Below are 55,829 nucleotides of genomic sequence, written 5' to 3'. Positions count from 1 at the left end.
CCGCGCCCCGTCCACGGATGCAAGGAACCCGTAATAGGGGGGAGGATCCTTGCACCGCCGGCGCGGCTCCGGGAACAGTGCACCGGCGCGCGTCCTGGTGGCGCTGGCCGTCCGGTGCGAACGCTGCAACGATCCCTTGCCCTCGACGTGATGTCCGGGTGCGACTTAACCAGGGGCGGACGCTCCCGGACGTCGCGTTAGCTGAGGATCGAATGCGCCCGCCGGGCGGCTAGGCATCTCGGCCGCCGCCGGGACATCCCACACCCGCGCCGGTGCACTGTTCTCACCATTGACGGCCGGTCCCCGCCGGGTCACACATCCCCGCGGGCTCTTACCCCGTTGCTCTCCCGCAGGGAGCCCGCGGAATCGCGGGGACCGGTCATCCCTTTCACACTCTTTCCGAACCTCACAAAGGGACATCCCGACATGGGCTGGTTTGGACTAGACGGAACCCCGATCGAGTCGGAGGAAGCCTCCGAACTCATGGGAGACACCGAAAGCCGCACGCTCGCGACCGACATCATTGAGGTACGGCCCGGACTGGTCGTCGAAGTGAGAACCATGTTCACCGTTCACGCCGAAACCGACGACCACGGAACCCCGATAACTCCGCTCTGGGAAACAACGTCGGTCGTCATGGAACAGACCGTAGAAGGCCACATGACGCACGGAGCGGCGAAACAGGGCCACGCGTTCACCGTCCAGCGTTTCAAGGCCGCAGCGTCGCACACGGGCGCGCACGAGGCCACCCCCGCCGGCGGCATGCCGTGAGCAACAGCGGCGAACCATCGGGCGACGCCTACAACTGGGCGCAACGTGCCGAGGAACTACGCGGTTTCAGCGACTTCATAGACCGAGAGATCGAGACCCGTCAAAACGAAATCGTGCGGCTCCGCACCGAACGGGCCCGCGCAGTATCGGAGTTCCACCGGCAAAGCGGATACACGTGCGGAATGCTCGCCCGACTGCTGGGACATAGCGGGTCGTGGGTGTCGCTACAGAACAAAATCAGCCGAGGCGAAAAACGATGACGACGATAACGGCCGCGCCGACCACCGCGCGGCACCTGGTACGCCACTGGCAAAACTGGTGGGCCGAAACCGAAACCGCGCCCGACCGTATGCCGAACTCGCTTCACGCTCGAACCGCGCTGTTCCTCTGCACGCCGGAATACGCCGATCCCGTCGAACTGCTACGGGAATGGTTCGTGTGGTGGGCGACGAGCAACACCGCCCCGCCGGAAATGCCCGGCGCCCTGAACGCGCGCACGTCCAGTTTCCTCGCGAAACTGGCTATCGTCGAACTCCAGGAAACCGGAATGCTCGGCGACCGCATCGGAGTATGCCCGCTGTGCTTCACGGTATCGACCTGTCTCGACGACAACCGGGGCGAATTCTGCCGCCGGTGCGTCAACGCGCACACCGGCACGGTAATCGCCCTCGACGAAACCCCGTAGAAAGAGCACCACGTCATGCAATGGCGCCCCACCGGAAACGGAATGCACGCCCGAACGTCCACCCCCCGAAGTGAGGAAAAGGCCCGTGCGATCAGCGAAGCCGCGCGATATGTCCGCGTCGCACGCTACACAGAGGGATACGACACCGAAGACACCCGCGTGGAAGACGTGCGCGACATCCTCACCCAACCGCACCACGTGCAAATCACGCGGTTCTCCGCCGCGTTCCCCGTCGAAACGCGTACCGCGCTCGGCCGGCTCCACATCCTCACGCTATGGCGCATAGCGCGAATGGCCCGGCGCGGCGACAACCTATGACCGGAGACGATGACCCGTACGGCGAGTGGCTCATGGCGTACATCGAAAGTACGGAACCAGAGCAGGACGACACCGATTCGGCGACCTGGCACATATGGGCGCGGCTCATCCTCGGCCTATTCGTCATCTCAACCGGCGTCGGCGCGTCCGTATGCATCTTCCCCGGCCCGTTTGGGCTGCTCACCGGATGGGCCGTCGCGACAGGCGCCGGAATCGACCTGTCCCTACAAACGCTTGATCAGACGGAAAGGTGATCGGCGAATGTTTCCCGTCGTCCTGCTCGGGCGGCCCGTCATCAACGACGCGTACCGTGATCGGCTCGTTTCGCTCGGACTCGACCCGGCGACAAAGGACCTGAACCCCCCGCCCGCGCCGGATTCCGTCATCGCCGAATGCCGTATCTGTCACGCGCCGATATGGCTCGGTCCGAATCAGCAGGCCGCGCTAACCGAGGTGCTCACCACCGACGATGAGGAAATCAGCGTGCGGGTTGAGTGTCTGCTGTGCGGCTACCTCTACACAATGCCCGAGGCCGACCGAGTCGAATTCGTGTCGCTGTCCGACGACTAGTCACACAAGCCACCGGCGGGCGGTGGGGTCTCTATTGGCCTGGGCTGGCGATAGACCGCCCGCCGGTGCACAACCCGGCGCGTCCCCGACCTCCGCGCCACGGAATGGAACGGCAATGAGAATAGACGGAACTCTCATCATCTGCGACGACCTGGCGCAAGGGAATCTGCCGGGCACGGAAACACAATGCGTCTACTGTCCCCGGACGGTGCACATGCCCGATGCCGCGCTGGAACTAACCGGCCGAACCGCGGTCATCCCCATCTGTCCACCATGCGCGGTCGCGCATCACCCAACCGAAACGGTGAACGTCCGGGGACTGTGCCCGCACGGTCTCCACGAACCGCATACGGCAAAACTACCGGTACCGGCCCTGGCCGAATATCTCGGGAGTCTCCGCGCGCCGGACGTCGCGGAATATCTGGCTCGGCTCCGCGACGGTTACAGTTTCTAAGAGCGGCGGCCGTCCCTGACTCCCAGAACCCCGGGGGCGGCCGCTGTAGGGGGCGGTAACTGTTTCGCGTGCGGACGCCCGGTGATTGTCCCACCTCCGCCGGATGACGTCCCGCGGACAGTCTGTCCCCGCCCGGATGGCGTTTCCCTTCCCCGTTGGGGAAACGCCGTCCGGGTCCAGTCGAGTGGGCGGGGCACCCATCGGTCATGTGCCCCGCCCACTCCCTTCGGAGCCGGCCACGGCACCGGATCCGACACGGTCTCTACTGAATCGCGGGCGCGTCGACGGACAGACGTCCTCGACGCGCTCTCGACGTGTTGTCGACGTCGGGCAGCGACCGGACAGCGTCCCTCGACGGTCCTCGACGTCGCCCAGGTCGACCAGCGCCCGGACGTCGAGGACGACCAGCGGACGTCCCCTCGACGCGCCGTCGACGTGCTCTCGCCGTCCAGGGGGTAACGGTGGGGCCTCATCACCCCGCGGCGTGGAGGCGCGACGCGCCCCGCCGCCTAGCGTGTAGTTACACCTAGATGAGAGGGGACAGCGGCATGACGGCGCGCGAACTAACGAACTATGAAGCGCTCCACGGGTGGGGCGTGGTCGCGAGGTACATGGACGGGCCCGGACGCTACCGGACGGGCGGCACCCTCGACGTCAACAGCTTGACCCCCGGACAGCGCGACGGAACCGAATGCGTCATCTGCTGGGCGGACCTCGCCAACGGGGACCCGCCCCTTCCCGTGATCACGGTCGACGGCGGGCAACTGTTCGCGTGCGCGACCCACGAAAAGCACGTTCCGCTGATCAGCGCCGAGCGCAAGCTCTACGACGCGTACGAGACCCGGACGAGTGAGGTCACGACCGTTGACCTGTCCGACGACGAATGCGCAGCCGTCTGCGAGATCCTCGACGAATCCATAAACGGTGTCGGTCGCGAAACGAACGCTACTCCGCATCTTCGGACCCTCCTCGACAAACTGTCGGAGACGCCGCACCCCCTTGTTATCGAGGACTATCGGTCACAGGCCGCGACCGTTCAGGGGCTCGACTACATGGCGACTCTCCTCGACACGGAAGAAATTGCGCATGCCGTCGAGGACACGGGCGGCGCGACGATGCTCATTCGCGTTCCGCTTCCGGACGCGTCGCATATCGAGATACAGCGCGGCGACGACTGGGACGGCGAATACAGCTCACCCGACGCATGGACGCTTATCCGATTCGAGACCGACGAATTGGGAGCGCCCTTCACCGACCTAGGGTTCAATGTGACCGCGACCGAGGCAATCAACCTCATCCGGACCGAGCACGGGAAGGCGGGACGGAACTAGCCATGTCCAGGGGCACCGACCCGCGACACATTCGCGGAATCAGCGACGAGAAATGGGACGCCTACCGCGACGCGTGCATCATCGTGCACGGAACGGACAACCGCTCAGAGATCATCCGAAAGCACATAGACGAGACCATTGCTGAGGCGCAGCGTAAAACGGGCACGGGAAAGGACGAATGACATGCCTCACCTAGAAACCATCTGGTTCGAAGTTCAACAGCGCGGCGTCGAGGACTGGTTCGTCGTGGACCACAAGTTCGGAGAAACCGACGCTATGAATGAAGCGGGCGCGCGTATCGACCGGGATGAGATGCCGCACCGTATCCGCGAATGCAAATGCCCGGGGTACAGCATGCGGGACGCGATCCCGCGCTAGACCTCGCGAATCGGCACAAGGGGATCACCCGATAGACGGGTGATCCCCTTTGCGCTGTCTGCGCTCTTGACGTCCCTGGACGCGTCCTCGACGTCGCGCGGCGGCCGGAAGTCGAGAACGACCAGACAGCCCCTCTCGGCCTCTCACGGACGTTCCCACCCGTTCCCACGGATTCCCACGGGGACAGTCTGAGACGCGCTCTCGACGTCGACCAGCGCGCGTCCGTGGCAGGATGACGACCTATGGAACGTCTAGGGGTGGACCGTGCCCGCCAACTACTGCCCGCGCTCGTCGACAGCGCGGCGGGCGGCACGTCAACGGTCCTCACCGATCGGGGACGTCCGGTCGCCGCCATCACCGGCGCAAGAGCGGTGACAGATTCAGCGGACGCCGAATCGCTCGGAATCCGAGCCGCGCGACCCAGGTTCTTTGAACTGGTCGACCTAGCGCATACCACGAACAAAGTCACCGTGATCACGCGGCGCGGAACGCCACTCGCCGCTATCGTCCCGGTCGCGCTCATCGACGACGAGTAACGCGCCGGGATCACTCGCCTACGGAAACGAAAGGCGAGGTTTGCGCGCTTGCCTCCGCCAATACGCGCCATAGCCTGTCAGTGTGAGTCAGAACAGACAGCGTCCCGTTCCCGAATCGGGATGCGCGCAACTGCTTACCATCCCCGAAACCGCCGCCCGTCTGCGATGCTCCGAAAACACTGTCTACCGCCTCATTGCGTCCGGTGATCTACCCGCCCGCGACATAGGACGCGGACGCGTCCGCACGCGCGTCGTCGAGGCTGATCTAGCCGCGTTCATCGTCGGCCGTCCAAGCGTGCCCTGACTGTCCCGCCGCTGATCGGTGGCCGTGCCGCCGCCGGCGGGCGGTCCTCCTGTGTCCCACCCTGCCGCCCAGGATCGTCTACCTGCGCTTGTGTACGGACGTGCCCTGACATACCATCCGTACACAATCGCAGGTCAACCCCCAGGGAGCCTCATCATGGCGAGTGTCCGCAGACTAAAGTCAGGCCGCTATCAGTGCCTCGTCACCGGCCCGGACGGGCGCCAGCGCAGTCTCGGCACCTTCCGACTCAAGTCAGCCGCCACCAAGGCCGGAAACGACTATGACGCCAAGCGCGGCACAATGTCCAAGCGCGACCCCCGAGCCGGAAAGATCACCGTCACCGAGTGGCACGACAAATGGAGCAAGGGACGCACCGTCGCAAAGACGACCAAAGACAAGGACCGCAACACGTGGAACACCCACGTTAAGCCCAAGTGGTCCGGATGGACCCTCGACGAGATCAACCCCGAAGACGTTCGCGAGTGGGTCGCGGAAATGATCGACGGCGGTAAGTCCCCGTTCGTCATCACCTCATGCCGTGACCTGTTCTCCAAAATGCTCGGCGACGCCATCCCGACGCGACTCGACTACAACCCCGTTCGCGGTGTCCAAATTCCCGCGCTTCCCAGAAAGCCGATATTCTTCTGGACGCAAGCGGAAGCCGAGAAAATCATCTCGGAACTTCGGGGAACCGACGCGCTTCTGTTTGAATTCGTCGTGCGGACGGGGCTCCGATACGGCGAATTCGCCGGGCTCCCGGTCAAGAACGTGGATCTCGTCCAAGGGCTGATCTACGTCACGCAAGTTCAGACACGCAATCACGGAATCAAAGAGGTCCCCAAAAGCGAGGCGGCGAACCGGTCGATTTCTATTCCGCCGTGGCTGTATGGCCCGCTCGGTGACCTGATCTCCGGACGCGACGGTGACGAATTGGTGTTCGTTCCCGCTGGACGCGTCAAGCTGCACGGGGAAACCATGCAAAACCGCATCGATGCCGCATGCAAGCGCGCGGCGGTCAAGCGCGGCACGCTCCACGACATGCGCCGTACTGCGGCGTCCTGGCTGGTCCAGGCGGGGGTGCCCCTGTATGAGGTTCAGCGCGTCCTAGGACATGAGGACCCCAAGACGACCCAGCGCTACGCGCATCTTGCGCCCGATGCGCATACCGCCATTCGTATGGCGTGGTCGAGGGAGCGCGAACACGTCCAGGCGGGAACGTGCTTCACCTGCGGTCAGTCGTTGCCCGATCATCATCACGCAGCTAAGGCGGCGTAGTCCGCTCCCGGACACTCGGACCAAGGGTCCCGGACTCTCCTCGACACGGGGAAGGTTCGGGACCTTTCTCGTTTCCGTCGCTGCGCAGCGTCGAGAGCGCGCCCAGTGACGTCGAGGGACGCTGTCCGGTCGCCGTCGACGTCCGGTCGCTGGTCGACGTCGAGAGCGCGTCGAGGGACGTCGAGGACGACACAGCGTGACCGCGGCGGGAGTGGCGACGAGACGTCGCGCGCATGACCGCGTTAGGGATCATGACGGAATCATGCACGGGGCTCCAGTGAGAGACGTTGCCCAGATCGCTGCGCCGCACGTCAACAGTCTGATTCGGCCGGAACGATCATGATGGTTCGACGACTGCGAGCACGTGATCGACGAGGCGGCCGCGTTCGCCGAGCGGATCCTGGCCGCCTGCCCCGGCACGCGCGTGCTGGTGACGAGCCGGGAGCGGCTGGGCGTGCCGGGCGAGCGCAGCGTCCCGATCGCCCCGCTGCCCGGGTCGGACGCCGAGGCGCTGTTCCACGATCGGGCCCTCGCCGCCGATCCGCGGTTCGTCGCGGATCCGGCGGTGGTCGCGGGCCTGTGCGCGCGGCTGGACGGCATGCCGCTCGCGATCGAGCTGGCGGCGGCGCGGGGCGCGTCGCTGGGCGCCACGGGGCTGCTCGCCGCGCTCGACGACGCGCTGCGCCTGCTGTCGGGCGGGCGCGGCGGCGACGAGCGGCACCGGTCGCTGCGCGCGGTGCTGTCCTGGAGCCATGACCTGCTCGACGAGGAGGAGAAGACGCTGTTCCGGCGGCTCGGGGTGTTCGCCGGGGCGTTCGACATGGACGCGGCGGCCGCGGTCGGCGGGGACCGGGCGGGCGTCGCCGACCTGCTCGGACGGCTCGTCGACAAGAGCCTCGTGGTGCACGTGCGCGGCCGGGTCAGCCGGTGGCGGCTGCTGGAGACGGTCCGGGCGTTCGCGCGGGCCCAGCTGTCCGCCGCCGGTGAGGAGGACGAGATCGGGGAACGCCACCTGGGCTGGGCGGCGTCGGCGGCGTCCACCCTGGAGGGGCGGCTCGGCGACCCGGCGTGGCGGGAGGACTTCGACGCGATGGCCGCGGACCTGCGGTTCGCGCTGGCGGGGGCGGGCGGTCCGGGCGAGGTGCCGCACCGGCTGGCGAGCGCGCTGGCGCACCTGACGTTCGCCCGCCGGCACCTGCTGGAGTCGTTCGCGCACTACCGGACCGCCGCCGCGATCGCGCCGGACGCCGCCTCGGCGGCCGCGGACCTGCGGGCGGGAGCCGGGTGCGCGCACGTGAGCACCACGTCCAACCAGCATGTGTTCGAGCTGCTGCTGGAGGCGGCCGAGCAGGCGCGGCGGGCCGGGGACCCGCGCGGCCGGGCCATCGACCTGGCGCGCGCGGTGGAGACGGCGTGCCGGTTCCCTGAGGCGTTCGAGACCGACGTCTCGCGCGAGCGCCTGAGCGGCCTCCTCACCGACGCCTTCGAGGCGGCCGGAGCGGCCGGGGCTGCGGAGGCGGAGCGGGTGGACGATCCGGAGGTGGCGGCGTGCCTGGCCGTGGCGCGAGCCTGGCTGGACGGGCCGGACAGGGGCGCACCGGACCCGGCGTCGGCCCCGTCCGCCCTCGCCGCGGCCCGGACCACCGCGGACCCGGTGCTGATCAGCTCGGGGCTGTGCGTGGCGGCGACCGCGGCGCTCCGGGCCGGACGGCTCCGCGACGCCGACCGCATCACCCGGGAACGCCTGGACCTGCTGCCGTCCATGGACCGCGACGACCCGTACTGCGCGCCGGAGATCTGCAACACCTACGGCCGGGCCTGCGTCTACGCGATCATGGCCGGGGAACTGCGCGGCGGGATGGCGGCGGCGCGCGCGGGCATGGACGACGACCTGCTGAGCGACACCCACATCACGGCGAGCCGCCTCGTCCAGCCGCTCGCGCTGACCGGACGGTTCCGCGACGCGATCGGGCACGCCGAGCGGATGTGGGACCAGTGGGAGCGGGCGGGGCGGCCCGCGCCGGGCTGGATGCTTCCGGCGGTGTGCACGACCGTGCTGGCGTCCGGGATGCTCGGGGAGCCGGGATCGGTCGCGCTGTGGCGGTCCCGGACCGGGGAGGTGGCGGGCGGCGCCCCGCTTCGGACGGCGGCGGTCACGGTGTTCGTCGACGCGCGGCTGGCCGTCCATGACGGACGGTTCGACGGCGCCGAGGCCCTCGTGCGGGAGGCCTTCGCCGTCGACACGCCGCTGGATCCGTACCTGGCGTACGCGCGGGCGGCGGGGGCGGAGCTGGCCGTGGCGGCGGGGCTTCCGGACGCGGCGGAGCTGGTGGCGTCCGCCGCTCCGCTCGCCGAGGAGAACGGGTGGGCGGCGGCCTGCCTCGCCCGGGCCCGCTGGCGCCTGCACGGTGATCGTGACGAGCTCGCTCGGGCGCTCGCGGGCTGGGAGCGCCTCGACGCGCGGGCCGAACAAGACCTCACGCGAGCGTTGCCGACCCAGGCGGACTAGAAGCGGGCGGGCCTGGAGCAGGTGGAGTGCGCCGGTCTGGAGCGGAGGCCGGAGGCCGGAGGGCGGGCTAAGGGTGGGCTAGGCGCGCGTGGGGTGGACGGTGCCGGTGACCTCGCCGAAGGTGATGCGGGAACCGGACGCGCCCGGGGCCTGGGCCCGGATCGTGACCGTGTCGCCGTCCTCCAGGAACGTGCGTTCGGTGCCGTCGCCCAGCGGCAGGGGTTCCTGGCCGTTCCAGCTGAGCTCCAGCATGCAGCCGCGCTGGTCGCGTTCGGGGCCCGAGACGGTCCCGGACGCGAACAGGTCGCCGGTGCGCAGCGGGGCGCCGTTGACCGTGGCGTGGGCGAGCTGCTGCGGCGACGTCCAGTACATCGACGCGAAGCGGGGACGGCTGGCGACCTGGCCGTTGATCAGGACCTCCAGGTGCAGGTCCAGGCCCCACGGTTCGTCGCAGCGCAGGTAGGGGAGCGGGGACGGGTCCTGTCCCGGCGGTGCGACGCGCGCGGGCTCCAGCGCGGCGACCGGCACGACCCAGGACGAGATCGACGTCGCGAACGACTTGCCGAGGAACGGGCCGAGCGGCCGCGACTCCCAGGCCTGCAGGTCGCGGGCGCTCCAGTCGTTCAGCAGGACGAACCCGAACACGTGGTCGCGGAACGCGCCGGTCGGGACGCCGCGCCCGGCGACGGACGGCACCCCGGCGACGAACGCGACCTCCGCCTCGAAGTCCAGCCGGAGCGAGGGGCCGAACGACGGCTCAGGCTCGCCGGGCGTCCTGCGCTGCCCGGACGGACGGATGATCGGCGTCCCGGACGGGTACACGGTGCCCGCGCGCCCGTGGTAGCCGATCGGCAGCCGCTTCCAGTTGGACGGCAGCGGCTCGTCGCGCGGGTTGAAGATCCGTCCGGTGTTCCTGGCGTGGTGCTCGGAGGAGTAGAAGTCGACGTAGTCCGCGACCTCGAAGGGGCGCCGCAGCTCCACGTCCGCGACGGGGATGAGGTGCGGTTCGACCTGGTCGCGGTACGACTCGTCGGTGAGCACCTCGACGAGCCGCGCGCGGTTCGTCTCCCAGGCGGCGCGTCCCGCCACCATGAAGGCGTTCAGCGAACCCGAGGCGAAGTAGCGGCGGTCCTCGACCAGGCCCGCCTCGGACATCGCCGCCAGGTCGAGGACCCGATCGCCGATGGCCGCGCCGGCGCGGGGAAGCTCGCCCGGGCGCGAGAAGATCCCGTACGGCAGGTTCTCCACGCCGAAGCCGCCGTCCGCGTCGATCTCGACCCACGAATCGGTCGTCATGGAGCCATATCTTCCCCGGCGCGTCCCTTTCATCCGGTGGCGCGGGCCGGGTCAGGCGGCGGGCGCTCTGATCAGGGCGAGCGCGGACAGGGCGGCGCGGGCGCCGGGCGTGCTGAACGAAAGCAGCAGGCGCCGCGTGGCCCGCGCTTCGGCGCCGGTCAGCGCCAGCAGGTCGGCGGCGAGGCCCGTGGGGTCGGTGCGTTCGAGCACCTGCCGGACGTCGTCGGCGTGTCCGTGCTCCGCGTGGGCGGCTGCCGCGCGGGCGGTGGCGAGCAGGACGTTCAGGACGCTGTGGTGGTCCCGCTGCCGGACGGCGCGATGCGGACAGACCGCGCAGGTGAAGGGCAGGCCGCGTTCGGCGCACGCCGAGATGAACGCCGCCGTGTCCGCGGCCGGGCCGTCCAGGCGGTGGACGGCGCCCAGTGGGACGCCGTGGTCCCGCGCGGCGGACATGCGGTCGAGCGCGTCCCGCCATCCGGGCGAGCGCCGCACCTCGATGTGCGCGGGGACGCCGGACGGGAGCCGGGCGATCGTGACGGCGGCGGTCCGGGCCTGGTCGGCGTCCTCGGGAAGCGCGATCAGCACCGCCGAAGGCCGGACGCGCGGCTCGGCGCGGACGGCGTCCAGCGTCTCCGGCAGGTCGTCGAGCCCGGTGTCCGCGATCACGCCGAGGTCGAGGAGGTCCTCGGGGACGAGATGCTCCCGCAGCTCGGCGAACCGCGACGCCGGGCACAGGAACCGTCCGGCGGCCGGGTCGCGGGCGGTCTCACGGTGCGCCGCCAGTGCCTCGTCCATCGGGACGCGTCCAGACGGGGCCTCGTGCGGGACGTCCGGCGCGGCGTCCGGCGGGACGAGCGCGGCGTCGTCGATCAGCCGAGCGAGTAGGGCGCCCATGGCGTGGGGGTACCCCGCTGCCGGGCCCCGTCACGCCGTTCAGTCGGCGGGCGGGGTGGGGCCGCTGCGGAAGTTGCTCGACGGCGGCGGATTCACGTCCCTGGCCGGGGAGCCGTCCTCCGCGTCGCCGGCGTCGGGGTCCTCGGCGCGGTCGGCGGGCTGGGCATGGTCCTCGTCGGCGTCACCGGCGTAGGGCCCGGGCATCACCAGGTCGGGACGGGTCGTCGACGCGACCGGACGTTCCTCCGCGCCGCCGTGATCGCGGGTCCTGACCAGCTCGACGTCGGTGGGCAGCAGTGCGGGCGGGGAGGCCGGGGGGTCGAGGCTCGGGCGCGGCTCGGGGAGGGTGTCCAGCGGCGGCGGGTCCGGCTCGGACGACAGACTCTGATCAGGCGACAGGCTCCGCTCGGGCGAAGGGCTCCGCTCGGGCGTCTCGGCGGCGTCGTCCTCGACATCGAGGTCTGGGGCGGGCCCGGAGGTCTGCGGTTCTTCGGAGGTGAAGGGGATGAGCGGCTCGGGATCGTCGTCCAGGAAGGGGAGCGGCGGCTCCGGCCCGGTGTCGGCCTCCGGCCCATCGGCCTCGCCCGCCCCGAACCCCGCCAGGTCAGGGGACGTCAGGTCGGGGGACGTCAGGTGGGGCTCCGGCTGTTCAGGGTGCGATGGGGCCTCCAGGGCCAACGGCTCGGGCGCGGCCGGTTCGAGGACCTTCACGTGGCCGCGCTGCGGTTCGACGGGCGCGGCGTCGTCGGCGGCCGGACGGGCCACGCGGATCTGCTTGAACATCGTCAGCCACAGCCAGACGGCCAACACCAGCATGATGTGCGGCGCCACGGCCACGCCCGCGCGGACGGCGTCGCGGGGCAGCTCGGACATGCCCCAGACCGAGTCCTGGACGGCCACGGCCGCGCCCCCCGCGACGAGGAGGAGCAGGAGCGTCCAGCGGAGCAGCCGCGTCCACCAGCGCGCGTTCCGGGTGATCGCCAGGGACAGGATCGTCATCGCGGTGAGGGTGTCCGCGATCGCCGGGTACAGCGGCGCCCAGCGGTCGCTGACGCCGCCGAGCAGGGCGAGTTCGCGGAGCACGTCGTAGGTCAGCGCGTACGCGGCGCCCGCCAGCGCGGCGACGAGGAGGCCGGCGAGGGCCGTGAGCAGGCGCCGCTGCGCCGGGGTGAAGGAGGGCCGGGTGGGATCTGCTGGCATGTCTCTCGTTCCGGGAAGGGGCGCCTGAGGGGTCTTAGGCGAGATTAGCCAGCGCGGGCGCCGCGGGCTCGTCCATTCCGGATGATCACGTCACGCTGCGAGCGATATGAGCGGCGACGTACGGTATGCACGACGACATCCGAGAGGAGGCCGCGATTCCGGGGGATCGCCTCGGCGAGCCGGTCCGGACGTTCGACGGCCGGGCCGCCAGCCGCCGCACGTTGGCCTGGCTCGCGCTGCTGGGCCTGGCCTCGCTGGCCCTCGTGCCGGCGGCCGTCGTCTATCTGCATGACCGCGTGTGGTGGGTGGGCGTCCCCGCGCTCCTGGTCTCCATGGGCTACGCGGGCACGGTCGGCTGGATCGTCGGACGCGCCCGGCTGCGCGTCCGCGCCCGGGTCGTCGCCCTCCACACCGGCGGCCTGAAGATCACCGGGCCCGGCGGCGAGGCCGACTACGCGTGGGACGAGCTGACGTCGGTCACCGTGTCCGGGGTGCGGGACGAGCCGGACGAACGCACCCGCTGGTCGTTCACGATCGTCGCGGAGGACGGGAGCGTGCTGCGGTTCGGCGACGACATCCCGGACGTGGAGGCCCTCGGGGTGGCCGTCGCCGAGGAGGTCACCGCCCGGATCGTGCCGCGCCACCTGGCGGCGGTGAAGGCGCGGGAGACCGTCCGGTTGGTCCCGTTCAGCGTCGACCTGGACGGCGTCGAGAAGGACGGTGAGCGGGTCCCGTGGCCGGCCGTCCGGGCCGTCGAGATCGACAACGGTCTGGTGACCGTGCACGCCGCCGGAGGCTGGACGGACCTGCTGACCGTGGCCGCGCAGATGCCGGACGCGCTGGCGTTCACGGCACTGTGTCACCAGGTCAGAGACCTGACCGAACCTTCCTGAAGATTTTTTCGCGGATTTCTCGCGGGGATGTCGAGAACGCGTTCGCCGCTCCGATCGAATGGTGACGGCCGGCCCGTCCGGGGTCCGCCGCCGCTCATCGACGACACGAGGAGACACGACCGTGAAATACATGCTGCTGATCTACAACCGTCCCGGTTTCGCGGAGGAGCTGACGGAGCGGGAGCGCGACGCCATGTTCGCCGAGGTCGACGCGATTATGCGGGAGCTGGCCGAGTCCGGCGAGTGGGTCGCGGGGGAGGCGCTGGCCGATCCGTCCACGACGAAGACCGTCCTGGAGAAGGGCGGGCAGCCGGCCGTGACGGACGGCCCGTTCCTGGAGGCCAAGGAGCACTTCGCCGGCTACCTCACCGTCGACTGCGAGACGGAGGAGCGGGCCGTGGAGATCGCCAAGCGCTGGCCGGACGTCCGGTTCGGCGGGCGCCTGGAGGTCCGGGCGATCATGAACGATGCCGGGACGGAGATGTGACGGTCCCCGCCGCCGTCGAGGACCTGCTGCGCACGCTCGCGCCGCAGGTCCTCGGCACGCTCGTCCGGCGGCACGGGGCGTTCGACGCCTGCGAGGACGCCGTCCAGGAGGCGCTGCTCGCCGCCGCCGTCCAGTGGCCGCAGGACGGCGTCCCGGAGAACCCGCGCGGCTGGCTGCTGACCGTCGCGACGCGGCGGCTCACCGACCAGTGGCGCAGCGAGCGCGCCCGCCGCGACCGCGAGGCCGCCGTGTTCACGCGGGAGCGCCGCGACGAGACGGCCCAGACCCCCGCCCCGGACGACGACGCCCGCCCCGCCGACCGCGACGACACGCTGACCCTGCTGTTCCTGTGCTGCCATCCGGCGCTGTCGCCGTCGTCGCAGGTCGCGCTGACGCTGCGCGCCGTCGGCGGCCTCACGACGGTGCAGATCGCCCGCGCGTTCCTCGTGCCGGAGGCCACGATGGCGCAGCGGGTCAGCCGCGCCAAGCAGAAGATCAAGGCGAGCGGGGCCCGGTTCGCGCCCCCGCCGCCGGACGAGCGCGACGAGCGGCTGCGGGCCGTCCTGCACGTCCTGTACCTGGTCTTCAACGAGGGCTACACCGCGTCCAGCGGACCCGACCTGCAACGCGCCGACCTCACCGCGGAGGCGATCAGGCTGGCCCGCGCGCTGCACCGGCTCCTGCCCGACGACGGCGAGGTCTCCGGCCTGCTGGCCCTCATGCTCCTGACCGACGCCCGCCGCGCGGCCCGCAGCGGCGACGACGGCCTGCTGATCCCCCTCACCGAACAGGACCGGACGCTCTGGAACCGCGACGAGATCGACGAGGGCACCGCGCTGATCACCGACGCGCTCACCTGGTCGCCGCCCGGCCCGTACCAGCTCCAGGCCGCGATCGCCGCCGTCCACGCGGAGGCGGCGCGGCCCGAGGACACCGACTGGCGGCAGATCCTCGCCCTCTACCGGCTGCTGTCGCGCCTGGCGCCGAACCCGATGGTCACGCTGAACGAGGCCGTCGCGGTCGCGATGGTGGACGGACCGTCCGCCGGGCTCGACCTGCTGCGGCCCCTCGCCGCCGACGACCGCATGTCCGGACATCACCGGCTCGCCGCCGTCCGGGCGCATCTGCTCGAACTGGCGGGGGACGCGGGCGCGGCGCGGGAGGCGTACCGGCGGGCCGCCCGCACCACGACCAGCCTCCCGGAACGGCGCTACCTCGAATCCCGCGCCGCCCGGCTGACCCGATAAGGACATTCCGATGGACACAAGGCACTGTGCGGGCCCTTGGACACGAGGCGCTGTGGCGGGCCCTATGACCGATTGGCATAGCGCCTTGCGGCGCTCTGCGCTACGAGGTACACGCGATTCCAATAACCTGTGTTCGTGAGTCTGCGCTTCTACGACACCGGCACCCGCAGCGTCCGCACGTTCGAGCCCCTCGAAGAGGGCCGCGTGGGGATGTACGTGTGCGGTGCCACCCCGCAGGCGTCCCCCCATATCGGGCATCTTCGGTCGGGCGTGATCTACGACGTGCTGCTGCGGTGGCTGCGCGCGTCCGGCTACGAGGTGACGTTCGCGCGCAACGTCACCGACATCGACGACAAGATCATCGCGGTCGCGGCGGAGCGGGGCGTGCCGTGGTTCGCGGTCGCCGAGGGCAACCAGCGGGTGTTCACGCAGGGCTACGACCTGCTCGGCTGCCTGCCCCCGACGATCGAGCCGCGCGCCACCGGGCACGTCCCCGAGATGATCGCGCTGATGCGCCGGCTGATCGACAAGGGGCACGCCTACCCGGTCGGCGGCGACGTGTACTTCGACGTCAAGTCGTGGTCCGACCACTACGGCGAGCTGTCGAACCAGCAGCTGGAGAACATGCGGTCGACCGGCGACACGCCCAACGAGGACCTCAAGCGCGACCCGCGCGACTTCGCGCTCTGGAAGGGCGCCAAGCCGGGCGAGCCGACCTGGGAGACGCCGTGGGGCGAGGGGCGTCCCGGCTGGCACCTGGAATGCTCGGCGATGGCGACCAAGTACCTCGGGCCCGTGTTCGACATCCACGGCGGCGGCGTCGATCTGATCTTCCCGCACCACGAGAACGAGATCGCCCAGTCCCGGGCGGCCGGGGACGGCTTCGCCCGCTACTGGCTGCACAACGGGCTGCTCACCGTGGACGGCGAGAAGATGAGCAAGTCCGTCGGCAATGTGGTGCTGCTGCCCGATCTGCTGGGCAAGGCCCGTCCGGCCGAGGTGCGGTACTACCTGGTCTCGGCGCACTACCGGTCGCTGATGGACTACACCGACGCGTCCCTGGCCGAGGCCGTCTCCGCCTACCAGCGCATCGAGGGCTTCGCCACGCGGGCCTCGGAGATCGTCGGCGCGGTCGCGCCCTCGCCGGCCGTGCCCGCCGCCTTCGCCGCCGCGCTGGACGACGACCTGGGCGTCCCGCACGGCCTGGCCGTGCTGCACGAAACCGTCCGGGAGGGGAACAGCGCGCTCGCGTCCGGCGATCACGACGTGGTCCGGCGCCGCCTCGCGGACGTCCGGGCGATGGCGGACGTCCTCGGCGTCGACCCGCTCTCCCCGCACTGGGGACGCGGCGGTGAGGACGACCTCCGTCCCGTCGTGGACGCGCTCGTCACGGTGGCGCTGGAGCAGCGGCAGGCGGCGCGCGCGCGCAAGGACTACGCGTCCGCCGACGCGATCCGCGACAGCCTGTCCGAGGCGGGCATCCTCGTCGAGGACACCCCGCAGGGCGCCCGCTGGGAACTCAAGCGCGACTGACCCCGGCGTGCGCGGTGTGCAAGGCGCGGTGCGCATTTGTGGTGTGCACGGCGGATAAAATCAGACGTGCGCGGGGGTTCGCCGCCGTCCCGCTGAAATCCGAGCCGCCCCGGCGAGTCACGAGGGCGGGCGAACCGCAAACCGTCGCGAGGGGCGTACCGATCATGGCCAAGCGCAAGGGCAAGGGACCGACTCCCAAGGCCGAGGACCGGCACTGGCACGGCAAGCGCCAGAAGGCCCGCGCCGTCAAGAGCGCCAAGCGCACCGGCACCTCGACGCTCGGCCCCGGCGGCCGCGCGCAGGCCGCCGCCGAGACCCGCGACCGGGACCGCGCCGCCGGGCGTGCCGGCCGTCCGGCCGGGGCGCGGCGCGCGAACGGCGAGGTCCCGGAGCTGGTCACCGGACGCAACCCGGTCGTCGAGGCGCTGCGCGCCGGGGTCCCGGGGACGACGCTCTACACGATGTCCAGCACCGACGAGCGCGTCCGCGAGGCGATCCAGATCGCCGCCGACCGGCGGATCCCGCTCCTGGAGACGGGCAAGAACGAGCTCGACCGGATGACGGACGGCGCCGTCCACCAGGGCATCGCGCTGCAGGTCAAGCCGTACCGGTACGCGCACCCCGACGACCTGCTCACCGGGACGGCGCCGCTGATCGTCGCGGTGGACGGGATCACCGATCCGCGCAACCTCGGCGCGATCGTCCGGTCCGCGGCCGCGTTCGGCGCCGCCGGGGTCGTCGTGCCTGAGCGGCGGGCGGCCGGGGTCACCGCCGGGACGTGGAAGTCGTCCGCGGGCACGCTCGCCACGGTCCCCGTCGCGCAGGCCACGAACCTGACCCGGCAGCTGAAGGCGTACCAGAAGGCGGGCTGCTTCGTCGCCGGGCTGGACGCGGGCGGCGCCGTCGCCGTCGCCGACCTGGAGGTCGCGTCCGGCGCGTTCGTGCTGGTCGTGGGCTCGGAGGGCAAGGGGCTCGGACGCCTGGTCGCCGACACGTGCGACCTGCTGGTCACGATCCCGATGCCGGGCCGGGCCGAGTCGCTCAACGCGGGCGTCGCCGCCGGGATCGCCCTCTACGAGGTCAGCCGCCTCCGCGCCCGCTGATTTTCTTCAACGGGAATAGTCTTAACGTTCAGAGGCTTGACGTTGGCACAACCGCCGTCCGTCCGGCCCCCGAACGTCGAGGTGATCCCGTTGACCGCCGCCCTGGCCCTGCCGCGCCCCCGGACCAGCTACACGACCGACCTCGCCCTCGCCGCCTTCGCGCCCGCGAGCTGGGGCACCACCTACGTCGTCACCACCACGCTGCTTCCCGCCGACCGCCCCCTGCTGGCCGCCACGCTCCGCGCGCTGCCCGCCGGACTGATCCTGCTCGCCGTCACCCGGCGCCTCCCGCGCGGCGAGTGGTGGTGGAAGTCGATCGTCCTCGGCATGCTGAACTTCGGCGCCTTCTTCCCGCTGATCTTCTTCGCCGCTTACCGGCTGCCCGGCGGGGTCGCCGCCACCATCGGCTCCGTCCAGCCGCTGGTCGTGGCGCTGCTGTCCCTCGGCGTCCTGCGGGTCCGTCCCGCCCGCGCCGTGCTGTACTCGGCGCTCGCCGGCACCGGCGGCGTGGCGCTGCTGACCCTGAGCTCCGACGCCCGCCTCGACCCGCTCGGCATCGGCGCCATGCTCACCGCGACGTCCCTGATGGCCACCGCGATCGTCCTGGCCAAGAAGTGGGGACGCCCCGAATCGCCGCTCGTGATGACCGGCTGGCAGCTCACCGTCGGCGGCCTCGTCCTCGCCCCGTTCACCCTGGCCTTCGAAGGCGTCCCGCCGACCATCACCGGCGGGAACGTCCTCGGTTTCGCCTACCTCGGACTCGTCGGCACCGCGATCGCGTACGCGCTGTGGTTCCGCGGCATCGACCGGCTCCCCGCGACGTCGGTGTCCCTGCTCGGCCTCACCAACCCGATGATCGCCACCATGGCCGGACTGCTGATCCTCGGACAGACGCTCGCGCCCTGGCAGATCGTCGGATTCACCATCGCCCTCGGCGCCCTCGTCGCCGGCCAGACCTTCAACCGCACCCGCTGAGCCGGTCGGCCCGGCCTTCAATCGGTCACGCTGAGCCGGCGGCCTCTCAGGAAATCCAGCTCGGCCTGGTTCTCCGTCCGTTCGATGGCCTCGTCATAGGCCGCCACGGCCTCCGCGCCCCGCCCGAGCCTCCGCAGCAGATCGGCGCGGATCGCATGGAACAGGTAGTACTGGCCGAGGTCGAGCCCGTCCACGACCGCCAGGGCCTCCTCGACGCCCTCGACCTCCGCCACCGCGACGGCCCTGTTCAGCGCCGCCACCGGACTCGGTGCCACCGCCATCAGCTGGTCGTACAACTGGAGGATCTGGCCCCAGTCCGTGTCCTCGGCCCGCGCCGCGTCGCTGTGCACCGCGTTGATCGCCGCCTGGAGCTGGTACGGCCCCGGCCGGTTCCTCCGCAGGCACCGCCGCACCAGCGCCTGGCCCTCGTCCACGAGCGCTCGATCCCACGACCCGCGATCCTGGTCGGCCAGCAGGACGAGCTCGCCGTCCCGTATCCGGGCGCCCTTACGCGACTCGATCAGCAGCATCAACGCCAGCAGCCCCAGCACCTCGGGCTCGTCCGGCATCAGCTCCGCCAGCACCCGGCCCAGCCTGATCGCCTCCGCCGCCAGCTCGTCCCGCCCGCCGTACCCCTGGTTGAACACGAGGTAGACGACCGCGAGCACCCCCGGCAGCCGTCCCGGGAGATCCGCCTCCTCCGGCACCCGGTACGGAATCCCCGCGTCCCGGATCTTCCCCTTGGCCCGCACCAGCCGCTGCGCCATCGTCTTCTCCGGCACCAGGAACGCCCGCGCGATCTCCGCCGTCGTCAACCCGCCCAGCAGCCGCAGCGTCAACGCCACCCGCGCCTGCAGCGCCAGCGCCGGATGGCAGCACGTGAACATGAGCCGCAACCGCTCGTCCCGCACGACGCCCTCCTCGACCGGTTCCGCCACGCTTACCAGCGCGGCCTGCGCCTGCTTGCCGTCCCGCGCCGCCTCCCGCCGCAGCCGGTCGATCGCCTTGTTCCGCGCCGTCGTGATGATCCATCCGGCCGGGCTCGGCGGCGTCCCGCCCTCCGGCCACCGCTTCACCGCCTCGGCGAACGCGTCCTGCACCGCCTCCTCGGCCACGTCGACATCGCCGAAGACCCGGACCAGGACGGCCACCGCACGCCCATGCTCCTCGCGGAAGACTCGCTCGATCAGGCCTCGCCCTGAAACGGCCGCACCTCCATCGGCAGTCCCGTCACCTGCGCGTACCGCGCCGCGACCTTGAGCGCGGCGTCCAGGTCCTCCACCTCGATGATGATGATCCCGCCGATGAACTCCTTGCCCTCCGTCCACGGCCCGTCCGTCGCGATCACCTCGTCGTCCCTGAGCCGCACCACGGTGCTCGCCTCGGGGCCGTGCAACCCCCTCCCGAACACCCACGCCTCCCGGGCCTCCAGATCCCGCCGGACCCCCGCGAGCTCCGCCATCACCTTGTCCAGCGCCTCCGGCGGCGGCTTCTCGCCCACGGGCTGGATCATGTTGAGCGCATACAGCTTCATGCTTCCTCCCTGCCCCGATACGTCGCGATCACGACCCCGGTGGTCGTCACCACCGAATCCACGAGCCGCAACTCCACCTCGACGCCGTCGAACAGCCTTCGTCCCGTCCCCAGCACGAGCGGATGGACCATCAACAGCCATTCGTCAACGAGCCCTCGCCGCATCAGCTCCCCTGCGAGTTCCCCGCTCCCCAGCACCGTGAGGTCCTCGCCCTCCTTGATCTTGGCGACGTCCCCGACGTCCGGCACCAGCACCGAGTTCTCCCACGTAAGTTCCCGCCGCGTCCGCGACACCACGTACTTCCGCGCCCGGTTCAGCGCATCCGTGTACGGATTGTCGGTCTGATGGGGCCAGAACCCGAAGAACTGCTCGTACGTCCACCGTCCGAACAGCATCGCCCCATGCCGCCCCAGGCCCTTCCCCAGCACGGAGCCCATGACCTCGTCGTTCCCCGCAACGCCCCACCCACCGCGGACGAACCCACCGCGCGTGTCCTCATCAGGCGCCGCGGGGCCCTGCATGACCCCGTCCAACGTCAGATGCTCGACCAGCACCAGCTTCCCCACGACTCCTCCTCACAACGACGACCTCTCACCCCCTACACGAACGCCCCCACCCAAATCGACACCCCACCCGGAAAAACTTCCCCACCCCCCACACACCCCCGCACAAGCCCCCCACCAAGTCGACTACGATGCGGACGAGCCCGCCGGCGTAGCTCAATTGGCAGAGCATCTGTCTTGTAAACAGAAGGTTAGGGGTTCAAGTCCCCTCGCCGGCTCCACGCCAGAGACACCTGCGCGAGACCTGGCCGGACGACTTCGGTGTGAGTCGCGGGGAGTGCGGCAAGGACTTCTGTGGCTTGCGGGCGGGATTCGGGGCTGTGCGGAATGGGTGGTTGCGGGAGGGTCGGCGGAGAGTCCGTGGCGGGACTTTCGTGGTGTGGGGCGTTCACCTGGGGCGGGAGGGGATGTGGACAAGGTCTAGTTGAGGGGTTTGTGGAAGATGACCTTGTTTGGGTCTACTTGGTGGGCGATGTCGGCGATGAGAATGATCTGCACGCCTTCCCTCTCCGACGGGACGTATCCCCCATGAACCTGCGCGACGAGATCGAGACCCTGCTCCGGGCCTGGGACGCCTACGAGGTCGGCCACGGTGGATCGCCGATCGTCGATTTCGACTGTGCCCCGGGCCGTAACGTCGCCGAGCCGGCCACCGACCGGTTGAGCGTCCACCGCCGGTTCACCGAGCTGCGCTCCGAGGCGACGGGGCAGCTCGCGGCGCGGATCGACGCTGATCTGGCCTATCTCGGAGCGCTGATCGGGGAGCGGCGTCCCCTCGACGACTACGTCCGGGCGACCCAGGGGTGCGGCACGGCCGGGTGGCCCGACGAGTACCTGGTGGAGCTCGCCGAGCAGGCCCGGGACGCGTGCGCCGATCTCGGCATCGGCTGGGGTGCTCGGACCAACGCCGAGCTGCGGGAGGCCGAGGGGCTTCTCGACGTGAGCGAGGCGCCCGACGCGATCCGGCAGGCCACCGAGGAGCTGGAGCCCGTCGTCCGCGAGGCGACCGGCAGCACCGCGCCCTACCGCCTGACGATCGAGACCGCCGAGGTGGAGGCCTACTGGGCGTACTGGCTGGACGGTGCGGGACAGGACGTCCGGCTGCGCCTGAACCTTCCGAACGTCGAGTTCACCCAGACGGGCGCCCGGCAGTTCGCCCTGCACGAGGTGCTCGGGCACGGGCTGCAGAGCGCCGGCTACACCGCGCACGCGGAGGCCGAGGACGTCCCCTGGGTGCGGCTGTTCAGCATTCACTCGCCGTTCCAGGTGATGTTCGAGGGCATCGCCCAAGCATGGCCGCTGTTCCTGCTGCCCGAGGACAAAGTGCTCATCGCCCGCCTCCGGCTTTCCCATTACAGCCAGCTCATCCTCGCGGAGGTGCACCGGGCCATCAATGACGGTGCGCCCGTCGGTGAATGCGCCGACTATGTGCGGACGGCCGTTCCATGGTGGACGGACAAGAGCATCGCCCGCTACCTCGCCGACCGCGGAGCCGACCTCCAGCACCGTAGCTACATGTGGTCATATCCGGCCGGATTCGATTGGTTCGCGGCTCTATCCGAGGCCGATGCCGACGTTTCCCGCAAGGTGCTCCAGGCCGCCTACCGGGCTCCGCTCACCCCGACCGACCTTGCCAATCTATGGCCAGAAGGACCGGTCGTGGGCGGGCCGGGAAGCCCTATTCGGTTGGGGAAGCCTCCGGTTTTCTGAAGCCGAAGGATTTGCGCGGGCATTCCCGAGCCGACCTGTCAGGTCTGCGTGCTGGCGAGGGTGGTCGATGCGAATCCTGGACGTGCCAGGGGACTGCCTCGGCCGCCCGGCTTTGCCAGTGCAGGGCCTTGGTGGCGATCGTCCGCGTGTGGATGGGGGCGTTGGCGGCCTGTGCCAGGCGGCACTGGGGATTTACGGTTGTGGGCATGAGGTTGCTGACGTATCAGCGAAGTGTGGCCGGGCCCAGGGCCGGAGTGGACGCCGCTCGGTGGTGGGGGCGGATGGCCCGGAATCCGCTCGGGACGTACGGCGCGCTGGCCCGGCGGTACGGCGACGCGGTTCAGGTCCCGTTCGGCATGCGGCGGTCGTTCTTTCTGCTGTCGCGGCCTGAGCATGCGGAGCATGTTCTGGTGGCCCGGCAGGACAACTATGTGAAGGCGTTCACGTATCGTCCGCTGCGGGCCTTCCTCGGGGATGGGCTGCTGACGAGCGAGGGGGAGACGTGGCGGCGGCATCGGCGGCTCGTGCAGCCGGTGTTCGCGCAGCGGCACGTTGTCGCGTTCGCGCCGCGGATGGTGGAGATCACGCGCGGGGCCGTTCGGCGGTGGCCCGACGGGGTGCTGCTCGACGCGGCGGAGCAGCTGCGGCGGCTCACGTTGGACGTGGTAGGACGCGCCCTGTTCGGCAGCGAACTGGCCGGAGAGGCGACCAGGACGGGACGTTCGCTTGAGGCGCTTCAGCGGGCCGCCGTCCTCGGAACGTTCCTGCCGGGTGCGGCGGCGCGGCGCGGAGTTTACACGCGTGTGCCGTGGTTGAAAGACGGGATTACGCATCTCGACGGAATGGTCGAGAGGGTCGTCAAAGTGTCCGGCGGGGAACTGCTCGATCTGCTGAAAGACGGCGGCGGGCTTTCCGAGGACGAACTGCGCGACGAGGTGCTGACGCTCCTCCTGGCCGGACACGAGACGACGGCCGCCTCGCTCGCATGGACCTTCGTGCTGCTTTCCCGATATCCGGCCGCGCGGGAGCGGCTGGAAAACGAGGTCGACGAGGTGCTCGGCGGAAGGGACCCGCAGGCGGAGGACGTCGATCGGCTCCCCTGGACGCGCGCCGTCCTTTCGGAGGCCATGCGGCTCTATCCCCCGGCGTGGACCATCGAGCGCGACGCGGTCGAGGACGACGTCGTCGCGGGAGTGACGATTCCGGCCGGGTCGACGGTGGCGGTCCCGCCTTATCTGCTGCATCGGAATGTGGAGTTCTGGCCCAATCCCGAGGGGTTCCGGCCGGAGCGGTTCATGGGGGAATCGGATCGTCCCAGATATGCGTATCTGCCATTCGGGGGCGGTCGGCGCATCTGCGTCGGGGCCGGTTTCGCGATGCTGGAGGCGACGTTGCTGCTCGCGACGATCAGCCGTACGCACCGGCTCGATCTGGCGCCGGGCCTGACCGTGCCCGGACGCGCGGAGATCACCTACCGTCCGGCCGGAGCCGTCCCGATGCGGGTCTCGCACCGTTAGCCCCGGCCGGGCGGTGGGGTGGTGATGATCACTTGCGGGGGAGCAGTAGCGCGGGGATGACCGCGATCGCGCCGATGATCAGGGCGATCCAGAAGGCGTGGCCGAAGGCGGTGGCCAGGAGCGGCGCCACCTGGACGCGGGCCTCGTCCGGCAGCGGGGCCAGCGCCGCCCCGGCGAGCCCCGGCGACTGGGCGGTGATCTCGTGTTGCAGGATCACCGCCAGCGCGGTGGTGCCCACGGACGCGCCCATCCGCTGAAGCGTGTTGATCGCGCTGGTCGCGCGCGGGATCAGCGGTCCCGGCAGGGCCTGGTAGGCGGCCGCCATCGACGGCATGATCGTCGCGCCCAGGCCGAGCCCGATGACGAACAGGGCGGCGGCCAGCAGGACGGGCGAGGTGTCCGCGTGGACCTGGGTGTAGGCGGCCGTTCCGAGCAGGCCGAGGACGATCCCGGTGGGGACGACGACACCGGCGCCGAGCCGGTCGGTGAGCCGTCCGGCCAGGGGCATGGCCACCGCCGCGCCCAGCGCCTGCGGGGCGAGCAGGAGACCGGTGGCGAGGGGGCCGTGGCCCCGGACGATCTGCCAATACAGCGGCAGCAGGACGAGGACGCCGAACAGCGCGACGGCGACGACGACGTTGGTGACCGCGGCGGCCGTGAAGGCGCGGTTGCGGAAGAGCGCGATGTCGATCAGCGCCTGCCGGGTGCGGGCGTGCAGGATGTAGAGCCCGATCAGCACGGCCGCCGCGCCGAGGATGGCCCAGGTGCGGGGGTCGTCCAGGGCGCCGGGCCGTCCCGCCTCGGTGGTGCCGTAGACGAACACGGTCACGCCGGTGCAGAGCAGGAGCAGGCCTCGGACGTCCAGTCGCGTCGGACGCGACGGCGAGCGCGGCAGCAGCCGGAGCGCGGCGACGACGGCGATCACGCCGAGCGGGAGGTTGGCGAAGAAGATCCAGCGCCAGCCCGCCGTCGAGATGATCAGCCCGCCGACGACCGGGCCCGCGACGGAGCCGAGCAGCATCGGCATGCCGATGAAGCCCATCACGCGGCCCATCCGCTCGGGCCCGGCGGCCTGCGCCAGGATCGTCTGCGCCACCGGGATGATCATCCCGCCGCCGATGCCCTGCACGACGCGGAACGCGATCAGGCTGGGCATCGACCAGGCGGCGCCCGCGAGGACGGAACCCGCGAGGAACAGCAGCAGCGCGGTGATCCAGACGCGCCGCGCGCCGAACCGCTCGGTGGCCCAGCCGGTGATCGGGATGACGCCCGCCAGGCCCAGCATGTAACCGGTCAGGACCCATTGGACGGTCGTGATCGAAGAGCCGAACTCCTCGGCGAGCGTACGGGTGGCGACGTTGACGGCGGTCGCGTCGACGATCGACATGATCGCGCCCAGCACCACCACGACGCCGATGGCGACGAGTTTGCGGTCGAGTCCCTTCGCGGGCGCCGGGGGAGTAGCGGTGGCGGTCATTTCGGTTACCTCGCATTCCAACGATTCCCAGTGGAAGTCAGGCGGGCTTGATGTTGTGGTTGCGGTGGAAGACGTTCTGCGGGTCGTAAGTCCGCTTGACCTCGCGGAGGCGGCGGAAGTTCTCCGGCGTGTAGGCGGTGGCCGTCCTGGACGTGTCGTGCAGGAAGTTCAGGAACGACCCGCCGGTCGCGTAGGCGGCGAGCGGCGCGGCGTCCGCGGCGGAGCCGTCGATGGTGAGGGAGAAGGGGACGTCGCGGTGGCCGACGGGCCCGGCGTCCGCGGCGGGACGGGCCATCGCGCCGCCCCAGTGCCTGATCTCGATGCCGGCCGCGCCGCTGCCGGCGATGGCGGCGATCAGCGGGTCGGGCAGGCCGGCGAACAGGTGGAAGTGGTGGGGCGGGGTGCCGCCGAGGGAGTCGGTGCCGGCGTACGGCATCGTCCGGAAGTCCTGGTGGAGCGGCCGGCCGCCGGCCCGGCACAGTGACCGCAGGGCCCGCTCGCCGTCGGCGGCGCCGTTGGCGGCGCCGCCCGCGTAGACGCCGCGGACGATGACGACGCGGCCGTGCTCGGGGTGGTCCGTGACGGCGATGGAGACGCTCAGCTCGTCGGGGCGGGCTTCGGCCTCGTCCCGGAAGCGGGTGAGCACGTCGCCGGCCCGGTCGGCGGGGAACACGGCGGTCCCCGCGTAGACCGTGGACACCGGGTGGAGCCGGAACTCCAGGGACGTGACGACGCCGAAGTTGCCGCTGCCGCCGCGCAGCGCCCAGAACAGGTCGGCGTTGCGGTCGGCGTCGGCGGTCAGAGCGCGGCCGTCGGCGGTGACGACGCCGGCGCGCAGCAGGTGGTCGGCGGCGAAGCCGTAGCGGCGCGACAGCCAGCCGACGCCGCCGCCGAGCGTGTAGCCGGCGACGCCGACGGACGCGTGCGAGCCGGACAGCGGCGCGAGCCCGAGCGGCGCGGCGGCGGCGATGACGTCGCTCCAGCGGGCGCCGGGGCCGACGCGGGCGACGCGGCGGGACGGGTCGACCAGCACGCGCGCCATGCGGGACGTCTTCAGCAGCAGGCCCTCGTCGGGCGGGACGTGGGTGCCGTGCCCGGTGGCCTGGACGGTGAGCGGCAGCCCCCGGTCGCGGGCGGTGAGGATCGCGGCGCGGACGTCCGCCGTGCCGGTGGCCTGGACGACGAGCAGGTCGTCGGTGCGGGTCGCGGGCGAGGTACTCATGATCTAAATCCTTCCGGAGGTTTTCTCTCCACTTATTTGCACCGTAGCACCGAGCCGGAGGATCTGTCTCCACTTATTCCTAAGATCTTTTCAAGGGGCGTCCGGTGAGGCGGTGTGTGCTCTGCGGAGAACGCTATAGTCACCTATCTTGATGGTCAAGATTCGTGACTAAATCCAATTGGAGGATAAACCTCCGTATGCTTGCTACGCTGACGCCCATGGGCCAGCAGCCGAAGACCGCCGAACGTCCGCTACGGGCGGACGCGCGCGACAACCGCAACCGGATCCTCGCCGCCGCCGCCGAGGTGTTCGTCGAGCAGGGCCCTGGCGCGCCGCTGGAGGACATCTCCCGGCGCGCGGGCACCGGCATCGCGACGCTGTACCGGCGGTTCCCCGACCGCAAGGCGCTGGCCAGGGCCGTCGCGCTCGACGCCCTGCAACGCACCGCCGACGAGGCCCGCCGCGCACGCGACGAGGAGCCGACCGCGTTCGCCGCGCTGGTCCGCTACATGCACCGCGTCCTGAACATCCGGATCGGCGCGGTGTTCCCCGTCCTGCTCGACGAGATCCCGTTCGACGACGCGGAGGTCGCGTCCGTCCGGGACGGCGGCGTCTCCGTCATGCAGGGGCTCATCGCCGCCGCCCAGGAGGACGGCGACCTGCGCGGCGACGTCACGCACGGCGACATCGGGATCCTGCTCGTGCGGCTGTCCCGTCCCCTCCCCGGCCCGATGCCCCGCGACGTCGCCGACGAGCTGGCGCACCGGCACCTCGACCTGCTCATCGACGGCCTGCGCGCCTCTCCCGGACGGCCGGAGGCGCTCCGCGGCCCGGCCCTGACGTTCAGCGACCTGCGGTCCATGGACGACGACCGAGACCCGGCCGCCGAATAGCCGCCGTCCGCCCGCCGACCTGCGCCGATGTGACGGCGCAGCCTTAGTGGGCACAGGGACGGCATGAACATCTCAGGCATCATCAGCGCGATCGTCATCGGCGCGATCATCGGCGCGCTCGGACGGCTGCTCCTGCCGGGCCGCCAGCCCATCGGCGTCATCCTGACCGTGGTCGTCGGCATCGTGGCCGCGATCGCCGGGACCGCGATCGCGCAGTCGGTCGGCGTGGACACGACCGACGGGATCGACTGGATCGAGCTGGTCTTCCAGGTCGGCCTCGCCGTCCTCGGCGTCGCGCTGGTCGCGGGCTTCAAGGCCCGCCGAAAACAACAACGCCGCTCCCCCCGCTGACACCGACCACCGGCCTGCGCCCGCGCCGGCGCGTGGGGTCCGGCACTTCTGCGGGTCAGGAGGGCGGGATCTCCAGGTCGAGGTCGGCGAGGGTTTCGGGGTCGGCGAGGAGGTCGATCGCGACGATCCGGCCGTCCACGATGGTGAAGTCGAACACGACGCGGGGGCGGCCGCCGACCGTCCAGACCAGTCCGGCCATGCCGTCGATGACGGCGGGACGCGCGGCGCGGGCACGTCCGGAGAACGTCTCCGCCACCGCGGAAGCGCCGCGGACCAGGGCCGGGGCGCCGGACGCCACGCCCGCGGCGTCGGAGCGCAGCAGCACGCCGGGGTCGAGCAGCGTGAGGAGCTCCTCGAACTCGCCGGCCCGCGACGCGGCGAGGAAGGCGTCGACGACGCGGCGGATCCGGGGCAGGTCGTGGACGGTGGCGGCGGGCGCGTCCTGGACGCGGCGGCGCGCCCGGCTGGCCAGCTTGCGGGCGGCGGCCGGCGTCCGCTCCACGATCGGGGCGATCTCGTCGAACGGCACCGCGAACATGTCGTGCAGAACGAACGCGAGCCGTTCGGCGGGCGCGAGCGTGTCGAGGACGACGAGCATCGCCTGTCCGACCGAGTCGGCGAGCAGCGCCTCGTCCTCCGGGGTGGCCGCGGTGTCCCCGGTCGGGCCGGTCGGCGCTACCGGGGCGGCGGACGCGGCGGGGCCGTGTTCGTCCAGCGGGTCCTCGCGGCGGGTGGCGCGGGAGCGGAGCATGTTCAGGCACACGCGGCCGACGATCGTCGTCAGCCATCCGCCGATGTTCTCGACGCCGTCGGCACCGGACCGGCTGGCACGGAGCCACGCCTCCTGGACGGCGTCGTCCGCCTCGCCCGACGAGCCGAGCATCCGGTAGGCGACGGACCGCAGCTGGGGTCTGTGCCGCTCGAACGCGTCCGCCAGAAACTCGTCCCCGTCCATCGGTCACAGACCCCCGTCGGTGCGTGTCAAAGCAGTGACCAGCGAGAGCAACGAAGGAGCGATCATGAACAAGGGCATTCAGACGATCATCTACCCCGTCCAGGACCTGGCGAAGTCCAAGACCCTGTTCGGCCGCCTGCTGGGTGTCGAGCCCACCGCCGACACACCGTACTACGTGGGCTTCAGCGTCGGCGGCCAGGACATCGGGCTGGACCCGAACGGCCACCGCCACGGGCAGAACGGCCCCACCGCCTACCACCACGTCGACGACATCGAGGGGACGGTGCAGGCGCTCCTGGAGGCCGGAGCGGAGATGGTCCAGGACATCGAGGGCGTGGGCGATGGCAAGCGCATCGCCGTGCTGAAGGACATGGACGGCAACATCATCGGCCTCACCCAGACCCCATGAGCCCCCACCTGACCGGGCAGCGCCGCCTACGAGCCCGACCAGGCAGCGCTGCCTTCGAGCCCGACCGGGGGGCGAGGTATGCATCTCGGCAAATGGGGGTTGGGACGGGTGAAGGTTTGATCTCATAGAGCGATCGCAGAAGTGCGGAGAGTCACGTCCGGTCCAGGGGAGGCCAGATGGTGGGGGACTCGAAGGTCGCGGGACGCGAAGGGCGTGAGCGGGGGGCTCCTCCGGGGCAGTTCGCGCCGATCGCGAGCCATGAGGCTTTTCGGTTGCTCAGAAGGAGATACCGGCGGGTCGCGACGACCGTCGGGACGGTCTTTCTCGGGTGGTATTTCGCGTATGTCGGGCTGTCCGCGTTCGCCAGGGAGTTCATGGCGCGGCCGGTGGCGGGGCACGTCAACGTCGCGCTGCTGCTCGGCGTGCTGCAGTTCGTCTCGACGTTCGTCCTGGCGGGCGCGTACGCGGTCTACGCGCGGCGGCGGCTCGATCCGCTGGCCGGTGAGCTGCGGTGACGGGATCCGGACTGACGTTCGGGCTGTTCCTCGCCTTCATCCTGACCACCCTGGGGATCACGGTCTGGGCGCGGGCGAACACGCGCGGCGCCGACGACTTCTACGCCGGCGGACGGACGTTCTCCGGCCCGCAGAACGGGATCGCGCTCGCCGGCGACTACATGTCGGCGGCGTCGTTCCTCGGCATCGCCGGGATCATCGCGCTGTCCGGATACGACGGGTTCCTGTACTCGATCGGCTTCCTGGTGGCGTGGCTCCTCGCGCTGCTGCTCGCCGAGCTGATGCGCAACGCGGGCCGGTTCACGATGGGGGACGTCCTGTCGCGGCGGGTGCGGCGGCAGGCGCCGGTGCGGCGGGCGGCGGCCGTGTCCACCGTCACCGTGTCGGTGTTCTACCTGCTGGCGCAGATGGTCGGGGCCGGGGCGCTGGTGTCGCTGCTGCTCGGCGTCCATCCGGGCGAGCGGTTCCTCGGCATGTCCGCGGACGCCGCCGAGACGGTCACGATCGTCGTCGTGGGCGCGCTGATGATCTTCTATGTGGCGTACGGCGGGATGAAGGGCACCACCTGGGTGCAGATCATCAAGTCGGCACTGCTGGCCGCCGGCGCCGCCGTGCTGACCGCGCTGGTGCTCGGCAGGTTCGGGTTCGACGTCAGCGACGTGCTCGGCTCCGCGGCGGACGCCAGCGGCAAGGACGAGGCGTTCCTGCGCCCCGGCCTCCGCTACGGCCAGGACGTCCCCGGCGACGCCTACCGGACGATCGTCAACAAGCTCGACTTCCTCAGCCTCGCGCTCGCGCTGGTGCTCGGCGCGGCGGGCCTGCCGCACATCGTCACGCGGTTCTTCACCGTCCCGGACGGGCCGGCCGCCCGCAGGTCGGTGACCTGGTCGATCGGCCTCGTCGGCGTCTTCTACCTGATGACGCCGCTGCTCGGCTTCGGCGCGGCGGCCCTCGTCGGACGGGACGAGATCGTCGCGCAGGACCCGTCGGGCAACACCGCCGTCCCGCAGCTCGCGCACGCCGTCGGGGAGCACCTCGGCGGGCACGTCGGCGGCGACGTGCTGCTCGCGTTCGTCGGCGCGGTGGCGTTCGCGACGATCCTCGCCGTCGTGTCGGGGCTCGTGCTGGCGTCGTCGACGTCGCTGGCGCACGACTACTTCGGGCAGGTGCTGATGCTCGGCCGCCCGCGCGAGTCGCAGGAGGTGGCGGTCGCGCGGTTCGCGGCGTTCCTCGTCGGCGCGCTGGCGATCGTCCTCGCGGTCGTCGCGCGGAACCTGAACGTCGCGTTCCTGGTGGCGCTGGCGTTCGCGATGGCGGCCGCGGCGAACCTCCCGGCCATCGTGCTGTCGCTGTTCTGGCGGCGGTTCAACTCCGCCGGGGTCGTCGCCGGAATCTACGGCGGGCTGATCAGCTCGCTGGTGCTCGTGTTCTTCTCGCCCGTCGTGTCGGGGAAGACCGACCCGGCGACGGGGGAGAGCCTGTCGCTGTTCCCGGCGGGCGTCGACTTCCACCTCTTCCCGCTGGAGAACCCGGGCATCGTCTCCATTCCGATCGGGTTCGCGTGCGCGGTCGCCGGGACTCTTTTCGGACGGGAGAAGGCCGACCGGGAACGCTACGACGATCTTTCCGTGCGGGCGCTCACGGGGGCGGGCGCGGCCTGACGTCGTGTTGTTACGGAGAGCGAGATCCACGCTGTCCGGGAGCGTGCCCTAATGTGCCGAGTGCCCCGGCCGGGACGGGTTTCGCGTGGCACAATGTCAACCCGTCGTGGAGCGTGGCAATCTGCCGGGGAGGGAGGTGCGGCGGCGTGTCCGAAGCCGGTCGACGCCGTCCGGCACGTGCCCGTCCGGCCGTGCCACCGCACCGGCGCCGGGCCGCGTCACCGCACCGGTTCACCGCCCGGACGACCGCGGCTCTCTCCGCACTGGCGCTCAGCACTGCGATGTCCGCGCCCCTGACGGCGCCCCCCGACCGCCCCGCGACGCACCAGACGACCCGCGGCACCTCGCCCCAAGCACACATGAACGCCTCGCCCGAAGCGCCCGCGAACGTCTCGGCCGGAGTGTTCGCGGGTGCGGCGGCCGGGGTGTTCGCGGGTGCGGCGGCCGACCAGATCCGCGCCCGCGAATGGCATCTGGACGTGCTGCGCGCCGAAAAGGCGTGGAAGTACTCCAGGGGACGCGGCGTCACCGTCGCCGTCCTCGACACCGGTGTCGACAAGCAGCATCCCGACCTCACCGGACACGTCGTCAACGGACCCGACCTCACCGGCGGCGTCCGGCGTCCCGGCACCCGCTACTGGGGCCTGCACGGGACGTCGATGGCGAGCATCATCTCCGGGCACGGCCATGGTCCCGGGCTGTCGCAGGGGATGATGGGCGTCGCGCCGCTGAGCCGCGTCCTGTCCGTCCGCGTCACGCTGGAGAACGACGACCCGCTGCGCCGCGACGACGGGCAGCAGTCGGGCGGCGCCGACCGCGACGCCGTCGCCCAGGGCATCCGCTACGCCGTCGACCACGGCGCCCACATCATCAACATGTCCCTCGGCGGCGGCCGGCAGTTCTACAACGGCACCGCGTCGCAGGAGAGCGCGATCAAGTACGCGCTGGACAAGGGCGTCATCCTGATCGCGTCGGCGGGCAACGACGGCTCCACCGCCAACCGCAAGAACTTCCCCGCGGCGTACCCGGGCGTGATCGCGGTCGGCGCGCTCGACCGCAGGCTGCGCCTCTGGAAGGACAGCAACCGGCGGTCCCACGCCGCCGTCTGCGCGCCCGGCGTCGACATCGTCAGCGCCGACGCCAGCAGCGGCTACGTCGTCGGGACGGGCACCAGCGCCTCGTCGGCGATGGTCGCCGGCGTCGCCGCGCTCGTCCGGTCCCGGTACCCGAAACTGACCCCCGCCCAGGTGCGGCAGTCCCTGATCCAGGGGTCGCCGGCGCGCTCCGGCCACCCGACCGGGTCGCCCACCTGCCGCGGGACGGTCGACGCCGTCCGCACGCTCATCGCCGCAAGCAAGATCAACAAGACGTCCGGCGGGCCGCTGGAGACACCGCCGCCGACCTCGGCCACGGCCCCGGCGGCCGAGTCGTCCGGGGAGGGCTCGGGGCTGCTGCTCCCGCTCGTCCTCGGCGGCGGCGGGCTGCTGATCATCCTCGGGCTGGCGCTCGGCTGGCGGCAGCGGCGGCGCCCGGACGACGAAGGCCCCGACACCGACGCCGTCCCCGACTACGGACTGCCGTCCGCGCCGCCCATCCCGCGCGACCCCGCGGACGCCGCCCTGTTCGGCGCGCCACCGCCCGCGGACTCGTCCGGCTCATCCAATGTTTCTTCCGATGCTTCCGGTCTTTCCGGGACGGCCGGGGAGATGGAGGGCACGGAGATCGCGCGGCCCGAGATCGCGCCGGTCAGCGTCCCGCTCTGGCAGAGCACCGAGGTGCGTACGAGGCCGTCCATACCGGAGATCCCACCGGCGGACCCATCGCCCCTTGAAGCGCCGCCGCCCGACCCTCTGCCCGTGGACCCTCCGCCGTCCGACCCCGTGGACGGTTCCTGGGACGCCCTGTCCTGGGACACGCCGTCCTGGGAGACGGAGACATCGTCCTGGGACCCTGAAACATCGTGGGACACGGATGGATCGTCCGGCCTCGACCCGGCTCCGGAGTCGTCGCTGAAGCAACCGCCGATCATGTCGAACGAGTTGCGTCCGTTCGACCCCGGCGAGTACTTCGCGAACGGCCGGAACCGGAACTCCGCCAACGGGCATGTCTTCGGCAACGGCCACAACGGCGAGCACCTGAACGGAACCAACGGCAACGACCTCAACGGCTTCGGCCTGAACGGTTCGACCAGGAACGGCGACTCCGCCTCAGACGACGAAGACTGGGCGGCGTTCCGGCGGAGTCCCCTCGACGGCCCCGAACCGGCCGACGGGAACCTCACCGCCCCCATTCCCGCCGTTCCGCAGGACGATTTCCCGCCGCCCCCTGCCGTACGTCCCGGGGACGAGGAGCAGACGGGCGCTTTCCCCACCGTCCCGGCCGACGAGGAGCCGCCGCTCGGGCCCGTCCAGCCCCTGGGCCCGGCCGACCCCGCCGATCCCGCCGTCTGGCCGGGCGACGACGAGCCGCGAGGACGGCACTCGCGGCGCTCACCCTCCTCCGACGACGAGGACTTCCGCCCGCCCTGGTGGTGAACCGGCGAACACCCGCGGGTGAGCGAACACCCCTCGCGGTACTACGCCGGGCGTATCGCGGGTGCCTCCGGCCAGACGATGCACGCCCCCATACCCGTCGCCGAGCATCGACTCATCCGAACAACACAGGAAGGGTCGATGAACCATGTTGACGACGTTGGCGACGCAGGCGACCGCGATGCACCCGGGCCCCTGGGACGAGGGAGGGGACGCGCCCGCCTTCTGGCCGGTGTTCCCGATCACGTTCGGGCTGTTCTGGCTGGCCGTGCTGGGGACGGCGTTCTACCTGATCCGCCGCCGGATGAACAGCAACACCACGGCGGCCGCGGCGGCGGCCGACCCGCTGGCCAAGGCGCAGTCGGTGCTGGCCGAGCGCTTCGCCCGCGGCGAGATCGACGAGGACGAGTACCTGATGCGCACCTCGACACTCCGCAACGGAGGCTGACCCAGGTGCACCAAGCCCACTACCGGGGACGAGCGGAGGTCGGTGTCGCGACCGGTGCCGACGAACTAGTCGGCGGCGCCGGCCTCCTTGAAGATCTCGTCGATGCCGTCCGAGTACCTCGGTGCTCGGACGGCCGCGTCCGCGAAACGGGTGAGCAGCCGCGCGAACTCGGCCCGCTCGTCCGCCGACCAGCCGGTCATGAGCTCGTCGAGGTAGGCGCGGCGGAACCGGTCGGCCACCTGCTTGACGCGCCGTCCCGCCTCGGTCAGCCCGAGGTTGGCGCGGCGCGCGTCGACGGGCGAGGGGCGCCGGGACAGCAGCCCGGCGTCGATGGCGTGCCCGACCAGCCGGCTCGCCGTGGACGGGTCGATCTCCAGCCGCTCCGCGACGGCGCCGACGGTGACCTCGCAGGCCGACCCGTCCGCGGAGTCTGAGGAGCGCGCGGACCCCGAGGAGCGCGCGGAGTCCGCGGAGTGTGCGCTTTTCGTGCCACCGGATGACTCGGCGGCCTCCGTGAGGGCGGCGACGGCGTTCACCACCATCAGGTTGGAGATCTGCAGCGGCCGTCCGCCGGTCCCGCCGGGCGTCTGGGCGCGGATTCGCTTCATGAGGTCGGGCCTGGCCCAGATCCGGCGCAGATGGAAAAGCGCGGCCCCGATGTCCGTGAGGACCGGGTCGGTGACCTGCTCGCTGTGCGGCTCGGCGGCCCCCGGCTCCGGCTCGGCGGCCCTCGGCTCTTCGACTGCGGGCTCGCGGACGGCGTCGTCGTCCCGGTCGGTGGGCGGACCCGTGGCGGAGGTGTCCGTCGGCATGCGGGGTCTCCGTTTCGTACCGTTCGTGGCGGACGCCGAACGCTGCGAACCCCAACCCTAACGCATGTAGTGTGCACATGTTCGGAGACTGCTGGGACGCGCGTTCGCCGTGTGACACACGGCATTGAAGATCCCCAGGTGAACGGGGATGTGATGCACTGAACCACCGGCCGTCGTTCACCGGGAAACCGCCGGAACTTGTCGGCGCGGGCGCGTAACATGACACCCGCCCGAACCCGGACGACCCGGGATCAGTAACCACAGAGGGGACCTGATGCGAGCGGCGAACGCCCCCGGTGACCCCCGCGGTGACGTCCCCCCACAGGACGGAAGCATGGACGATGCCCCTGCCGCACCACCCGTGACCGAAGAAGAAGGCGCCGCCGACGACGCCGCCTTCCCCCCTGATCTGCTCTCCGAGCGCGACCGCCGCATCCTCGCCTTCGAACGGCAGTGGTGGAAGTACGCCGGAGCCAAGGAGCAGGCGATCCGCGAGACGTTCGACATGTCGGCGACGCGGTACTACCAGCTCCTGAACATCCTGATCGACCGACCCGAGGCGCTGGAGTGCGACCCGATGCTCGTCAAGCGCCTCCGCCGGATGCGAACGCAGCGGCAACGCAGCCGGGCGGCGCGCCGGCTCGGCATCCGCCCCTGACCCGACCGCCTGACCGGCACCGGATCGCTGACCGGCACCGGACCGCCTGACCGGCACCGGACCGCATGCCCCCTGACCGGCACCGAAGCGCCTCGGCGCGAACCTTTCTCACCCGAGCAGAGTCCTGTCGTCCCGGCCGACGCGCCACGCAGCGCGGCCCTGGCGACAAGCCGGGCGAAGAAGGTTCACTGGTCCTGTGAAGACTCCCCGCTCTGTGACGGCCGCCGGAACGGACGGCCTCGACGCGATCCGCAAGGCCCCGGCCGAGGCCGTGCTCGGCTTCGACTTCGACGGCACGCTCGCGCCGATCGTCGACGACCCGGCCTCGGCCCGGGCCCATCCGGGCGCGGCCCCGGCGCTGGCGCGGCTCGCCCCGCTGGTCGGCGCCGTGGTGATCGTGACCGGACGTCCCGCCGCCGTGGCCGTCGACTACGGCGGACTGGACGGCATCGACGGGCTCGTCGTCCTCGGGCAGTACGGGCTCGAACGCTGGGAGTCCGGCAGGCTGACCGTGCCGGACCCGTCGCCCGGCGTCGCCGAGGCCCGCGCCAAGCTGCCCGGCGTCCTCGCGGCCGCGGGCGCCCCGCCCGAGACCTTCGTCGAGGACAAGGGGCAGGCGCTCGCCGTCCACACCCGCCGGTGCGCCGAGCCGCTGGTCGCGCTCGAACGGCTGCGGAGCATCCTCGCCGCGCTCGCCGAACGCACCGGTCTCACCCTGGAGCCGGGACGCCTCGTCCTCGAACTGCGCCCGCCCGGCATGAACAAGGGGATGGCGCTGCGCGCGTTCGTCGCCGACCGCGGAGTTCGTCCGTCCGCCGTCCTGTTCGCCGGGGACGACCTCGGCGACCTCGCCGCGTTCGACGCCGTCGACTCGCTGCGCGCCGAGGGCGTGCCAGGCGTCCTGGTCTGCAGCGGATCCACCGAGGTCACAGCACTGGCCGAACGGGCCGACCTGGTGGTGGACGGACCGACCGGCGTCGTCGACCTCATGGAATCGCTCGCCGACTCCCTCTGACGGAAATCCCTGACTGTTCCTGTTGTTGGACGAGTGACAAGAGTCGCCCGCGGTTTTGTCGGATCTCACGTGACCTCGGGGGCGCGCGTGGATCGTACGTCCAACTGGGTCAAAATAGCGGTATGTGTGGTTCACGGCGGACCACACGCGACCATGGGGAGGCTTGACGGTGGGCACGGAACCGGGAGCCCCGCGCCGTCCAGGCGACATCAGGAATACGCCTCCCCACGGCATCCCCGCCAAGGCCACGCCCACGCAGGGCACACCGATCCACCCCGAACGCTCCCCGCACCCTGCCCCGCAGCCCCCGCCGATCGCCCCGATCCCGCCCGGCGCCCCGACCCACCCCATCCGACACGCCCCCACCACCCCACCGGCCTCGCACCCACAGACCCCACCCAGCACAAACCCACACACAACGCCGGGCCCACACACAACGCCGGGCCCACACACAACGCCGGGCCCACAGGCAGCGCCAAACCCGCAGATAGCGCCGGGTCCGCAGGTAGCGCCGGGTCCGCAGGTAGCGCCGGGTCCGCAGGTAGCGCCGGGCTCGCAGGTAGCGCCGGGCCCGCAGGCGGCCGGCTTGCAAGTGCCGGGGCCGCATGTGGCTGGCTCGCAAGTGCCGGGTTCTCAGGGGACCGGCTCGCATGCGCTAGGCGTGGCGGGGGCGGGCGCGCAGGCGATGCCGGGCCCGCAAGTGGCCGGGCCGCGGTCGGTGTTCGGCTCGTCGGAGACTGGTCCCGCGGTGCTGGGGCCGAATGCGCAAGGCTCGCAGGCCAATGGGGTGCGGGGTGTCTATGACGAGTGGGACGAGTCGTCGTCCGCGATCGGGGCGATGGGTGTCCGGGAGACGAGCGGCGTCCAGGTGCGGCTCGGATCGCGTGAGCGTGAGCGCGAGCGGCCGCGAGAGCGGGGTCCGGAGCAGGAGCGGCCACCGGTACAAGGGCGGGCCGCGAAGCGTGGACGCTCACGGGCACGCGATCGGGGCGCGGAGCGGGAGCGGCCGCAGGGACGAGGGCGGGCGGCGGAGCGGTCGCGGGAGGGTGGGGCGCGTCGGCGGGCCGGACGGCGCAGCGGCCTCGTCGCGGCGGGTGTTCTCGTGCTGGCCGGGCTGGTCACGATCGGGCTCGTCCTGACACGCGGTTCCGGGGACGGCGGCACCGGCACCGGAACCGAAAACGGGTCGGCGACCGCCCAGCGGGGGCCGAGCGGACCGCTGCCCCGCGCCGGGAAGGCCATCGAGGTCGGTACGGCCGACGGGTCCAAGTACAGGATCGCGACGGTGACCAGCGGCGTTAACGACGGCGTGACCACGTTCCAGTCACCGCCGTCCGGGACGTCGTTCGCCTACGTCGAGTACCTCCTGACGAATCCGACGAATCAGAAGGTGCTGCTCGACTTCCCCGGCGACGTGTTCGTCAAGCGCATCCTCGTCGCATCGAACGCGCAGGGACGCTGCATGCCGCAGGCGGGCGTCCCCGAGGACATGTGCACGCCGCCGACCAAGAGCCGGGTCGTGCGGCGGCTGAGCGGCGGCGAGCTGATCTCCGGCGAGGGCGGCGACAAGTACATGCCGCCGGGCTCGACGTACCTGGTGCGCGCCACGGTGGACGTCCCCGTCCAGCGTGAGATCACCCGCGACGACATGGGGCTGTACGTGTGGAAGCAGCTCTACATGGCCGACCAGCTCGCGAAACAGGCTCCGTTCCCGAGTTGACGCGGAACCGCCGCGGCCGTTCGGGCCGCGGCGGCTCCAGTCGGTGCGAGCTTGCTCCGCTTCGTGTCGCTCCGCTTCGCTTCGTGCTTGTACTGCTTCTCGTGTACGCCCTGTTCGCGGGCTCCGTTCGCCTTGCCGCTTGGGGTCGCCTCGCTGTTCGAGTTCGCCTCGCGTTTCGGGGTCGCCCTGCCGCTTGGGTTCATTCGGCTTCGGGGTCGTCGGCGAGGATGCCGTAGAGGCGGCGGCGGGCGTCGTTGACGACGTCCAGCGCACGCGCCTTCTGCTCCTCGCTGCCGACCGCCATGACCTGCTGGAGGGCGACCATCAGCTGGCCGATCGCCTCACGTCCGCGCAGGACGTTCTCTCCGGCGGCCTCGGTGACCTCGTCCCAGGGGACGGTGGTCTGCGCGGACGCCTCCTCGCGGCCCGTGTCGGTGAGGGAGAACAGCCGCTTGCCGCCGTCCTCCTGGCTGCTGACCAGGCCTTCGTCCTCCAGCATCTGGAGGGTCGGGTAGACCGAGCCGGGGCTCGGCCGCCAGACGCCGCCGGTGCGCTCGTCCAGCTCCTGGATCATCTCGTAGCCGTGCATGGCGCGTTCGGCGAGCAGGGCCAGCAGTGCCGCCCGGACGTTCCCGCGCCGGGTCCGCCGTCCGCGTCCACCGCGTCCGCGATGGCCGGGACCGAATCCCGGGCCGCCCGGACCGCCGGGCCCCCATGCTCCGAACGGGTCTCCGCGGCGCCCGCGCTCCTGGGGTCCCCGGAAGCCGCCGCGCCGTCTCGTCTTGTGCTCGTGCATCGCAGTCTCCTTCATTAGTAATCGGTTGCGATGCATTAACGATATATCGGAAACCGGTCGCGATGCAACACCGATTCTCAGGACGGCAACATGAAGAGAGCGGACGGCGATGTCGCCGCCCGCTTCTCGGGGCAGGTCAGTGGGGGGTGAGGGGCGGCGGCGGGCCTCAGGGGCCCGTGACCTTCAGGCTGTCGAGGATGTCCTTCGTCGCCTGGCGGTCGTCGGTCTCCTTGACGCGAATCCACAGCCCGAACTTGCCCGACTTGTCCCGCAGGCCGACCTCGGTGACGGACAGCGTCCCGACCTTGCAGGCGGTGAAGCGCGTGATCGTCCCGCTGAGAGCCTTGTCCGGAGTGGTGTAGTTCTCCGGCTCGGCCTTCGTGCACTGCGAGTGGACGGACACGCCCGGCGGCGGCAACCGGCCGTCCCGCACGTCCGTGGTCACGCCGATGAAGACGCCCGGGCCCTTGCCGTCGCCCAGGAACGCGGCCTTGTTCGGCGTCGCGCGAAGCACCGGACGGGCCTGCGCGTCGTTGAGGTTGACGGTGGACGGCGTCCACGTCGACTCCTGCGTGCCCTTCGGCCAGGCCTTCGGCACCGCGGCCTTGATCTTGCCCGCGTTGTGGGAGATCGCGGCGAAGTCCTTCGGTATCTCGGAGGCCTTCTTCTTGTCCTTGTCGCCGCCCTTGTCGTCGCCGGAGAACAGCAGGCCGAGGGTCAGCCCGCCGATCAGCGCGACCACCAGGACGACCACGGTGATGATCAGCGGCGTGACGAACTTCTTCGGGGCGCCACCGCCGCCAGACCGTCCGGCCCCGGCACCGGCACCGGCGCCAGCTCCACCGCCGCCTCGGAGTCTGCCCAGCAGACCGGACTTGCCCCCCGGCCCCTGACCCTGGCCTTGGACCGGTGCCGGAGGAGCCTGGAAACCGGTGGGAGGCGGCGGGGCCTGCTGCCCTCCGTACGGCTGCGGACCGCCCGGGCCCGGACCCATCGGCTGCTGCATGCCCTGCGGCGCGCCGTTCTGCGGGGGCTGCGTCGGGAACACGGCCGTCTTGCCGTCGGTGTTGCCGCCGGGACCCTGCCCGTGGCCATGCGGCTGCGCCGGACCTGGATACGGCGGCTGCATCGGTCCCGCACGGCCGTTGTCGGGGGTGGTCGACGGCTCCGCCTGCCCGAACGGCGTGGCCCGTGCGCTCGGGTCGTCCACGACCGTCTGCTCACCTTCCGGCGCCCCCGGCGGGAGGCGCATTTCGGACGTTCGGGCGTCGTCCTCGGCGGGCTGGTCGAACCGCGTCTGCATGTCCCGCGGCCCGCCACCACCCGGGCCCCCAGGGACACCCCGGCCCTGACCGGGCGCCTGCCCCTGACCTTGGCCCTGAGCAGGCGCCTGCCCCTGAGCGGCCGCCTGCCCCTGGACGGGTGCCTGAGCGGGGGATGCCGCCTGTGCGGGGGATGCGGCCTGCGCCGAGGCGGGCGGGCGGACGCGTTGGCCGTCGCGGTAGAAGTCCTGGACGGTCGCGTCCGCGTCGATGTGCGGCACCGGCGGCGCGTACGACGGCGCGGGCACGCCGGGCGCCGTCGTCGGACGCAGCGTGGACAGCGCCTCGGCGAACGCCTCCGCGGTCGGCCACCGCTTCTCCCGTTCGACCTCAAGGGCCCGCAGGACCACCTGGTCGAACGCGGCCGAAACGCCCTCGCGCAGCTCGCTCGGCGGCGACTTGACGGGCGCCGGTCCCGGCGCCCGTCCCGTGATCATGTGGTAGGTCAGCGCGCCGAGCCCGTACACGTCGGCGCGGACGTCCAGCCCGCCGCCGAACCTCGCCTGCTCGGGCGACATGTACCCGGGCGTGCCGACCGGCAGCGTGAACGCCCCGGACGCGTGCGCGAGCGCCTTCGCCAGCCCGAGGTCGGCGATCAGCAGCTTCTCGCCGCCGTCCGCCGTCGACTGGAACAGCACGTTGGACGGCTTCAGATCCCGGTGGATCACGCCCAGCGTGTTGATCACCTCGACGCCGTACGCGATCTCCTCGGCGAGCGCGATCGCCTCGCTGACCGGAAGTGGCCGCTCACGCATGCGGTCGCCGAGCGTCCCGCGGTCCGCGTACGACATCACGAAGTAGGGCCGTCCGTCCGGCAGCTCCCCGATGTCGTGCACGCGGACGAGCCGCTCCGAGTCGGCGCGGCGCAGGATCCGGGCCTCCTCAAGGAAACGGTTGCGTACATCGAGATCGTCGATCAGGCTTCCGGACAGGACCTTTATGGCCACCTGGGAGTCCAGGGCGTCGTCGTGCCCCAGCCATACAGAGGCGAACGCCCCCGAACCCAGGACGCGTTCGATCCGGTAACGGCCTACTGATGGTGGGAAAGACACTCCCGTATCATCCCAACAACGGGGTGAGTGTGCGAACAAGCATTGAGGCGGCATGGCATTCGACGAGAGGACCGAGGAGCTTGCGGTCAAGGCCGCGGCGGGCGACCAGGGCGCCCTCAACGAGCTTCTCCGCAAGATCGAGCCGGACGTCCTGCGGCACAGCTCCCGCTTCCTGCCCTGCCGGCAGGACGCGGAGGAGGCCTGCCAGGACGCGTTGCTCCAGGTCGCGCGGAACATCCACCGGTTCGAGGGCCGGTCGAGGTTCAGCACGTGGCTGCACGTCGTCGTCGCCAACTCCGCCCGCTCCACCTACCGGTCGCTGAAGCGCCGCTCGGTGGAGCAGGCGGGCGAGCTGCCGCAGCAGCGGCCCGACCCGCGCCGGACCAGCGTCATCGCCGGTTCCCGCGTCGACATCCTCGACGCCATGGAGGACCTGGAGGCCCGCAAGCCCGACCTCATCCAGGCCCTCGTCCTGCGGGACGTGTCCCAGCTGGAGTACGCGGAGATCGCCGAGCAGCTCGGGCTGCCGCTCGGCACGGTCAAGTCCCGCATCCACGAGGCGCGCAAGCAGGTCAGGCAGACGCTCGGCGACTCCTACAACTGAGCGCGGCCGATTCCGGACGGCTGAGCGCGGCGGCTCCTGCAACTGAGCTCGGCGACTCCTGACGGCTGACGGGCGTCAAACGTCGGTAATCGGTCGGCAACAGTGCGTCCATGACCCCGGCCGCTCCGCGGGCGTCTGGGCCACGATGCCGTGCATGTCATCTGGCCCGGACCCCCGCCCCGACCGTCCGATCTTCATCCTCGGGTGTCCCCGTTCGGGGACGACGCTGCTTCAGCTGATGCTGCACTCGCACCCCCGGATCGCGATCCCCGTGGAGACGAAGATCCTCCTCCCCGCCTATGCGGCGAGGTGCGAGTTCGGTGACCTCGGGGTCAGGGAGAACAGACGCGCGCTGGCCGACTGGATCACGGGTGACCGGTCGACGAAGTTCGACATGCTCGGCCTGGACGCCGCCGACGTCGCCGCAGAGATCGTCGCCGGGCCGCCCACGCTGGGTTCGGCGATCGGCGTCGTGTTCCGCGCCTACGCGCGCCGGTTCGGCAAGCCGCGCTGGGGCGACAAGCGTCCGAGCTACTACCGGCATGTCGGGACGCTGCTGCGGATGTTCCCGGACGCGCAGTTCGTCCACCTCGTCCGGGACGGCCGGGACTGCGTCGCCTCCCTGCTGGAGGTGCCCTGGTACGACGGGGACGTCCACCACGCCGTCTGCGTGTGGCGGGAGGCCATCGACCACGGCCGCCGCCTGGCCGCGCGCCTCGGCCCCGACGCGTACTACGAGATGCAGTACGAACGTCTCGTCGCCGACCCCGCCGACGAGCTGACCAGGCTCTGTGGATTCCTCGGCGAGGACTTCGACCCGGCGATGACCGACCCCGGCTGCCTCGCGCAGGAGACCGTCTCGCCGCGCAAGGAATGGCACGGACGGACGAAGAGCGCCGTCACCACCACCCGCGTCGGCTCGTGGGCGCAGCGCCTCGACTCCTGGCAGATCAGCCTGGCGGAGGCCGCGTTCGGCGAACGGCTCGCCGAATACGGCTACGAGCCGAGCGGACTGCCCAAGCCGCCCGCGTCCCAGCTCACCCGCTTCGCCAAGATCAGCACCCATCGCCGCATGGCGCAGAGCAAGGCCGGCCTGCGCGAACGTTGGAAGCAGCGCCACGAGCCGAACCCGGTGGAATGCCTCCTGACCCCGGAGACCACCGCCGCCTCCGCCCACTGACCGCCTTCGTCCTCGTCAGCCGAGGGCTGCGAGCGGGTCGGTCGAGGGCGGCGGGGCTGGTCAGTCGAGGGCTGCGAGTTGGTCGGCGAACCAGCGTTGCGGCGGGAGGGCGGTCGCGGCGGCGGCCAGGCGTCCGCACCGTTCGGACCGCTCGGCGCGCGGCATCAGCAAGGCGTGATGCAGGGTCTCGGCGGTCTGGGACACGTCGAAGGGGTTGACCGTCAGCGCGTCCTCGGACAGCTCCGCCGCCGCCCCCGCCTCCCTGGACAGGACGAGCGCGCAACCGCGCTCCGACAGCACCGGCCCCTCCTTCGCGACCAGGTTCATCCCGTCCCGGATCGGGTTGACGAGCAGCACGTCGGCGAGCCCGTAGGCGGCGAGGGAACGCGGGTAGTCGTCGTTCACCTGGAGGATCAGCGGGTCCCAGTCCGCCGTGCCGAACTCGTCGCCGATCTGCTTCGCCGTCCGCTCGACGGCCGCCGTGTACTCCCGGTACTCGGGCAGGTCGTAGCGCGACGGGTAGGCGAACGCCAGGTGCACCACCCGCCCGCGCCACTCGGGATGGTTGACGAGCAACTCGCGGTAGGCGGCGAGCCCGCGCACGATGTTCTTGGATAGCTCCGTCCGGTCGACCCGCACGATGAGCTGACGGCCGCCCACCTGTTCGCGCAGCGCGCGCGCCCGTTCCGCGACGTCCGGTTCAGCGGCGCGTAGGCGCAACGCCGTCCCGTCGACGCCGAGCCCATGGACGCCTACGCGCGTGACATGCCCTGAACAGGTGACGGTACGGGCGGCACGGTCGACGCGCGCACCCGGCAGCATTTCGCAGCAGTCGAGGAACGCGGACGCCCACCGCTCGGTGAGGAACCCCGCATGGTCGGCGCCGAGTATGCCCAGCAGGATCTGCGAGCCGATGTCGTCCGGGAGAAGCCGGTAGTACTCAGGCGGCGCCCACGGCGTGTGCGAGAAATGCACGATTCTCAGGTCGGGACGCCGGTCGCGGAGCATCCGCGGTGCCAGCGACAGGTGGTAGTCCTGAATCGCTGCCTTCGCGCCAGGCGCGGCGTCACGCGCCAGAGCGTCCGCGAACGCCGCGTTGTACGCCTCGTATGACTGCCAGTCGCGGCGGGTGCGAGCGTCGAAATGCGGGCTGCGCGGAGTGTCGTACAGCAGGTGGTGGACGAACCACAGCGTCGAGTTGGCGACGGCGTTGTACGCGCGGTGAAACGTCCCCGCGGGGATGTCCAGCATCCGCACCGCCGCGCCACCCGTCTCGTAGCCCGCGAGGTCGATGCGGCCGTCTGGTGAACGGCGAGCGGCCGTCCGATCGGCCTCCCCCATGCTCGCGCACACCCACAACACACCCGGAACCTCCGCGGACGGCACCACCCCCACCCCCGCACCGCGTCCCAGACCGGAACCCCGGGCCGTGCCCGGATCGCGTGGTGCATTCGGCTCGCGGGGTGTGCCGGTGACGGCGGCCAGCCCAGATACCAGCCCGCCGCCCCCGCGCCGCATGGTGAGCTCTCCGTCCTCGGACAGCGAGAACGACACCGGGCCCCGGTTCGATGCGACCAGCACTTGGCTCATACCGGCAGGGTCTCAGTTGGCGTCGAGGCCCTTCAAAGCGACCCGCACGACCCTCGCGGTGCGGTGCGGCCCACGGCGGCGCCACCGGCGCCTTCATCGTCCGCTTCGCCGCGATTAGCGGGGAATGCGGCGGGTACCCGATCGGGATGAGCAGGTCCGAGACGATGAAGACCGTGCTCGTCGCCGGTGCCGCGAACCTCATCCTCGCCGTCACCAAGCTGATCGCCGGGCTTCTGGCCGGGTCCAGCGCGATGCTCGCGGAAGGTGCGCACTCCGTGGCGGACACCCTCAACCAGAGCTTCCTCCTCACGTCCCTCCGGCGCAGCGAACGTCCCCCCGACCGGCGCCACCCGTTCGGCTACGGCAACGAGCGGTACTTCTGGTCGCTGCTCGCCGCGTTCGGGATCTTCGTGGCGGGGGCCGGGTTCTCCGTCTTCGAGGGCGTCCTGACCATGACCGGCCACGGCGGCACCGGGACGAGCGTGTGGCTGGCCTACGCCGTCCTCGCGCTCGCCGCCGTCCTGGAGGGGACGTCCTGGATCCGCGCCTACCACCAGGCGCGCAAGGAGACCCGCGACAACGGCCGCGACCTCGTCGACCACGTCCGCCGGTCGCCCGACGTCACGTTCAAGACCGCGCTGTTCGAGGACACCGCCGCGATGATCGGCCTCGCGCTCGCCGCCGCCGGGCTGACCCTCCGCGAGCTCACCGGCTCGGACTTCTGGGACGGTCTCGCGTCCGTCCTCATCGGCGTGCTGCTCGTCGTCCTGGCGTTCGCGATCGGACGCGAGAGCATGGGCCTGCTCATCGGTCAGGCCGCCGACCCCGCCGCGCAGCGCCGGATCCACGCCGAGATCACCGGAGCGCCCGGCGTGACCGGCGTGGACGAGCTGCTCACCATGCACTTCGGCCCGGAGCAGATCCTCGTCGCCGCCAAGGTCCACTTCTCCGACGACATCAGCGCCGACCAGGCGGAGGACGTCGCCGGCGAGATCGACCGGCGCCTCAGGGAACGGATCCCGACCGTCCGCCACGTATTCCTCGACCCAACCCAGCGCACACCCCGCCACCGCACGCCGACCCAGGGCACGCCTACCCAAGGCACGCCCGCCCAAGGCACGCCCGCCCAAGGCACGCTCGCCCAAGGCGCGCCCGCTCAGGGCGAGGGCTCGCCGTCCGGCGGAGCGAGCGTGATCAAGAACGCGCCGGGGTAACGTCCCAATCGGCGTACCCACCTGTCTGGCATCCGGTCAGTTCATGTAAAGTCACGCATACGAGTCCTAAGCGCTCGTAACCACAACTGAATATCGCTCATCCAGAGGGGTGGAGGGACCGGCCCGACGAAGCCCCGGCAACCACCCGGCTGAAGCGCACTCGCGATCCTGCGAGGCCGGCCGGGAGATGGTGCCAACTCCGGCCTGCGACCAAGGTGGCGCAGGAAAGATGGGAAGAAAGGCCTCGCCCGCATGGCAATAACGCCTGCCACCGACCTCGGACCGGCTACCGCCCTCGTCTGCCGCGAATGCGGCGCCACCCGCGACCTCGGGCCGTTCTACGCCTGCGAGGAGTGTTTCGGCCCCCTGGAGATCGCCTACGACTTCGGGGGAGTCACCCGCGCGAGCATCGAGTCCGGGCCGCGCAACATCTGGCGGTACAAGGGACTGCTGCCCGTCCCCGCCGGCATCGTGGACACGCCCAACACGGAGCCGGGCTTCACCCGCCTCGTCCGCGCCGACAACCTCGCCGAGAGCCTCGGCCTGCAGAGCCTGTGGGTGAAGGACGACAGCGGCAACCCGACCCACTCGTTCAAGGACCGCGTCGTCGCCGTGGCACTCGCCGCCGCCCGCGAACTCGGCTTCAAGGTGCTGGCCTGCCCGTCCACCGGCAACCTCGCCAACGCCGTCGCCGCGGCCGCCGCCCGCGCCGGGATCCGCAGCGCCGTGTTCGTCCCGTCGAACCTCGAAGCGCAGAAGATCATCACCACGGCCGTGTACGGCGGGACGTTCGTGACCGTCGACGGCAACTACGACGACGTCAACCGGCTCGCGTCGGAGATCGCCGGGGAGCAGGACGACTGGGCGTTCGTCAACGTCAACGTCCGGCCTTACTACGCGGAGGGCTCCAAGACCCTCGGCTACGAGATCGCCGAGCAGCTCGGCTGGCGGTTGCCCGACCAGATCGTCGTCCCGGTCGCGTCCGGCTCCCAGCTCACCAAGATCGACAAGGCGTTCCAGGAACTGATCAAACTGGGCCTCGTCGAGGACAGGCCCTACCGGGTCTTCGGCGCCCAGGCCGCCGGCTGCGCGCCGGTCGCCGACGCGTACAAGGCGGGCCACGACGTCATCCGCCCGGTGAAGCCCGACACCATCGCCAAGTCCCTCGCCATCGGCAACCCAGCCGACGGCCCGTACGTCCTGGACGTCGCCCGCCGGACGAACGGCTCCGTCGAGGACGTCACCGACGACGAGGTGGTCGAGGGCATCCGCCTCCTCGCCCGCACCGAGGGCATCTTCGGCGAGACCGCAGGCGGCGTCACCGTCGCGACCCTCCGCAAGCTCATCGGCTCCGGCGCCCTCGACCCGTCCGCCGAGACCGTGATCATCAACTCCGGGGACGGCCTGAAGACCCTGGACGCCGTCGCGCCCGTCGTCTCCCCGTCCGCGAACATCGCCCCGTCCCTGGAGGCGTTCCGCGCCGCGGGCCTCGCCTGAAAGGAGCACCATGAGCAGCGTGTCCGTCCGTATTCCGACGATCCTGCGGACCTACACCGGCGGCGAGTCGGAGGTGAAGGCCGAGGGCGCCACCCTCCGCGCCGTCGTCGCCGACCTGGAGGCCGGCTACGCCGGCATCTCCGCCCGCATCCTGGACGACGCCGGCAAGATCCGCCGCTTCGTCAACGTCTACGTCGGGGACGAGGACGTCCGCTTCGCCGACGGCCTGGACACCCCGACCCCGGAGGGCGTCCAGATCTCGATCATCCCCGCCGTCGCGGGCGGCTGAGACCGGACCCGGTCCTGTCGCACCCCCACCGTGCGCCAGGACCGGGTTCCCGCATCCCCCACGGCGTAAGATCACCGCGTGCTGCACCGCTGGGCCGGCGCTATCGCCCCCGTCCTCACGGGCTTATCCCTGCTCGGCTTCTGGGCCATGTCCGCCCTCAACGACCGAAGCCGCCGCGACCACTGGGCCGCCTGCCTGCGCGACCCCGAGTCCGTCGAATGGAGCCACGCCTACGGCGCCTGGCTGCCCATCTCCGTCCTGACGTCCGCCGCCCTGGCAGCGCTCCTGGCCAGCGCCGTGATCCTCACCGGTGCCCGAGCACCCCGCTGGACCCTGATCCTCTGCTTCCCCGCCCTCATAACCGCCGTCCTGGCCCTCTTCCCAGCCTCCCTGGCAGTCGAAGACCATTTCGCCTTCCCCGGCTCCGACGTCTCTTCCTTGAACGGCGGCCCCCCATGCGGCGCCGCCTAAAACCTCGAACCCATTCCCACGGAACGCGACGACGCCGCTCAGCCGACCGCCGGCCCAGGCACCGGAAACGGCCAATTCTCTCTCTAGTCCGAATGGGGCGGTTAAGCTCGCCCGCCATGACACAGGTGATCATGCCTGACCGGGTGCCCCGACTGCACCGGCCCGCTGGCGCCGCTGCCGGTCTGGTGCGCCGCGTGCGAACGGAGCCTGGACGCGCCCCGGAACCCAGCCGGGCATGCGCGGACGCTTCGACCGATGGTCGTCCCGCAAGGTCGAAGCACTCTACGAGGAGATCGTCCGCGCGCCATCGGACGCACGCCCTCAACGGGACGCGGCCCGCGTGATCTCCCTCACCACGGCGCTACGCGTACACGCCTTGTACTGGGACGACTTGCGCAGGCCCTGACGGCCCGGCCGCCCTCCGAGCGCGAGCGCAGGCTCCGCGTCTCCGCCCGGAGCCGCATCCGGGTCGACGAGAGCCACCCGCCGACGCATCTGCGCATCGCCGTCCTGCACGCCCTTCCGTCCGCGGAGCCCACGCTCCTCTTGGAACCGGACGAGGACCGGCGCATCCGCGACGAACTGGCCGCCGACTACACCCAGATCGCGCACCGCCTCCGCGACGACGCCCGCGACCGCCTCCACCGAACCCCACCCTGTGCCCGTCCTGCTGACAGATGATCGGACGCTGTCGCCAGCACTCCGCCGATGAGCCCGCACCAACAACGCCCGCACAACACCCCGCACCACAACCGAACACAACGTCGACCCGCCGGGTCAGCCCGGTGACGGTTCCGGCAACGACGATGCCCGCCACTTGCACTCGGCAGGGGGAGAGCGACCAAGGCGACCCCGCCTCGCCCTCCGACCTGCGAACGGGCGACTGATCGTGGCGAGGCGATGGTCAGGGGTTCCCCGCGATGATGCGAGCGAGTCCCACGATGACCAGGAGTGGTCCTAGAACGGCGAAGGCTGTCGCGACGATTCGCATGGTCGTGCGGGGCTCCGGTGATCCCCATTTCCATGGGGGCAGCTTCTTCAGGCTGGCCGGAACGGCGGGCTGGCCTCGGGCCCAGCGATCCAGGAATCCGCGGTAGTTGGTCGCGAGCGGGATGCCGATCGCGGAGAACACGAGACCAAAAAGAAGCGTCTGCCAGCCACCCGCGGTAGGACGGGACGGACTTGTCTCGGCCATGAGTGCGATCACTGACATTCCCGCCTCCGTCTGCTCGCGGCGATCATCTCTCGACGGTGGAGCAGCCGACAAGGGCCCGACCGTTGCCGGGGACTGTAGACGCGTGAAGTCCGGCGGCCCCCGTGACCTTTCTGGCCCTGCCGCGCCGGTGGGCCAACATAGAACGCATGGACACTCCCAAGCTCACTTCTAAGGATGTCGGCTTCCTACTTGATGACCTGTGCGTTCGTCTCGGGTTTTGTCTGGACCCGACGGACCAGGCCGCGCTTCGCGCTTCACCACCGACGAACGTGGACTCGTTCGCAGAGGCGGTCTTTCGAGCCGAGGGCTTGGACGCATCCAACTATCGCCACCTGTGGCGACAAGTTCGGGAGATGGTGGCGCAGGCTTTCAAGAAGGGCAGCAATCCCAGTTACTGAGAACGGCGCCGCGACCCGTGGCGACCGGTCGGAGCGGACCGGCGGACATGGCGCGATGCCCGGCCCGGGCACCGCCGCCCCGTAATCCAAAAACAGCCCAATTCGGCAAGCATGTCATCCGTCCCGTGGCCGATCTGGAAGACCCGGCGGTGTTGCGCAATACCCCCGACGGCATGGCGGTCAACTTGGACGGAAAACCGGCGGCGGCCAAGTCGATCATGCGACGACACTCGGTGTTCCGCTGGCTCGGACCGCGGCCGAAGACGGCCGGTTGTTCCGCAGTCAGCGCGGCAATCGCCGCGCGCCGGTCAGCTACGAGTCGGTCTGGCGGCGAGCTGGCGAACACGTCCTGACCGCCGCGCAGTTCGCCGCGCCCCTCGCCAAACGGCTGTACGACCTGCGCCACGCATGCCTGTCGCTCTGGCTGAACGGCGGTGTGCCGGCCGCCAACGTGGCGGCTCGCGCTGGGCACTCGGTGGCCATGCTGCGGAGCACCTATGCTCACTGCATCGACGGCGACGACGAGATCATGAACCAGCGCATTAATGCAGCTGTACCGCGAATACCGGCGGACGGCCGCACACAGTGGATCACTGCGGCACCCCCCTGACACGCCCAAACGAGGCACCGACGCAGGTGGGAACGGGTCGGGGCAGGCTGGTGACGGTTCCGTGGACGACGATGCGCGGCGCTTGCACTCGGCAGGGTAGAGTGCTAAACAAACGGTTGGCACTCTGCTGTGGAGAGTGACAACTTCACAGTCTGGGTCGGGGCGATGAGGCCTCAGTTCGGCGGCGGAATGGCAGTCGTCGGCGGGGGCCGTCCGTCGCGGGCGTCGGCTCGATCCGTCTAAGCCACCTTGTTCCGGGAGGACTGGAGCCTATGGCTGCAAAGATGATCGCGTTCGACGAGGAGGCCCGCCGCGGTCTTGAGCGCGGCATGAACCAGCTCGCCGACGCCGTCAAGGTGACCCTTGGTCCCAAGGGTCGCAACGTCGTGCTGGAGAAGAAGTGGGGCGCCCCCACGATCACGAACGACGGTGTGTCGATCGCCAAGGAGATCGAGCTCGAGGACCCGTGGGAGAAGATCGGCGCGGAGCTCGTCAAGGAGGTCGCCAAGAAGACCGACGACGTCGCGGGTGACGGCACCACCACCGCCACCGTCCTGGCCCAGGCGCTGGTGCGCGAGGGCCTGCGGAACGTGGCGGCCGGCGCGAACCCGATGTCCCTGAAGCGGGGCATCGAGTCCGCGGTGGAGCGGGTCAGCGAGGAGCTGTCCAAGCTCGCCAAGGACGTGGAGACCAAGGAGCAGATCGCCTCCACGGCCTCCATCTCCGCCGGCGACCCGCAGATCGGCGAGATGATCGCCGAGGCGATGGACAAGGTCGGCAAGGAAGGCGTCATCACGGTCGAGGAGAGCCAGACCTTCGGTCTGGAGCTCGAGCTCACCGAGGGGATGCGCTTCGACAAGGGCTACATCTCGCACTACTTCGTGACCGACCCCGAGCGGATGGAGGCGGTTCTCGAAGACCCGTACATCCTGATCGTTCAGGGCAAGGTGTCGGCCAACAAGGACCTGCTGCCCGTCCTCGAGGGCGTCATGCAGTCCGGCAAGCCGCTGCTGATCATCGCGGAGGACGTCGAGGGCGAGGCCCTGGCCACGCTGGTCGTCAACAAGATCCGCGGGATCTTCAAGTCCGTGGCCGTGAAGGCCCCGGGCTTCGGCGACCGCCGCAAGGCCATGCTGGGCGACATCGCCACGCTCACCGGCGGCCAGGTCATCAGCGAGGACGTCGGCCTCAAGCTGGAGAACACCTCGGTCGACATGCTCGGCCGGGCGCGCAAGATCGTCATCGCCAAGGACGAGACCACCATCGTGGACGGCGCCGGTGACGCCAACGAGATCGCGGGCCGGGTCAACCAGATCCGCACCGAGATCGACAACACCGACTCCGACTACGACCGCGAGAAGCTCCAGGAGCGCCTGGCGAAGCTCGCGGGCGGTGTCGCGGTCATCAAGGCCGGCGCCGCGACCGAGGTGGAGCTCAAGGAGCGCAAGCACCGCATCGAGGACGCCGTCCGCAACGCGAAGGCCGCGGTTGAGGAGGGCATCGTCCCCGGCGGCGGCGTCGCGCTGCTGCAGGCCGGTATCAAGGCGTTCGACAAGCTGGAGCTCTCGGGCGACGAGGCCACCGGCGCGAACATCGTCAAGCGCGCTCTTGAAGAGCCGCTGAAGCAGATCGCCGTCAACGCCGGCCTCGAGGGCGGCGTCGTGGTGGAGCGGGTCCGCAACCTGACCCCGGGTGAGGGCCTCAACGCCGCGACCGGCGAGTACACCAACATGTTCGACGCGGGCATCCTCGACCCGGCCAAGGTGACCCGGTCCGCGCTGCAGAACGCGTCGTCGATCGCCGCGCTGTTCCTGACCACCGAGGCGGTCATCGCCGAGAAGCCCGAGAAGAACCCGGCCCCGGCGGGCGGCATGCCCGACGCCGGCGGCATGGACTTCTGATCCGACCCGATCAGGTCCTCGCGTCCGACTCGGCGCGCATGTGCGAAGGGACGGCCCTCCACGGGCCGTCCCTTCGTCCGTTCGTTCGTCCTTTTGCGCGTCCGTGGGCGAACCCGCCTTCCCGCTCGCACGTCAGACAAGATGATCAGGGTGTACGGCCGGCCGCGGCACCGCCCGCCCCGTCCCGCAGCCCGGACGTCCAAGCCGCCGGACAGCGTAAAGAGGACCTGTGAGCGATCTCTTCAGTTCTCCCGTGCTCAGGATCGAGCAGCCGCGCCGCGTCCCCTCCGCAAAGTCCCAGTACAAGGTGTTCGACGCGGGCGGCACCTTGCTGGCCAAAGCGGAGGAGCGCTTCGTGTCGCTCAAGCGCCAGGCGTGGCGAGCCGTGCTGTTCGACGGCAGTGACCAGCGGACCGTCCTGGTGGAGAACACCCAGGGCACACCGGTTCTGGTGATCGAACGACCGAAGACCACCCGCGCGACATGGGTCAGCACACCGGACGGCGCCCTGCACGGTTCGATCCGGCAGGACGGCTACCAATGGCGATACGTACTGCTCGACGCATCGGAACAGCCTGTCGGACGGCTGGAAGGCAACAAGACCGCCAGGAAGTTCAAGGTGCTCGACAACGCCGGCGCCCACGTCGCGCAGGTGGACAAGAAATGGAAGGGCGCCGCGACCGAACTGCTGACCACCGCGGACCGCTATGCGGTGACGTTCTTCAGCACGGTGCCCGACCCGCTGCGAATCCTCGTCGTGGCGGCGCCGATCGGCCTCGACCTGATGTTGTACGAGGGAAAGGACGTACCGAACTTCCTGGACGGCCTGTCACCTTGATGCCCGGATGCCCGGATGCAGGCTCCCGGCGGACACAAGTCCGTTTCCCGGACGTCATGGTCGACGTCGCCTGCGCAGGTCAGCCCGGCGACCAGCGCCCGGCGCGGCGGTCGGCGGGGCGGTCGGCTCCCGGAAGGTGCTTCCGCTGAGGGGCCGGGCTTGGCAGGATCGCCGCTTGGGCGGCGCGGCGCACCGCAGGGTGCCGACGCGCCGGGACGGTGAACAGCGAGGCCGCGAGCGCGGCCGTTGAGGCAGGAGAACACGTGAACGAAGTGTTCAGCTCCCCGGTGCTCAAGGTCGAACAGCCCCGGCGGGGCCCGTTCGCCAAATCGCGGTACAAGGTGCTCGACGGGGACGGCGTCGTCCTCGCCATCGCGGCGCCCACGGACGACCAGGGCCGCGCCGACATGCGTGGCGTGCTCGGCGGCAAATCGAACCTGGACGCCCGGGCCGTGATCCTGACGACGCCCGGCGGAGACCCCATCCTGATCGTCGACAAACAGCGCGGACGGGAATACACCGAGATCCTCAACCCGGATGGCGATGCCTTCGGCTCGTTCGTCACCGAACGGGTCGGGCGCCGCTACGTCGTCTACGACGGCGACGGAACCCTGATCGGCGCCGTCGGGGTGGACGTCCCGCGGAACAACTTCGAGGTGACCGACACTGACGGGGCCAAGGTCGCCCACGTCCGGAAGAAATGGGCCGGCCTCGCCACGCACCTGCTGACGACGGCCGACAAGTACGCCGTGGAAATCTTCGACCCGGTTCCCGAGCCGTTGCGGACCATGGCCGTCATGACGGCCATCGTGATGGACATGAACCTGCACGAGGCCAAAGAGATCACCTGATCCACGGCCGCCGTTCTCGCAGAGGGCTTCCCGGTCGTGCCGCCGCGAGGTACGTTCCGTTTCGTGCAGGCCACGCCCGGGCGTCCGAACAGCTGGTGGATCTCGCCGGCGATTCCGACGATCGCGAACTGCGTGCTGGCCGTACTCTGGGCCTTCTCCGCCCTCGGCGGGTGGGGCGCCACCGCTTTCTGCGGCGAGGACGAACAGCGCGATCCTGGATGCAGCGCGGGATTCGACGACGCCGTCCGCGTCTCCGCGCCGGTGGCCGTTCTCGCCGCCGTCGTCGCCGTGACGGCATGGGCGGTGCCGGGAGTCCGGCAGCGGCCCGATCGGCTGGACGCCCTTCTCACCGCGGCGGCATTCGTCTGGGTGCTGGCCGAAGGCGTCCTCTTCATCGGCGGATACCTGGCCAAGCCGTAAACCAGCCCGCGTCGCCGCCGTTGCCAAAAAGAAATATTGGCGGCCTGGCGTGCGTTGCCCAGGCGCCAGGATGGTACAAACCCGGACAAAACCCAAGGTAGGACGGGTGCATGAGTCGAGCCGTGTCGGCGGCCGGACCGATTCGGCGTCGCGCGGACGTGCGAGCCGGTTTGACGTTCGCACCTCAGGGGCATACTGTTCACTTCGCCCCACGGGGTAGCGGACGCCGACAGGCGGCCGGCCCGAGGGGAACCCACCACCGTACCAATCGACGCGGCTCTGCCGCGTCCGGTCTGCTGTGGTGGGACAGAAAGGCTCGGTTTTGACAATCGAGCCGAATCTGGTGAAATAGCTTCACCACCCCGGAAGAAACCGCGCAAGCGGTAACGGCTGAGGTGTCGGAAAAGGTCGAAATTGACAGTTCGGCCGAATCCGGTAAAGTAAAGCGAGTCACCCCGGAGCGGGAAACGCGAAAGCGAATCCAGCACGGTGGGTGTCCGTTTCTTGAGAACTCAACAGCGTGTTAAAAGCCAGTGCCTTTATACGGTCCGGTTTCGATCGGGCCGTCCCCGCAACCACCCTTGTTTTCTGGGGGTGGTTGGGGATTTCTTTGAGGCAATGCAACCCTCCTGGTTTTGGGGGGTTGTGGTGCTGGGATTGTTTTCCGAGGTTTGGCCGGCCGGGAAGGTTCGCTCCTTTTCGGTTGGTCGTTTGGCCTTAATGGAGAGTTTGATCCTGGCTCAGGACGAACGCTGGCGGCGTGCTTAACACATGCAAGTCGAGCGGAAAGGCCCCTTTCGGGGGGTACTCGAGCGGCGAACGGGTGAGTA

56 protein-coding genes, 1 tRNA gene, 1 rRNA gene and 1 riboswitch are annotated in these 55,829 nt (G+C 70.6%); of the genes, 44 read left to right on the top strand and 14 right to left on the bottom strand.

Annotation, left to right across the window (positions count from 1 at the left end):
* Positions 1–483: 483 nt before the first annotated feature.
* The 12 genes from ACH34T_RS13925 to ACH34T_RS13870 all read left to right on the top strand — a co-directional run bounded on the left by ACH34T_RS13925 (position 484) and on the right by ACH34T_RS13870 (position 9,131).
* Positions 484–771, top strand: a complete 288-nt coding sequence (locus ACH34T_RS13925) for a hypothetical protein (RefSeq protein WP_395992498.1) — start codon at positions 484–486, stop codon at positions 769–771.
* Between the two features lie 256 nt (positions 772–1,027).
* Positions 1,028–1,456 (top strand): hypothetical protein, encoded by a 429-nt coding sequence (locus ACH34T_RS13920; protein ID WP_395992497.1) that lies wholly within the window; start codon positions 1,028–1,030, stop codon positions 1,454–1,456.
* 42 nt (positions 1,457–1,498) lie between these two features.
* Positions 1,499–1,774, top strand: a complete 276-nt coding sequence (locus tag ACH34T_RS13915) for a hypothetical protein (protein WP_395992496.1) — start codon at positions 1,499–1,501, stop codon at positions 1,772–1,774.
* A 32-nt stretch (positions 1,775–1,806) separates the two neighbouring features.
* Positions 1,807–2,028: a hypothetical protein gene (locus ACH34T_RS13910; RefSeq protein ID WP_395992495.1), complete on the top strand. Its 222-nt coding sequence runs from the start codon at positions 1,807–1,809 to the stop codon at positions 2,026–2,028.
* A 7-nt stretch (positions 2,029–2,035) separates the two neighbouring features.
* Positions 2,036–2,344, top strand: coding sequence for a hypothetical protein (locus ACH34T_RS13905; protein ID WP_395992494.1), 309 nt, complete (start codon positions 2,036–2,038; stop codon positions 2,342–2,344).
* A 1,002-nt stretch (positions 2,345–3,346) separates the two neighbouring features.
* On the top strand, positions 3,347–4,129 hold the full coding sequence (locus tag ACH34T_RS13900; RefSeq protein ID WP_395992493.1) for a hypothetical protein: 783 nt from the start codon (positions 3,347–3,349) through the stop codon (positions 4,127–4,129).
* Between the two features lie 2 nt (positions 4,130–4,131).
* Positions 4,132–4,311 (top strand): hypothetical protein, encoded by a 180-nt coding sequence (locus tag ACH34T_RS13895; RefSeq protein WP_395992492.1) that lies wholly within the window; start codon positions 4,132–4,134, stop codon positions 4,309–4,311.
* Between the two features lies 1 nt (position 4,312).
* Positions 4,313–4,507, top strand: a complete 195-nt coding sequence (locus ACH34T_RS13890) for a hypothetical protein (RefSeq protein WP_395992491.1) — start codon at positions 4,313–4,315, stop codon at positions 4,505–4,507.
* 242 nt (positions 4,508–4,749) lie between these two features.
* On the top strand, positions 4,750–5,043 hold the full coding sequence (locus ACH34T_RS13885) for a type II toxin-antitoxin system prevent-host-death family antitoxin (protein WP_395992490.1): 294 nt from the start codon (positions 4,750–4,752) through the stop codon (positions 5,041–5,043).
* Between the two features lie 82 nt (positions 5,044–5,125).
* Complete coding sequence (locus ACH34T_RS13880; protein ID WP_395992489.1) at positions 5,126–5,347, top strand: helix-turn-helix domain-containing protein; 222 nt, start codon at positions 5,126–5,128, stop codon at positions 5,345–5,347.
* A 156-nt stretch (positions 5,348–5,503) separates the two neighbouring features.
* On the top strand, positions 5,504–6,622 hold the full coding sequence (locus ACH34T_RS13875) for a tyrosine-type recombinase/integrase (protein WP_395992488.1): 1,119 nt from the start codon (positions 5,504–5,506) through the stop codon (positions 6,620–6,622).
* A 364-nt stretch (positions 6,623–6,986) separates the two neighbouring features.
* Positions 6,987–9,131, top strand: coding sequence for an ATP-binding protein (locus ACH34T_RS13870; protein ID WP_395992487.1), 2,145 nt, complete (start codon positions 6,987–6,989; stop codon positions 9,129–9,131).
* 78 nt (positions 9,132–9,209) lie between these two features.
* On the opposite strand, the gene fahA is transcribed toward ACH34T_RS13870, so the two are convergent.
* Genes fahA through ACH34T_RS13855 form a run of 3 tightly spaced genes read right to left on the bottom strand, consistent with a single transcriptional unit; the run spans position 9,210 to position 12,521 of the window.
* Positions 9,210–10,427, bottom strand: coding sequence for a fumarylacetoacetase (gene fahA / locus ACH34T_RS13865; RefSeq protein ID WP_395992486.1), 1,218 nt, complete (start codon positions 10,425–10,427; stop codon positions 9,210–9,212).
* A 51-nt stretch (positions 10,428–10,478) separates the two neighbouring features.
* Positions 10,479–11,321 carry a hypothetical protein gene (locus tag ACH34T_RS13860; protein ID WP_395992485.1) on the bottom strand — a complete coding sequence of 281 codons (843 nt, stop codon included), beginning with the start codon at positions 11,319–11,321 and terminating at the stop codon, positions 10,479–10,481.
* 39 nt (positions 11,322–11,360) lie between these two features.
* A complete protein-coding gene (locus tag ACH34T_RS13855) occupies positions 11,361–12,521 on the bottom strand; it encodes a DUF2637 domain-containing protein (protein WP_395992484.1) in 1,161 nt (386 codons plus the stop codon).
* A gap of 125 nt (positions 12,522–12,646) precedes the next feature.
* Here ACH34T_RS13855 and ACH34T_RS13850 point away from each other — a divergent pair, with 125 nt between their 5' ends.
* The 6 genes from ACH34T_RS13850 (at position 12,647) to ACH34T_RS13825 (ending at position 18,759) form a co-directional block, all read left to right on the top strand.
* The gene (locus tag ACH34T_RS13850; RefSeq protein WP_395992483.1) at positions 12,647–13,414 is read left to right on the top strand and encodes a DUF6585 family protein; all 768 of its coding nucleotides are present in this window, start codon (positions 12,647–12,649) and stop codon (positions 13,412–13,414) included.
* Positions 13,415–13,544: 130 nt separating this feature from the next.
* Positions 13,545–13,901 (top strand): YciI family protein, encoded by a 357-nt coding sequence (locus ACH34T_RS13845; RefSeq protein ID WP_395992747.1) that lies wholly within the window; start codon positions 13,545–13,547, stop codon positions 13,899–13,901.
* On the top strand, positions 13,898–15,148 hold the full coding sequence (locus ACH34T_RS13840; RefSeq protein WP_395992482.1) for an RNA polymerase sigma factor: 1,251 nt from the start codon (positions 13,898–13,900) through the stop codon (positions 15,146–15,148). The genes ACH34T_RS13845 and ACH34T_RS13840 overlap by 4 nt, the downstream gene beginning before the upstream one ends.
* Positions 15,149–15,283: 135 nt before the next feature.
* A complete protein-coding gene (gene cysS, locus ACH34T_RS13835) occupies positions 15,284–16,681 on the top strand; it encodes a cysteine--tRNA ligase (protein WP_395992481.1) in 1,398 nt (465 codons plus the stop codon).
* A gap of 164 nt (positions 16,682–16,845) precedes the next feature.
* Positions 16,846–17,784, top strand: a complete 939-nt coding sequence (gene rlmB, locus ACH34T_RS13830) for a 23S rRNA (guanosine(2251)-2'-O)-methyltransferase RlmB (RefSeq protein WP_395992480.1) — start codon at positions 16,846–16,848, stop codon at positions 17,782–17,784.
* 36 nt (positions 17,785–17,820) lie between these two features.
* Complete coding sequence (locus ACH34T_RS13825; protein ID WP_395992479.1) at positions 17,821–18,759, top strand: EamA family transporter; 939 nt, start codon at positions 17,821–17,823, stop codon at positions 18,757–18,759.
* Between the two features lie 17 nt (positions 18,760–18,776).
* Here ACH34T_RS13825 and ACH34T_RS13820 read toward each other — a convergent pair whose 3' ends face one another.
* The 3 genes from ACH34T_RS13820 to ACH34T_RS13810 are packed head-to-tail and all read right to left on the bottom strand — an operon-like array spanning position 18,777 to position 20,859.
* The gene (locus ACH34T_RS13820; protein ID WP_395992478.1) at positions 18,777–19,910 is read right to left on the bottom strand and encodes an RNA polymerase sigma factor; all 1,134 of its coding nucleotides are present in this window, start codon (positions 19,908–19,910) and stop codon (positions 18,777–18,779) included.
* A gap of 35 nt (positions 19,911–19,945) precedes the next feature.
* A complete protein-coding gene (locus tag ACH34T_RS13815; protein WP_395992477.1) occupies positions 19,946–20,293 on the bottom strand; it encodes a YciI family protein in 348 nt (115 codons plus the stop codon).
* Positions 20,290–20,859: a dihydrofolate reductase family protein gene (locus ACH34T_RS13810; protein ID WP_395992476.1), complete on the bottom strand. Its 570-nt coding sequence runs from the start codon at positions 20,857–20,859 to the stop codon at positions 20,290–20,292. Before ACH34T_RS13810 ends, ACH34T_RS13815 begins: the two co-directional genes overlap by 4 nt.
* A 142-nt stretch (positions 20,860–21,001) precedes the next feature.
* Between ACH34T_RS13810 and ACH34T_RS13805 the strand changes: the two genes are divergently transcribed.
* From ACH34T_RS13805 to ACH34T_RS13795, 3 genes are all read left to right on the top strand, one after another.
* A tRNA-Thr gene (locus ACH34T_RS13805) sits at positions 21,002–21,077 on the top strand.
* Positions 21,078–21,384: 307 nt separating this feature from the next.
* Positions 21,385–22,566, top strand: coding sequence for a hypothetical protein (locus ACH34T_RS13800; RefSeq protein WP_395992475.1), 1,182 nt, complete (start codon positions 21,385–21,387; stop codon positions 22,564–22,566).
* A gap of 206 nt (positions 22,567–22,772) precedes the next feature.
* Positions 22,773–24,083 (top strand): cytochrome P450, encoded by a 1,311-nt coding sequence (locus tag ACH34T_RS13795; protein ID WP_395992474.1) that lies wholly within the window; start codon positions 22,773–22,775, stop codon positions 24,081–24,083.
* A 28-nt stretch (positions 24,084–24,111) separates the two neighbouring features.
* On the opposite strand, the gene ACH34T_RS13790 is transcribed toward ACH34T_RS13795, so the two are convergent.
* Both ACH34T_RS13790 and ACH34T_RS13785 read right to left on the bottom strand, forming a co-directional pair.
* Positions 24,112–25,560: a DHA2 family efflux MFS transporter permease subunit gene (locus tag ACH34T_RS13790; RefSeq protein ID WP_395992473.1), complete on the bottom strand. Its 1,449-nt coding sequence runs from the start codon at positions 25,558–25,560 to the stop codon at positions 24,112–24,114.
* Between the two features lie 37 nt (positions 25,561–25,597).
* Complete coding sequence (locus ACH34T_RS13785; protein WP_395992472.1) at positions 25,598–26,782, bottom strand: FAD-binding oxidoreductase; 1,185 nt, start codon at positions 26,780–26,782, stop codon at positions 25,598–25,600.
* Positions 26,783–27,000: 218 nt separating this feature from the next.
* On the opposite strand from ACH34T_RS13785, the gene ACH34T_RS13780 reads away from it, so the two are divergent.
* On the top strand, positions 27,001–27,675 hold the full coding sequence (locus tag ACH34T_RS13780; protein ID WP_395992471.1) for a TetR/AcrR family transcriptional regulator: 675 nt from the start codon (positions 27,001–27,003) through the stop codon (positions 27,673–27,675).
* 63 nt (positions 27,676–27,738) lie between these two features.
* Positions 27,739–28,026: a GlsB/YeaQ/YmgE family stress response membrane protein gene (locus tag ACH34T_RS13775; RefSeq protein ID WP_395992470.1), complete on the top strand. Its 288-nt coding sequence runs from the start codon at positions 27,739–27,741 to the stop codon at positions 28,024–28,026.
* 55 nt (positions 28,027–28,081) lie between these two features.
* Here ACH34T_RS13775 and ACH34T_RS13770 read toward each other — a convergent pair whose 3' ends face one another.
* The gene (locus tag ACH34T_RS13770) at positions 28,082–28,981 is read right to left on the bottom strand and encodes a sigma-70 family RNA polymerase sigma factor (protein WP_395992469.1); all 900 of its coding nucleotides are present in this window, start codon (positions 28,979–28,981) and stop codon (positions 28,082–28,084) included.
* A 64-nt stretch (positions 28,982–29,045) separates the two neighbouring features.
* Here ACH34T_RS13770 and ACH34T_RS13765 point away from each other — a divergent pair, with 64 nt between their 5' ends.
* From ACH34T_RS13765 to ACH34T_RS13745, 5 genes are all read left to right on the top strand, one after another.
* The gene (locus ACH34T_RS13765) at positions 29,046–29,390 is read left to right on the top strand and encodes a VOC family protein (protein WP_395992468.1); all 345 of its coding nucleotides are present in this window, start codon (positions 29,046–29,048) and stop codon (positions 29,388–29,390) included.
* Positions 29,391–29,662: 272 nt separating this feature from the next.
* Positions 29,663–29,905, top strand: a complete 243-nt coding sequence (locus ACH34T_RS13760) for a DUF485 domain-containing protein (RefSeq protein WP_395992467.1) — start codon at positions 29,663–29,665, stop codon at positions 29,903–29,905.
* Positions 29,902–31,566, top strand: coding sequence for a cation acetate symporter (locus ACH34T_RS13755; RefSeq protein WP_395992466.1), 1,665 nt, complete (start codon positions 29,902–29,904; stop codon positions 31,564–31,566). The genes ACH34T_RS13760 and ACH34T_RS13755 overlap by 4 nt, the downstream gene beginning before the upstream one ends.
* Before the next feature lie 359 nt (positions 31,567–31,925).
* Positions 31,926–34,100, top strand: a complete 2,175-nt coding sequence (locus tag ACH34T_RS13750; RefSeq protein WP_395992465.1) for a S8 family serine peptidase — start codon at positions 31,926–31,928, stop codon at positions 34,098–34,100.
* A 145-nt stretch (positions 34,101–34,245) separates the two neighbouring features.
* The gene (locus ACH34T_RS13745) at positions 34,246–34,545 is read left to right on the top strand and encodes an SHOCT domain-containing protein (protein ID WP_395992464.1); all 300 of its coding nucleotides are present in this window, start codon (positions 34,246–34,248) and stop codon (positions 34,543–34,545) included.
* Positions 34,546–34,610: 65 nt separating this feature from the next.
* Here the strand turns inward: ACH34T_RS13745 and ACH34T_RS13740 are convergent, their stop codons facing one another.
* Positions 34,611–35,357 carry a MarR family winged helix-turn-helix transcriptional regulator gene (locus ACH34T_RS13740; RefSeq protein WP_395992463.1) on the bottom strand — a complete coding sequence of 249 codons (747 nt, stop codon included), beginning with the start codon at positions 35,355–35,357 and terminating at the stop codon, positions 34,611–34,613.
* Between the two features lie 334 nt (positions 35,358–35,691).
* Between ACH34T_RS13740 and ACH34T_RS13735 the strand changes: the two genes are divergently transcribed.
* The 3 genes from ACH34T_RS13735 (at position 35,692) to ACH34T_RS13725 (ending at position 38,750) form a co-directional block, all read left to right on the top strand.
* A complete protein-coding gene (locus ACH34T_RS13735) occupies positions 35,692–36,015 on the top strand; it encodes a DUF3263 domain-containing protein (protein ID WP_395992462.1) in 324 nt (107 codons plus the stop codon).
* Between the two features lie 196 nt (positions 36,016–36,211).
* On the top strand, positions 36,212–37,030 hold the full coding sequence (gene otsB, locus ACH34T_RS13730) for a trehalose-phosphatase (RefSeq protein ID WP_395992461.1): 819 nt from the start codon (positions 36,212–36,214) through the stop codon (positions 37,028–37,030).
* A gap of 787 nt (positions 37,031–37,817) precedes the next feature.
* Positions 37,818–38,750, top strand: a complete 933-nt coding sequence (locus ACH34T_RS13725) for a hypothetical protein (protein WP_395992460.1) — start codon at positions 37,818–37,820, stop codon at positions 38,748–38,750.
* A 199-nt stretch (positions 38,751–38,949) separates the two neighbouring features.
* Here ACH34T_RS13725 and ACH34T_RS13720 read toward each other — a convergent pair whose 3' ends face one another.
* Both ACH34T_RS13720 and ACH34T_RS13715 read right to left on the bottom strand, forming a co-directional pair.
* Positions 38,950–39,546: a PadR family transcriptional regulator gene (locus ACH34T_RS13720; protein ID WP_395992459.1), complete on the bottom strand. Its 597-nt coding sequence runs from the start codon at positions 39,544–39,546 to the stop codon at positions 38,950–38,952.
* Positions 39,547–39,712: 166 nt separating this feature from the next.
* Positions 39,713–41,920: a serine/threonine-protein kinase gene (locus tag ACH34T_RS13715; RefSeq protein WP_395992458.1), complete on the bottom strand. Its 2,208-nt coding sequence runs from the start codon at positions 41,918–41,920 to the stop codon at positions 39,713–39,715.
* A 52-nt stretch (positions 41,921–41,972) separates the two neighbouring features.
* Between ACH34T_RS13715 and ACH34T_RS13710 the strand changes: the two genes are divergently transcribed.
* Positions 41,973–42,524 carry an RNA polymerase sigma factor gene (locus tag ACH34T_RS13710; protein ID WP_138650396.1) on the top strand — a complete coding sequence of 184 codons (552 nt, stop codon included), beginning with the start codon at positions 41,973–41,975 and terminating at the stop codon, positions 42,522–42,524.
* Between the two features lie 154 nt (positions 42,525–42,678).
* Positions 42,679–43,704, top strand: a complete 1,026-nt coding sequence (locus tag ACH34T_RS13705) for a sulfotransferase family protein (RefSeq protein WP_395992457.1) — start codon at positions 42,679–42,681, stop codon at positions 43,702–43,704.
* 60 nt (positions 43,705–43,764) lie between these two features.
* On the opposite strand, the gene ACH34T_RS13700 is transcribed toward ACH34T_RS13705, so the two are convergent.
* Entirely contained in the window at positions 43,765–45,294 is a 1,530-nt protein-coding gene (locus ACH34T_RS13700) for a trehalose-6-phosphate synthase (protein WP_395992456.1), read from the bottom strand.
* Between the two features lie 146 nt (positions 45,295–45,440).
* Between ACH34T_RS13700 and ACH34T_RS13695 the strand changes: the two genes are divergently transcribed.
* The 4 genes from ACH34T_RS13695 to ACH34T_RS13680 all read left to right on the top strand — a co-directional run bounded on the left by ACH34T_RS13695 (position 45,441) and on the right by ACH34T_RS13680 (position 48,765).
* Entirely contained in the window at positions 45,441–46,508 is a 1,068-nt protein-coding gene (locus tag ACH34T_RS13695) for a cation diffusion facilitator family transporter (protein ID WP_395992455.1), read from the top strand.
* A 94-nt stretch (positions 46,509–46,602) separates the two neighbouring features.
* A riboswitch (SAM riboswitch) is annotated at positions 46,603–46,744 on the top strand.
* 16 nt (positions 46,745–46,760) lie between these two features.
* On the top strand, positions 46,761–48,005 hold the full coding sequence (gene thrC / locus ACH34T_RS13690) for a threonine synthase (RefSeq protein WP_395992454.1): 1,245 nt from the start codon (positions 46,761–46,763) through the stop codon (positions 48,003–48,005).
* Between the two features lie 10 nt (positions 48,006–48,015).
* Positions 48,016–48,294, top strand: coding sequence for a MoaD/ThiS family protein (locus ACH34T_RS13685; protein WP_395992453.1), 279 nt, complete (start codon positions 48,016–48,018; stop codon positions 48,292–48,294).
* A 78-nt stretch (positions 48,295–48,372) separates the two neighbouring features.
* Complete coding sequence (locus tag ACH34T_RS13680; protein ID WP_395992452.1) at positions 48,373–48,765, top strand: hypothetical protein; 393 nt, start codon at positions 48,373–48,375, stop codon at positions 48,763–48,765.
* A 321-nt stretch (positions 48,766–49,086) separates the two neighbouring features.
* Here the strand turns inward: ACH34T_RS13680 and ACH34T_RS13675 are convergent, their stop codons facing one another.
* Positions 49,087–49,410, bottom strand: coding sequence for a hypothetical protein (locus ACH34T_RS13675; protein ID WP_395992451.1), 324 nt, complete (start codon positions 49,408–49,410; stop codon positions 49,087–49,089).
* Positions 49,411–50,127: 717 nt separating this feature from the next.
* Here ACH34T_RS13675 and ACH34T_RS13670 point away from each other — a divergent pair.
* The 7 genes from ACH34T_RS13670 to ACH34T_RS13640 all read left to right on the top strand — a co-directional run.
* The gene (locus ACH34T_RS13670; RefSeq protein ID WP_395992450.1) at positions 50,128–50,379 is read left to right on the top strand and encodes a hypothetical protein; all 252 of its coding nucleotides are present in this window, start codon (positions 50,128–50,130) and stop codon (positions 50,377–50,379) included.
* Between the two features lie 271 nt (positions 50,380–50,650).
* On the top strand, positions 50,651–50,989 hold the full coding sequence (locus ACH34T_RS13665; RefSeq protein ID WP_395992449.1) for a hypothetical protein: 339 nt from the start codon (positions 50,651–50,653) through the stop codon (positions 50,987–50,989).
* Between the two features lie 272 nt (positions 50,990–51,261).
* Positions 51,262–52,890, top strand: a complete 1,629-nt coding sequence (gene groL, locus ACH34T_RS13660) for a chaperonin GroEL (protein WP_395992448.1) — start codon at positions 51,262–51,264, stop codon at positions 52,888–52,890.
* A 307-nt stretch (positions 52,891–53,197) separates the two neighbouring features.
* A complete protein-coding gene (locus ACH34T_RS13655) occupies positions 53,198–53,728 on the top strand; it encodes a phospholipid scramblase-related protein (RefSeq protein WP_395992447.1) in 531 nt (176 codons plus the stop codon).
* 263 nt (positions 53,729–53,991) lie between these two features.
* A complete protein-coding gene (locus ACH34T_RS13650; protein WP_395992446.1) occupies positions 53,992–54,579 on the top strand; it encodes a phospholipid scramblase-related protein in 588 nt (195 codons plus the stop codon).
* A gap of 63 nt (positions 54,580–54,642) precedes the next feature.
* A complete protein-coding gene (locus tag ACH34T_RS13645) occupies positions 54,643–54,999 on the top strand; it encodes a hypothetical protein (RefSeq protein WP_395992445.1) in 357 nt (118 codons plus the stop codon).
* Positions 55,000–55,716: 717 nt separating this feature from the next.
* Positions 55,717–55,829: ribosomal RNA gene (locus ACH34T_RS13640) — 16S ribosomal RNA — on the top strand; the annotation flags it as partial.

It is taken from the genome of Actinomadura sp. 9N215, from assembly GCF_044326345.1.
Lineage (GTDB): Bacteria > Actinomycetota > Actinomycetes > Streptosporangiales > Streptosporangiaceae > Spirillospora.
This window is presented reverse-complemented; position numbering and strand designations above follow the sequence as displayed.

Excerpts from the sequence above, each read along its gene's own strand:
- ACH34T_RS13925 (WP_395992498.1), top strand. The coding sequence starts at position 484 with ATGGGAGACACCGAAAGCCGCACGCTCGCGACCGACATCATTGAGGTA.
- ACH34T_RS13920 (WP_395992497.1), top strand. The coding sequence starts at position 1,028 with ATGACGACGATAACGGCCGCGCCGACCACCGCGCGGCACCTGGTACGC.
- ACH34T_RS13915 (WP_395992496.1), top strand. The coding sequence starts at position 1,499 with ATGCACGCCCGAACGTCCACCCCCCGAAGTGAGGAAAAGGCCCGTGCG.
- ACH34T_RS13910 (WP_395992495.1), top strand. The coding sequence starts at position 1,807 with ATGGCGTACATCGAAAGTACGGAACCAGAGCAGGACGACACCGATTCG.
- ACH34T_RS13905 (WP_395992494.1), top strand. The coding sequence starts at position 2,036 with ATGTTTCCCGTCGTCCTGCTCGGGCGGCCCGTCATCAACGACGCGTAC.
- ACH34T_RS13900 (WP_395992493.1), top strand. The coding sequence starts at position 3,347 with ATGACGGCGCGCGAACTAACGAACTATGAAGCGCTCCACGGGTGGGGC.
- ACH34T_RS13895 (WP_395992492.1), top strand. The coding sequence starts at position 4,132 with ATGTCCAGGGGCACCGACCCGCGACACATTCGCGGAATCAGCGACGAG.
- ACH34T_RS13890 (WP_395992491.1), top strand. The coding sequence starts at position 4,313 with ATGCCTCACCTAGAAACCATCTGGTTCGAAGTTCAACAGCGCGGCGTC.
- ACH34T_RS13885 (WP_395992490.1), top strand. The coding sequence starts at position 4,750 with ATGGAACGTCTAGGGGTGGACCGTGCCCGCCAACTACTGCCCGCGCTC.
- ACH34T_RS13875 (WP_395992488.1), top strand. The coding sequence starts at position 5,504 with ATGGCGAGTGTCCGCAGACTAAAGTCAGGCCGCTATCAGTGCCTCGTC.
- fahA (WP_395992486.1), bottom strand. The coding sequence starts at position 10,427 with ATGACGACCGATTCGTGGGTCGAGATCGACGCGGACGGCGGCTTCGGC.
- ACH34T_RS13860 (WP_395992485.1), bottom strand. The coding sequence starts at position 11,321 with ATGGGCGCCCTACTCGCTCGGCTGATCGACGACGCCGCGCTCGTCCCG.
- ACH34T_RS13855 (WP_395992484.1), bottom strand. The coding sequence starts at position 12,521 with ATGCCAGCAGATCCCACCCGGCCCTCCTTCACCCCGGCGCAGCGGCGC.
- ACH34T_RS13850 (WP_395992483.1), top strand. The coding sequence starts at position 12,647 with ATGCACGACGACATCCGAGAGGAGGCCGCGATTCCGGGGGATCGCCTC.
- ACH34T_RS13845 (WP_395992747.1), top strand. The coding sequence starts at position 13,545 with ATGCTGCTGATCTACAACCGTCCCGGTTTCGCGGAGGAGCTGACGGAG.
- rlmB (WP_395992480.1), top strand. The coding sequence starts at position 16,846 with ATGGCCAAGCGCAAGGGCAAGGGACCGACTCCCAAGGCCGAGGACCGG.
- ACH34T_RS13815 (WP_395992477.1), bottom strand. The coding sequence starts at position 20,293 with ATGAAGCTGTATGCGCTCAACATGATCCAGCCCGTGGGCGAGAAGCCG.
- ACH34T_RS13800 (WP_395992475.1), top strand. The coding sequence starts at position 21,385 with ATGAACCTGCGCGACGAGATCGAGACCCTGCTCCGGGCCTGGGACGCC.
- ACH34T_RS13795 (WP_395992474.1), top strand. The coding sequence starts at position 22,773 with ATGAGGTTGCTGACGTATCAGCGAAGTGTGGCCGGGCCCAGGGCCGGA.
- ACH34T_RS13790 (WP_395992473.1), bottom strand. The coding sequence starts at position 25,560 with ATGACCGCCACCGCTACTCCCCCGGCGCCCGCGAAGGGACTCGACCGC.
- ACH34T_RS13785 (WP_395992472.1), bottom strand. The coding sequence starts at position 26,782 with ATGAGTACCTCGCCCGCGACCCGCACCGACGACCTGCTCGTCGTCCAG.
- ACH34T_RS13780 (WP_395992471.1), top strand. The coding sequence starts at position 27,001 with ATGGGCCAGCAGCCGAAGACCGCCGAACGTCCGCTACGGGCGGACGCG.
- ACH34T_RS13775 (WP_395992470.1), top strand. The coding sequence starts at position 27,739 with ATGAACATCTCAGGCATCATCAGCGCGATCGTCATCGGCGCGATCATC.
- ACH34T_RS13770 (WP_395992469.1), bottom strand. The coding sequence starts at position 28,981 with ATGGACGGGGACGAGTTTCTGGCGGACGCGTTCGAGCGGCACAGACCC.
- ACH34T_RS13765 (WP_395992468.1), top strand. The coding sequence starts at position 29,046 with ATGAACAAGGGCATTCAGACGATCATCTACCCCGTCCAGGACCTGGCG.
- ACH34T_RS13750 (WP_395992465.1), top strand. The coding sequence starts at position 31,926 with ATGAACGCCTCGCCCGAAGCGCCCGCGAACGTCTCGGCCGGAGTGTTC.
- ACH34T_RS13745 (WP_395992464.1), top strand. The coding sequence starts at position 34,246 with ATGTTGACGACGTTGGCGACGCAGGCGACCGCGATGCACCCGGGCCCC.
- ACH34T_RS13740 (WP_395992463.1), bottom strand. The coding sequence starts at position 35,357 with ATGCCGACGGACACCTCCGCCACGGGTCCGCCCACCGACCGGGACGAC.
- ACH34T_RS13735 (WP_395992462.1), top strand. The coding sequence starts at position 35,692 with ATGGACGATGCCCCTGCCGCACCACCCGTGACCGAAGAAGAAGGCGCC.
- ACH34T_RS13720 (WP_395992459.1), bottom strand. The coding sequence starts at position 39,546 with ATGCACGAGCACAAGACGAGACGGCGCGGCGGCTTCCGGGGACCCCAG.
- ACH34T_RS13710 (WP_138650396.1), top strand. The coding sequence starts at position 41,973 with ATGGCATTCGACGAGAGGACCGAGGAGCTTGCGGTCAAGGCCGCGGCG.
- ACH34T_RS13705 (WP_395992457.1), top strand. The coding sequence starts at position 42,679 with ATGTCATCTGGCCCGGACCCCCGCCCCGACCGTCCGATCTTCATCCTC.
- ACH34T_RS13700 (WP_395992456.1), bottom strand. The coding sequence starts at position 45,294 with ATGAGCCAAGTGCTGGTCGCATCGAACCGGGGCCCGGTGTCGTTCTCG.
- ACH34T_RS13695 (WP_395992455.1), top strand. The coding sequence starts at position 45,441 with ATGAGCAGGTCCGAGACGATGAAGACCGTGCTCGTCGCCGGTGCCGCG.
- thrC (WP_395992454.1), top strand. The coding sequence starts at position 46,761 with ATGGCAATAACGCCTGCCACCGACCTCGGACCGGCTACCGCCCTCGTC.
- ACH34T_RS13685 (WP_395992453.1), top strand. The coding sequence starts at position 48,016 with ATGAGCAGCGTGTCCGTCCGTATTCCGACGATCCTGCGGACCTACACC.
- ACH34T_RS13670 (WP_395992450.1), top strand. The coding sequence starts at position 50,128 with ATGGACACTCCCAAGCTCACTTCTAAGGATGTCGGCTTCCTACTTGAT.
- groL (WP_395992448.1), top strand. The coding sequence starts at position 51,262 with ATGGCTGCAAAGATGATCGCGTTCGACGAGGAGGCCCGCCGCGGTCTT.